This is a genomic window from Noviluteimonas lactosilytica (genome assembly GCF_020866925.1).
Classification (GTDB): domain Bacteria; phylum Pseudomonadota; class Gammaproteobacteria; order Xanthomonadales; family Xanthomonadaceae; genus Noviluteimonas; species Noviluteimonas lactosilytica.
Map to the genome: position 1 here is coordinate 912189 of NZ_JAJGAK010000001.1, position 54935 is coordinate 967123.

Genomic DNA, 54935 nt, shown 5'->3' on the forward strand with positions numbered 1-54935 from the left:
TCAGCGCCGCCGTCAGCGTCGTCTTGCCGTGGTCGACGTGACCGATCGTGCCCACGTTCACGTGGGGCTTGGTGCGTTCGAACTTACCCTTGGCCATGGCTCTTCTCGATGGGTTGCGGTTGGCGTTTCGGTTTTACGAATCTGGTGCTCACGACTGGAATCGAACCAGCGACCTCCTCCTTACCAAGGAGGTGCTCTACCGACTGAGCTACGTGAGCAGGTTGTTCCAGCAGGTCTTGCGCGGCATCAATGGAGCGGGAGACGGGAATCGAACCCGCACCATCAGCTTGGAAGGCTGAGGTTCTACCATTGAACTACTCCCGCGCCGTCCGGCTCTCGCCGGCATGATCTGCTTGGGTATTGCGCCGTCGGTTGGTAAGACCGGCGGGTGGAGCGCTTGCACTCTTGAAGCTGGTGGAGGGAGGTGGATTCGAACCACCGAAGGCGTAAGCCAGCAGATTTACAGTCTGCCCCCGTTGGCCGCTTGGGTATCCCTCCAAAAGAGCCCGAAATTCTGGCGTGGCGGCTGCGCGAAGTCAACGCTTCGTCGACAGATATCGCCGACGAGCCGCCACTCCGGTCAGACGTTGAAGCGGAAATGCAGCACGTCGCCTTCCTGCACCCGGTATTCCTTGCCTTCCAGGCGCAGGCGGCCGGCGTCGCGGGCGCCCGACTCGCCGCGGTACTTGATGTAGTCGTCGAAAGCGATGGTTTCGGCGCGAATGAAGCCCTTTTCGAAGTCCGTGTGGATCACCGCGGCCGCTTGCGGCGCGGTCGAACCGGCGCGCACGGTCCACGCCCTCACTTCCTTCACGCCCGCCGTGAAGTAGGTCTGCAGGCCCAGCAGCTTGTAGGCCGCGCGGATCACGCGGTTCAGGCCGGGCTCGTCGAGGCCAAGGTCATGCAGGAAGGTGTCGCGGTCGGCGTCGTCCAGCTGGCTCAGCTCTTCCTCGATGGCGGCCGAGACCGGCACCACCTCGGCGCCCTCGCCCACCGCGCGAGCGCGGACGGCCTCCAGGTGCGGGTTGTTCTCGAACCCGTCCTCCAGGACGTTGGCCACGTACATCACCGGCTTGAGGGTCAGCAGGAAGAGGTCGCGGACCTGCGCCTTGTCCTCGTCCGACAGGCCCAGCGCGCGGGCCGGCTTGCCGGCATCCAGGCCGGTGCGGACGCGGCCCAGCACCTCGGCGCGGGCCTTGGCGTCCTTGTCGCCCGTCTTGGCCGAGCGCTCGGCGCGCTGCAGGGCCTTCTCCACCGAATCCAGGTCGGCGAGGGCCAACTCGGTGTCGATGGTCTCGATGTCGGAAATCGGGTCGACCTTGCCCGTCACGTGGACGATGTCCCCGTGCTCGAAGCAGCGCACCACGTGCGTGATCGCATCGACTTCGCGGATGTGCGCGAGGAACTTGTTGCCGAGGCCTTCGCCGCTCGCCGCACCGGCCACGAGGCCCGCGATGTCGACGAACTCGACGGCGGTCGGGATCACCTTCTGCGGCTTCACGATGTCCGACAGCGCGTTGAGTCGCGGATCAGGCACGGGCACGACGCCGACGTTCGGCTCGATCGTGCAGAAGGGGAAGTTGGCCGCGGCGATACCCGCCTTGGTCAGCGCGTTGAACAGGGTCGACTTGCCGACGTTCGGCAGGCCGACGATGCCGCATTTGATGCCCATCGGATTACTTACCCGTATTGAGGCGCTTGGTCGCCTCGTTGATGTCTCCCGCGACGGCGAGCGGCAGCACGTCGGTCGCGTCGTCGATGGCGCGCAGGATCGCGGCCTCGTCGTCGCGGCCGGGCTTGCCCAGCACCCAAGGGGTGACTTTGTCCTTGTGGCCCGGATGGCCGATGCCGATCCGCAGCCGGTGGAACTTGCCGTGGCCCAGCAGCTTCATCGTGTCGCGCAGGCCATTCTGGCCGCCGTGGCCGCCATCGAACTTGAGGCGCGCGATGCCGGGCGCAAGGTCGAGTTCGTCGTGCGCGAGGAGCGCTTCTTCAGGCTCGATCTTCCAGTAGCGCAGCGCGGCGCAAACCGACTTGCCGCTGAGGTTCATGTAGGTCGCCGGCTTGAGCAGCCAGACCTGGCGCCCACCGATGTCGACCTTGGCCGTCTCGCCGAAGAGCTTGGATTCCAGGCCGAAACGCGCGCCCAACCGCTCGGCGAGCCCGTCCACAAACCAGAACCCGGCGTTGTGCCGGGTCCGGGTGTGTTCGGGGCCGGGGTTGCCCAGCCCGACGATGAGGCGCAAGCCTTCCATGCGATCGCAACGCATCGCGCCGGCGCAGGCCGGCGCGACCGCGAAGGCTTACTTCTTCTCTTCGTCCTTCTTGGCGACCTTCGCCGCCGGCACTTCGGCCGCGGCCGGGGCTTCGGTCGGTTCTTCGACCTCTTCCTTGCCGTGCTTGGCGATGACGATGGCCACGTCGTGTTCCTTGCCGAGCTTCAGCTCGGGGATCTCGACGCCCTTCGGCAGCTTCAGGTCGGACAGGTGGACGATGTCGCCGACCTTGAGGGCCGACAGATCGATTTCGATGAACTCCGGCAGGTCCTTCGGCAGGCAGCTCACTTCGACTTCGTTGAGCTCGTGCGTCACGACGACGTCGGCCGACTTGCCGGCCGGCGACTTGTCTTCGTTGAGGAAGTGCAGCGGCACCGCGATGCGGATCGCCTGGTTCTCGTCGACGCGCTGGAAGTCGAGGTGCATGATGATCTGCTTGTACGGATGGCGCTGCATGTCACGCAGCAGCACCTTCTGCACCTTGCCGTCGAGGTCGAGGTCGATGATCGACGAGTAGAACCACTCGTTCTGGCTGGCGAGCCAGGTCTTCTCGTGCTCGAGCTGGATGCTCTGCGGAGCGGCGCTGCCGCCGTAGAGGATGGCCGGGATGTTCGCAGCGCGACGGAGGCGGCGGCTCGCACCCTTGCCTTCGTCCTTGCGGCCGGTGGCCGAGATCTTGTGTTCGGTAGCCATTGTCTAACTCACTCTGTTGCTGATTGAAGCCCACCCGCGACCAGGTGGACCAGGGGTGTCAGTCCACGTAAAGCGAACTGACGGATTCACCGAAGGCGATGCGGCGGATCGTTTCCGCGAGCAGCTCGGCGACGCTGAGCTGGCGGATGCGGCCGCAGGCCTTCGCCGCGTCGCTCAACGGGATGGTGTCGGTCACCACCAGTTCGTCGAGCTGCGACTTGGAAATGTTGTCGATCGCCGGGCCCGAGAGCACCGGGTGCGTGCAGTACGCGACGACCTTCGTCGCGCCCTGCTGCTTCAACGCCGCGGCCGCTGCGCACAGCGTGCCCGCGGTGTCGACGATGTCGTCGACGAGCACGCAGGTCTTGCCGCTGACGTCGCCGATGATGTTCATCACCGTGGCGACGTTCGCGCGCGGGCGGCGCTTGTCGATGATCGCCAGGTCCGCGTCGTCGAGGCGCTTGGCGATCGCTCGCGCACGCACCACGCCGCCGACGTCGGGCGAGACCACCACCATGTTGTCCGTGCCGTGCGCGCGCCAGATGTCGGCGAGCAGCAGCGGCGAGGCGTACACGTTGTCGACCGGGATGTCGAAGAATCCCTGGATCTGGTCGGCATGCAGGTCGACCGTCAACACGCGGTCGGTATGCACCGTGTTGAACATCTGCGCGGCGACCTTCGCCGTGATCGGCACGCGGGCCGAACGCGGGCGGCGATCCTGCCGCGCGTAACCGAAGTACGGCACCACCGCGGTGACGCTCGACACCGATGCGCGCTTGAGCGCGTCGATCAGCACCAGCAACTCCACGAGGTTTTCCGCGCTCGGCGCGCACGTCGGCTGGATGACGAACACTTCCTGCCGGCGGACGTTTTCCTCGATTTCGACCTGCACTTCGCCGTCGGAGAAACGGGTGACCAGGGCCTTGCCCGGGCGCACGCCGAGTTCCTTGCACACCGCTTCGGCCAGGGGCCGGTTGGCGTTGCCGGTGAAGACCAGCAGGTTGCGTTCGTCTTGCATGTTGGCTCCGCCAGCGCTCTGACCGTTGCGGTGATGACTCTGTTGATGCCGCCTGTTGCACGTTCCCAGGTGGCAGGGGCGGTAGGATTCGAACCTACGAATGCCGGGATCAAAACCCGGTGCCTTGGGCCACTTGGCGACGCCCCTCCGGGTGTGCCCTTCAGGTTCGGCCGAGCAACGCGTGCAGCGGGGAAACGCTTGCGCCCGCGGCCAGCCAGGCCCGCAGGTGCGGCGTCTCCGAATGCACGCGAGCCAGCGCCGCTTCGGCGGATTCGCGCGTGGCGAACTCGACGAAACAACCGCTGCCCGTGCCCGTCAGGCGTGGCGTGCCGAGATGCGCGAGTGCGGCGAACGCGGCCTCGACGGCCGGTTCGCGGCGGCGCAGCATCGGCTCGAACGCATTGCCGAGCACCGCTTCCGAAACGAAGTCGCGCATTGTCGCGGGCGGGGAATCGCGCGTCAATTCAGGGGTTTGGAACAAAGCGGCGGTAGGCACGTGCACGCCGGGGTCGGCGAGCACGTACCAGGCCTGCGGCAGGTCGATGGACGTGAGCTGTTCCCCCACCCCTTCGGCCCAGGCGTTGTCGCCGCGGACGAAGACGGGAACGTCGGCGCCGAGCGCAAGACCCAGCCCCGCCAACCGATCGACGCCCAGCCGCGTGCCCCACAGCCGGTCGAGGACGACCAGCACGGTGGCCGCATCCGAAGAACCACCGCCGAATCCGCCTCCGGCCGGAATTCGCTTTTCGACGCCGATATCCGCACCAAGACTGACGTTAGCTGCAGATTGAAGCCACCTCGCGGCTCGAACCATGAGGTCGTCGGCTTCCGCGACGCCCGGCACCGACTCGCCGACGCGCCGGATCAAGCCGTCCTCACGCAACCGGATCCGCACGGTATCGCCCCAATCGAGCAGCCGGAACACCGTCTGCAGCGCGTGGTAGCCGTCCGGCCGCCGGCCGGTGATCCGCAGGAACAGGTTGAGCTTGGCCGGCGCCGGCCATTCCGACCAGGCATGCGCGGGATCGCTCACTCCAGGCCCCATTGGTCGACCACCAGCCGCACGCGTGACTCGCCCTGCGTGGCCTCGATGCGGCCCGGCAGCTCGACGGCGCCGCCTTCCGGCCGCTGCCAGTCGGCATAGGTCACGACCCAACCGCTTTCGTCGATGCGATCGACGCGGCCGTCGGCGCCGAAGTGCAGGCGGCCGTCGCGATGGGTCGTGCCCATCAGCCAATCCGCGAGCGCTTCGACGGGAATGCGCCAGCGCGTGGCTTCGAACACGAGCTCGCCCGCGTCGGGACCGGTGCGCGGTCCGCCCTGCAGGCCTTCGAGCACCGCCTCGCCCTCGCCGCCCGTGACGCGCCAGCTCTGGCGCGTGACCGGGGCGCTGAGCGCGACGTCGTAACGCTCGCCCGCCTGCTTCCATTCGATGCGGCCGCTGCCGCCGTCCTTGCCGTTCGACACCGCGACGCGACCCGACATCGACCACGTGGGCATCGCTTCGATCGCGGCGACACGCGCCTCCTGGTGCGCCGACGGCACGCCCTCGATCGCAGGCAACGTTTCGCGCGGCGCGCGCGCGGCGCACGCCGACAACGCGATGGCGAACATCGCGATCACCGCAAGCCGCATCTTCATGCTCCCGTCTTCTCCAGCGCGCGCTTGAGCGAGCGATTTTCCGGATCCAGGCGTTTTGCTTCGTCGAAGTAACGCCGCGCTTCGTCCTTGCGCCCCAGCATCCACAGCACTTCGCCGAGGTGCGAGGCGATCTCCGGGTCCTTCTGCAACGCGTAGGCGCGGCGCAGTTCGACGAGCGCTTCTTCGAGTCGGCCGAGGCGATAGAGCACCCAGCCGTAACTGTCGATGATCGCCGCGCTGTCCGGTTCCGCCGCGCGTGCGCGATCGATCAGCTCGAGCGCTTCGGCATAGCGCGTCGTGCGATCGGCGAGCGTGTACCCGAGCGCGTTGAGGGCGTTCACGTTGTCCGGTTCGGCGACGAGGATGCGGCGGAAATCGGCTTCCGCGCGCGGAATGTCGTCGCGACGTTCCCACGTCAGCGCGCGCGAATACAGCAGCGCCGGTTCGTCGGGATACGCGGCGAGCCCGCGTGCGAAGGCGTCGAGTTCTTCGACGAGTTGCCCATCCTTCTGGCGCAGTTCGGCTTCGAGCAGGTAGGCGTCGCGGCGCGTGCCTTCATCGACCGTCGCGTCGGATTGCAGCGCGCGCAAGGCCTTGTACGCCTCGTCCGTCTGCTCCAGTGCGTGCAGCACGTTCGCTTCGCGCAGGCGCGCGGTCCAGCGCGCTTCACCGCCGGGGACGCTGCGATACCACTCGAGCGCTTCGTCGTGGCGTTCGAGCATTTCCGCGACCTGGCCGAGCAGCAGTCGACGCTCCGGATCCGGCTTGGCCGATTCCTTCTTCAGTTCGTCGTACAGCGCGCCGAGTGCGGCGTCGTCTTCGGCGCGCGCGAGCAACGCGGCGCGCAAGCCGTACGTGCGATCGTCCTGCGGGCCGCGCGCGAGCACGTTCGCCGCCATCACCGAATCGCCCATCGCGTCGTATTCGGCAGCGATCGACATGCGGAGTTCTTCGTCGTCGTAGGCGGTCTGCGCGATGCCGGCGAGCACCTTGCGCGCGTCTTCGGACTTGCCCGCTTCGCGCAACTGGCTCGCGCGGAGCAGTGCGACCCGCGGTTCCTCCGGGAAGCGGCGCACGATCTCGTCGATGATGCGTTCGGCGAGCGCCGGTTCCTCCAGGCGCATCGCGAGGCCGCCGAAGGCGAGCCATGCACCGAGCTTGTCGGGGATCGCGTGGTCGTCGACCAGTTCGCCCAGCAACTGGCCGGCCAGGCGCGGATCCTTGCCGCCGCTGCCGAGCGCGGAGAGCGCGTGGCGCCAGCCGATGTCGCCCTGGTCGGCGAGCAGCACGCCCAGTTCGCGGCGCGCGGCGCGTGCGTCGTTGCGGCGCAGGGCGAGCGTCGCCTCCGCCGCATGCACGGCGAGCGAATCCGGCGCGCGCTGCTTCCACAGCGCGAGGCCATCGGCGGCGAGCTTGTCGTTGTTGGCGAGCAGCGCGATGCGGGTGGCGCGCTCGGCCAGGCCGGGGTCGTCGGTGGCCTTCGCCGCGGCGAGATAGGAGCGCGATGCCTCGTCCAGTTGCCCCGCCTGCAGCGCGAATTCGCCCGCCAGCGTGCCTTCCAGCGTCGATTCGGCGTCCTTCGCGGTCGCCGGCGGCGGCGCTTCGCGCGGGGCCGTCGACGCGCACCCCGCCGCGAGCAGCGCCGCGACCAGGGCCAGCGTGAAGGTGAACGAGTGGCGGACTTGCGGCATGGGGGCGTCCGTGGACGGGGGAATCCGGGGATGCGCCCCGGTAGAATGTGCGGCCACGGGAGCTTAGCGCACGCGACCGAACGACCTCATGAGCCTCCTCGTCCTCGGCATCAACCACCAGACCGCACCCGTCGGCTTGCGCGAACGCGTGGCGTTCGGCAACGACGCGATGCCGCGCGCGCTCGCCGAATTGCGCGCGCTGCCGTCGGTGCGCGAGGTCGCGCTGCTGTCGACCTGCAACCGCACCGAGCTCTACGCACTGGCCGACGATGCGGGCGACGCGCTCGCGCAATGGCTCGCCACGCATCCCGACGGCGGCGACCTCCACGCCTACCTGTACCGCCATCGCGACGCCGATGCGGTGCGCCACCTGTTCCGCGTCGCCACCGGCCTCGACTCGCTCGTGCTCGGCGAACCGCAGATCCTCGGCCAGGTGAAGGAAGCCTGGGCGAACGCACGCAGCGCCGGCACGCTCGGCGCGCACCTGGACCGGCTGTTCCAGCATGCGTTCACCACCGCCAAGCGCGCGCGCACCGACACGCGCATCGGCGCGAACCCGGTCTCGGTCGCGTCCGCCGCGGTGCGCCTGGCGCAGGAATCCTTCGCGCGTCTCGACGATTCGACCGTGCTGCTGATCGGCGCAGGCGAAACGATCGAACTCGCCACGCGCCACCTCGTCGAAGGCAAGGCCAAGCGCCTGCTGATCGCCAACCGCACGCTCGCGCACGCACAGGAACTCGCAACGCGCCACGGCGGCGTCGCCCTGCCGCTGACCGAACTCGACCGCCACCTCGCCGAAGCCGACATCGTGTTGTCCGCGACCGCGAGCCGCGAGCCCATCGTCACCCGCGCACAGGTCGCGCACGCGCTCTCGCAGCGCAGGCATCGCCCGATGCTGCTGCTCGACCTCGCGGTGCCGCGCGACATCGAAGCCGATGTCGCGACGCTCGACGACGCGTTCCTCTACACCGTCGACGACCTCGAACGCGCGATCGAAGACAACCGCCGCAGCCGCCGCGAAGCCGCGCGCGAAGCGGAGGCCATCGTCGACCTGCAGACCGCGCGCTACGTCGAAGCACTCGAAGCGAGCACGCGCCACGCACCGCTCAAGCGCCTGCGCGCGCACGGCGAGCGTTCGCGCGCGGAAGCGCTCGAGAAGGCGCGCGCGCAACTCGCCGCAGGCCGCGATCCGAACGAAGTACTCGACCTGCTCGCGCACACGCTGGTCAATCGCCTGCTGCACGCCCCGACCGCCGCGTTGCGCGAAGCCGCGCTGACCGGCGATGCGGAACTCGCGCGCGCCGCCGACAAGCTGTTCCCGCCGCTCCGATCGGGCGATGCGGACGATGCAGGCAGCGACGGCGGCGACGCGAACGCATGATCCCCAGCCTGCGCCGCAAACTCGAAGCGCTGCTCGAACGACGCGAGGAAGTCGAACGCCTGCTCGCCGATCCGGGCACGATCTCCGACGCCGACCGCTTCCGCGATCTCTCGCGCGAGTTCGCGCAACTCGAACCCGTCGCCACCGCGCTCGTCGCCGAATCGCAGGCCCGTCGCGACCTCGCCGGCGCCGAAGCGATGCGCAACGATCCGGAGATGCGCGAACTCGCCGACGAAGAAATCGAAACCGCGACCGCGCGCCTGGCCGAACTCGAAGGCGAACTGCTCGCGCAACTCGTCCCGAAGGACGCGCGCGACGAAGGCAACCTCTACCTCGAAGTCCGCGCCGGCACCGGCGGCGACGAAGCGGCGATCTTCGCCGGCGACCTGTATCGCATGTACGCTCGCTACGCCGAACGCCAGGGTTGGCGCGTGGAAGTGGAATCCGCGAATCCCGGCGAACACGGCGGATTCCGCGAGATCGTCGCGCGCGTCGAAGGGCGCGGCGCGTATTCGCGGCTGAAGTTCGAATCGGGCACGCACCGCGTGCAGCGCGTGCCGGAAACCGAATCGCAGGGCCGCATCCACACGTCCGCCGCGACGGTCGCGATCATCGCGGAAGAAGCGCCGGGCGTGCCGATCGAAGTGAATCCCGCGGACCTGCGGGTCGACACGTTCCGTTCTTCCGGCGCGGGCGGCCAGCACGTCAACAAGACCGAGTCGGCGATCCGCATCACGCACGTGCCGAGCGGGATCGTGGTGGAATCGCAGACCGAGCGCTCGCAGCACGCCAACCGCGACAAGGCGATGAAGCGCCTGAAGGCGATGCTCGTGGAAGCCGACATCGCGCGTCGCGAAGCCGCGCAGGCGCAGGACCGCAAGCTGCAGGTCGGCAGCGGCGATCGCAGCCAGCGCATCCGCACCTACAACTTCCCGCAGGGCCGCATCACCGACCATCGCGTGGAAGGCCTGACGCTCTACGATCTGCCCAACGTGCTCGAAGGCAACCTCGATGCGCTGGTCGAACGCCTGCAACGCGAACACCAAGCCGACGAACTCGCTCGCCTCACGGACAACGCCTGACATGACCGGAAACACGATCCGCCGCGCCACCCTCGACGACCTCGATGCGGTCGCGCCGATGTTCGACGCCTATCGCCGGTTCTACCACCAGCCGGGCGACGTCGATCGCGCACGCGATTACCTGCGCGAGCGCATGCAGCGAAACGAATCGGTCGTGCTGATCGCGCATCGCGACGGCCAGCCGGCAGGGTTCACCCAGCTCTATCCGATCTTCTCCTCCGTGCGCACCGTGCGGACGTTCCTGCTCAACGACCTGTTCGTCGCCGAAGGCGCGCGCCGCCACGGCGTCGCACGCGCGTTGCTCGATGCCGCCGCGGACTTCGCGCGCGCCGAGGGCGCCGCCGGCCTGATGCTCGAAACGATGGCCGACAACGCACCCGCCCGCGCCCTGTACCGCGCCGCGGGCTGGCACGAAGACGCGACCCAGTGGTATTCGCTGGATGTGCGCTAGGCTGCGCGCATGGCACAGGCCGCCGACTTCCACTCCCTCGCGCTCTGCGTGCTCACGGTCTCCGACTCGCGCACGCTCGCCAACGATTCCTCCGGCGACTATCTCGTCGAAGCGCTGACGCAAGCGGGCCACCGCCTCGCCGAACGCGCGCTGCTTCCCGACGATCGCTACCGACTGCGCGCGCTCGTCTCGCGCTGGATCGCGGACGACACGGTCGACGGCATCCTGGTCACCGGCGGCACCGGCTTCACCGGCCGCGACTCGACACCCGAAGCGCTGCTCCCGCTGCTCGACAAGGAGATGCCGGGCTTCGGCGAAATCTTCCGCGCGATCAGCTTCGAAGAGATCGGCACGTCGTCGCTGCAGTCGCGCGCGTTCGCGGGACTGGCGAACGGCACGTTCCTGTTCGCGCTGCCCGGTTCGACATCCGCCTGTCGCACCGCATGGGAGAAGATCCTGCGCGCGCAACTCGATGCGCGAACCAGGCCCTGCAACCTCGCCACCTTGCGCCCTCGCCTCAAGGAGTGAACATGCCGCTCGCCACGACCCTGCGATTGCTCGCGAAGGCGCGCGGCATGAGCGCCACGGAACTGGCGACCGCGATCCCGCGCGCGGGCGTCGACACCGTGTCGGCCTGGATGCGCGGCGAGAAGCTGCCGGGCAAGGATCAACTCGACGCGCTCGCGCGCATCCTCGGCGTGCCGGTCGGCGCCTTGCTCGCGGAACTCGCGAGCACGCTCGATCCCGCGCGCACGCAGGGCGAACACGACCTGCTCGCCGCGTATCGCGCGATGAACACGCGCCAGCAGGGCGCGGTGCTCGAAATCGCGCGCGGTCTTGCGGGGCAAGCGTCGCCGCGTCCGCGATCGCCGGTTTCGACGCCGCGCAAATCGGCTTCGAAGTCGAAACCGAAGACCTCGAAATGAAGAAGCTCAAGCGCAAGGATTACGAAGCCGCGCTGGAGCCCATGCAACGCGAACTCGTCGCGATGGCCCGCTGGGCGCGCGACACCGGGCAACGCATCGTCGTCTTGTTTGAAGGCCGCGACACCGCCGGCAAGGGCGGCGCGATCGATGCGATCCGCGAACACATGAACCCGCGCCAGTGCCGCGTCGTCGCGCTCGGCAAGCCGGCCGACACCGGCGAGTGGTATTTCCAGCGCTACGTGTCGCACCTGCCTTCCGCCGGCCAGATCGTGCTGTTCGACCGCAGCTGGTACAACCGCGCCGGCGTCGAACGCGTGATGGACTACGCGACGCCCGCGCAGGTCGAACAATTCCTCGAACAGGCGCCCGCCTTCGAGAAGCAACTCGTCGACGACGGCATCCTGTTGTTCAAGTACTGGCTCGCGTGCGACCAGGCGAAGCAGGAAGAACGCTTCGCCGAACGCCTCGAGGATCCGCTGAAGCGCTGGAAGCTCTCGCCGATCGACCTCGCCGCGCGCGACAAGTACGCCGACTACACGAAGGCGCGCGAAGCGATGCTGCGCGCAACGCACACCGACCACGCCCCCTGGACGCTCGTCGACTTCAACGACCAGCGCCGCGGCCGTCTCACCCTGATCCGCGACCTCCTCGACCGGCTCCCCGACACGCACGTCCCCGACGCGCCACTCACGCTCGATGCGCTTGCGGGCAAGGCACGCAAGGAACGCTTCGGGGTTGTCGCTCCGATCAAGTCGTTCGGCGATTAGGGGAATGGAAGCGCGCGGGTGTTGAACGACGGCACGGCGCGCTTCCATTCCTCCAACCCTTCGTTGAAAGAGCGAAGAGCGAAAGCAATGCGCGCGATGCGCGCAGCGCCCGGCTTCGCCGTTGCTTTTGGTACGACAGAGAAGCGCAGGAGTTGATGCGGAAGTGCGGAGGGGTGTGCATGCGTGCATGGCCCGTAGAGCACGGCCAGGATGGCCGTGCGCCCGGTCTTTGGCTGGCCATGGATGGTCTTGCCAGGACCGGCGAAGGGCCATGCACGCATGCACACCCCTCCGCCCGTCTGGTGGAACGCCACCCCCGCGCTTCTAACCCGTATCGAACGACGCCCCAGCCTCGCCATCGTCCGCCGAGATGCGCTCGACGCGAGAGACGCGCGCATGCGGCGGCCCATGCTTGAGCCACTCGGCAAGGCGCTCGAGCGCCTGCACGTCGCCGACGGCGAGGACTTCGACGCGACCGTCGTGCAGATTGCGCGCATAGCCGCGCAGGCCGAGTTCGGTGGCCTGTTGCCGCGTCGATGCGCGGAAGAACACGCCCTGCACGCGCCCTTCGATGAAGAAGCGCGCGGCGGCCATGTCAGGCGCCCTTCGGCTTCGGACCGCCGGCGTCGGCGATCGCTTTCTCGATGTCGTGCGGTTCGACGGGGCCGATGAAACGCTTGGCGACCCGGCCGTCGGGGCCGATCAGGTACGTCGTCGGCAGGCCCGCGGGCGTTTCGAAATCCTTCGGCGGGTCGTACACGTCGACCATCGCGATCGGGTAGGAAACCGGATGTTTGATGAGGAAGGCCTGCATCTCCTCGGGCGTCGTGTCTTCGTAGGCGAGGCCGACGACGTCGATGTGTTCGCGCATCGTGTCGAGCGCGGAGAGCGCCGGCATTTCCTTCAGGCACGGGCCGCACCACGTCGCCCAGAAATTCACGACGACCCACCGGCCGCGATGGTCGGCGAGGTTGAATTGCTTGCCGTCGACGGTCGCGAGCGACAACGACGGCACGTCCTTAGTCGCCGACGGACGCGCGACCGTGGCCGCGGATGCGGGCGCCTGCGCGGTGGCGGCGGGTGCGGGTGCGGGCGTTGCTTCCGGCGCGGGCGTGGCGGGTTCGCGCTTGCACGCGGCGACGGCCATCGCGGCGATCACTGCGAGCGCGAGTGCGCCACGCTTTTGCCAGGCACGTTCATTCCAGGTGGACATAGAGGGAGGACACCTTCTTCTTCAACAATTCGCGCAGCGGGAGTCGCAGTTCGTCGAGCGCATGGTACGCCGACATGCCGAGGGGGTCTTCGCGCATCGGCACGTGCGCTTCGGCGATGGGGATGCGCAACTGGCACGCTTCGTAGAGTTCGGCGAGCGTCATCGTGTCGAGGTCGCGCGCGAGCAGCCATTCGCCGCTTTCCGCGCGACTCAGCAGCCCGACTTCGGACAACTGGCCCAGCATGTCCTGCACGAGCGAATCGGTCAGCACCGGTTCGAGCAGCTGGATGTCCTGGCTGTGCAGCCCGCGTCCGTGCTTCCGCGCCACGACGAAGCGGCCCAGCATGCGCAGCAGCCCGTACATCTCGTAGCCGACGGGCAGGCGCATCGATGCGGGTTGGTAACGAAACGCCGACATCGACGCGGCGAACGACGCGCCGAGCAGGATCGACGTCCACCCAAGGTAGATCCACACCAGGAAGATCGGCAGGAACGCGAGCGTGCCGTACACCTTGCCGTAGCTGCTGAAGCCGCCGATGAAAAAGGCGAGCCAGAACTTCACGCCTTCGAACAACAGCGCCGACAGCAACGCACCGGCGAATGCATGCCGCCACAACACGGTGCGATGCGGCACGACCTTGAACACCGCGGCGAAGGCGATGAGCTCGATGACGAACGGCGCGAGGCGCACGATCGCGTGTTCGAGCCAGCGTCCCGGTTCGGTTTCGAAGATCGCCATCGCGAAGAAGCGCGTCGACAGCGCCAGGCTCGTCGCCGCGACCAGCGCGCCGAGCGTGAACACCGTCCAGTACACCAGGAAGCGCGCGAACTTCGGCCGCGCCGTCGGCACGCGCCAGATGCGGTTGAAGGTCGTCTCCACGCTGTTGAGCGTGATCAGCAGCGAGACGACGAGCGCGACGATGCCCGCGGCGGTGAGCTGGCCTGCGTTGCTCGAGAACTGGCGCAGGTAGGTTTCCACCGCGCGCGCGGAGCTCGGCACGAAGTTGGAGAAGATGTAGTCGCTGAGCTGGTCGCTCCAGCGGTCGAAGACCGGGAACGCCGACAGCACGCCGAACACGACCATCGACAACGGCACCAGCGCGAACACCGTCGTGTACGACAGCGCGCCCGCGGCCTGGAACAGGTTGTCGCCGAGGAAGCGATCCCACAGGAAACGGAAGAACGTGCCCAGGCGATGGCGATCGCGCAGGTATCCGATCCAGCGATAGGCGGTGTCCAGAGGCTCCATCGCCCGAAGCCTACCCCACGACCGGTCAATCCCGGCAAACTGCGCGCCGGAGGTGGCACATGCCCGAGGTGTTGGTGCTGTACTACAGCCGCGGCGGCTCCGTCGCGCGGCTCGCGCGGCAGGTCGCGCGCGGGATCGAGGAAGTCGATGGCATGCGCGCACGCCTGCGCAGCGTGCCCCCGGTCGCGCCGGTCACCGAAGTGGCGGCCCCGCCCGTGCCCGACGAAGGCGCGCCGTACGTGACGCGCGCGGACCTCGCCGAATGCGCGGGCCTCGTGCTCGGAAGCCCGACGCGCTTCGGCATCATGGCCGCGCCGCTCAAGCATTTCATCGACGGCCTCGGCGCCGAATGGGCGAGCGGCACGCTCGTCGGCAAGCCCGCCGCGGTGTTCACCTCCACGGCGACGCTGCACGGCGGCCAGGAAGCGACGCTGCTGTCGATGATGCTGCCGCTGCTCCACCACGGCTGCGTCGTGTGCGGCCTGCCTTACACCGAGCCCGCGCTCAACACCACGCGCACCGGCGGCACGCCGTATGGCGCGAGCCACTACGCGGGCCTGCAGGACGATCCGCGACCGAGCGACGAGGAAGCCGTGCTCGCGCGCGCCCTCGGCAAGCGCGTCGCACAACTGGCATCGAGGCTCGCATGAGTTTTTCCACGCGCGTGTTGCTGGCGGGGCTGTTCGGCCTCGTGGCGCTGTATGTCTCCTGGTTCCTGCACAAGGGCTGGCCCACGGTCGCATGGTTCGCGGGGCCGCCGCTGCTGCTGGCGGCGTTAAACTGGCGCGGTGCGCAGAAGCCCGCCTTCTGGGCCGGTTTGTTCGCCCTCGGCTGGTTCTCCCACGGCGTGATGGTCGCCTGGTCGCACCCCGAAGAGCGCCAACTCGCGCTGATCGAAATCGTGCTGGCGTTGCTGGTGTTCACCGGCGCCACGATTCCGGGCATGCGTGCCAGGTTCGGCAAGCGCTAGTCGCGTTGGCGAATCCCCCATCACGTACACGAATTACGGCGTCGAAATGGAACAACTCTGCATCGTCACCACCGGCGGCACGATCGACAAGATCTACTTCGACGACAAGTCGGATTACCAGATCGGCGAGCCGCAGATCGGCGGCATCCTGCGCGAGCTCGGTGTCGCCTTCCAGTTCACGGTGATCCCGATCATCCGCAAGGATTCGCTGCACATCACGCAGGAAGACCGCGAGTTGATCCGCGCGACGATCGCCGCGCAGCCGGCGAAGCACGTGCTGGTCACGCACGGCACGGACACGATGGTCGAGACGGCGCAGGTGCTCGAATCGCTGACCGATCGCACGATCGTGCTCACCGGTGCGCTGAGTCCCGCGCGCTTTCGCGGGTCGGATGCGGAGTTCAACGTCGGCACCGCGGTCGGCGCGGTGCAGAGCCTGCCGCCCGGCGTCTACATCGCGATGAACGGGCGCGTGTGGGACATCCACCGCGTGAAGAAGAACGTCGCGGCGAACAAGTTCGAAGCGATCTAGAAACAGGGGTCCAGAAACAGGGGTCAGAGCACTATTTCGATGAAATAGTGCTCTGACCCCTGTTTCTGGACCCCTGTTTCTGCTGTTTCTGGACCCCTGTTTCAGAGCATCCCGGTCTCGAGGCGCGCGGCCTCGGACATCATCGTGCGATTCCACGGCGGATCGAACACGAGTTCGACGTCCGCCTCGGTCACCGTCGGGATCAGCTCCAGCTTGCTGCGCACGTCGTCGACGAGGATGTCGCCCATGCCGCACGCGGGCGCGGTGAGCGTCATGCGGATCTCGACTTCGCGCGTGCCATCGTCGCGCGGCTTCACCACGGCTTCGTAGACGAGGCCGAGGTCCACGATGTTGATCGGGATCTCGGGATCGAAGCAGGTGCGCAACTGCTTCCACACGAGCTTCTCGACGTCGTCGTCGCTTGCGCCGGCGGAGAGCTCGAGGGGTTCGGGCGGTTCCTTGCCGATCGCGTCGGCATCCTTGCCCGCCACGCGGAACAGGTTGCCTTCGACGAACACGGTGTAGCTGCCGCCGAGCGCCTGGGTGATGTAGCCGATGCTGCCCGCGGGCAACGTGACCTCCTCGCCTTGCGGGACGAGGACGACGTCGCAATCGCGTTCGAAGCGGACGGGTTCGCTGCTGCGGGAATACATGCGTGACAAGTGGGGGTGCGCGAGGTGCCGCGCAAGACGTCCATTCTAAACTTCGGCGGCCCGGTATGCTGTGCGGCACCGCAGGGAGCCCCGGATGCCGCCGCAGGACGTTCGTTCATCGACATGGCTGGGCGCCTTGCTGGCGCTGATCGGAAGCACCGGGATCGCCGCGGCGTGGGTCGCCGCCTCCATGCTCACCGCCTCGCAATCCGGCTGGATGGCCGTGATCGCCGCGCTCGACGCGGCGTTCCTGCTGCGCCTGGGCGGCGCGCGGCCGGGCCACCTGCGCATGGTGCTGGGCGTTGCCGCGACGCTGCTCACCATCGTCATGGCGCAGTGGGGCATCGTGTCGGCGAACCTGTCGGGGATGATGGGCCTTCCGGTCCTCGACACCGCCCTGCGCCTCGGACCTTCGCTCGCATGGACGCTGGCGAGCATGGCCAACACGACGATGGACCTGGCGTGGCTCGCGATCGGGCTCGTGGTCGCGGCGATCGCCTCGCGCTGATGCCGAGCTGACGAAGAGCGCGACTACGCGCCGGCCTGGCGCGCGAACGCACGATCGAGCACCTGCGCGAACAGCGGCATCGCTTCGCGGATCTGCGCGGGCGACAGGCCGCAATAGCCCATGAGCAACCCCGCGCGCGCGGGGCGGTGCAGGTAATGCGGGCGGATCGTGTGCAGGCCGAGACCAAGGGTTTCGCCGTGCGCGATGATCGCGTCGAGCGCCGCATCGGGAAGTCCGCGCAACCACACGACCAGGTGCATGCCCGCGTGCGAGTCGGCGATCTCGAGGCGATCGCCGCCGACTTCGCGCAGGCCTTCGAGCAATGCGGTGCGCCGCTCCTGCAACGTGCGCGTGCTGCGGCGCAGGTGGCGTTCGAAGCCGCCGGTCGCCATGAACCGCGCGAGCGCCGCCTGTTCGATCGCCGAGCTGCCGAAATCCTGCGCCCACTTCGCGGTGACCAGGTCGGTGCGCAACGCCGGCGGCATCACCAGGTATCCCAGGCGCAACGACGGGAACAGCGTTTTCGAGAACGTCCCCACGTACAGCACGCGACCGTCGCGATCGAGCGAACGCAGCGCGGCGAGCGGTTGCGTGTCGTAGCGAAACTCGCCGTCGTAGTCGTCCTCGAGGATCCACGTGTCGTGGCGGCGCGCGTATCCGAGCAGGCCGAGTCGCCGCGGCAACGACATCACCGCGCCGCTGGGGAACTGGTGCGACGGCGTCACGCAGATCAAACGCGGCGACTCCTCCGGCATCCGGTCCAGGCGCACGCCATCGGCGTCGCAATCGGCGCCATGCAGGCGCGCGCCGTGGATCTGCAGCACGTTGCGCAACGAGAAGTACTGCGGCTCTTCGACCACTGCGAGATCGCCCGGTTCGAGCAGCACGCGCGCGGCCAGCGACACGGCCTGCTGCGTGCCGCCGACCACCAGCACGTCGTCGGGCGTCGCCTGCACGCCGCGGCGGCGCGCGAGGTAATCGCAGATCGTTTCGCGCAGCGCGGGCAGGCCGTGCGGATCGGGGTAATCGGGCGGCGTGTACGCCGCCGCGTGCGCGAGTTCGCGCGCCCACGCGGTGGTGAGCGCGGGATTGATCAGCGGCAGTCCGTATTGGAACGAGTAGCGGATCGACGCAGGCGGCTTGCGTCGCAGGAGACGCGGGATCTGCGCTTCGCGCGCGCGTCGCGCGTAGGCGGTCTGCGGCGGTGCGACGATCGGCGGCGGATCGTTGGCGGCTTCCACCAGCAGGGGCGCGGCGACATAACTGCCCGAGCCCACGCGCGCCGCCATGAAGCCTTCAGCGCGCAATTGCTCGTACGCGGTGAGCACGGTGTTGCGCGACACGCCGATTTCGCGCGCGAGTGCACGCGTCGGCGGCAAGCGGCTGCCTTCGCCGAAGCGGCCGCCCGCGAGCGCAGTCTTCAGCGCGCGGGTGAGCTGTGCGTGCAGCGGGCCGCGTCCGTCGAGTTGCAGGTGCATAAAGGCCTCCGCGCAGCGCGCCTGGGAATGGCACCATTTCGGGCACCCCGATTGGCCCTTGCCAGAGCCAATCTGCGGGCGCCGAATGAGGCCAATCCTGCACCCCGGAGGTCTGCCATGCACGCCCGGCCCGCCTTTTCCCCGCTCTCCCTCCCCTCGGCCGCGCGTGCATGGCCCGCCTGGGCCTGGATCGTGGGCGGCGGGATCGCGTTGGCGCTGGCCGATCTCGTGTTCGCCGCGGGGTTCTGGTTCCTGCATTCAGGGACCGCGCCGGCGCGCATTCCGCAGTCGATCGCGGCGTGGTTCATCGGCACGCACGCCGCGCGCGCAGGCGGCATCGAGACCGCGCTGCTGGGCGCGGTGTCGTATTGCGCGCTGATCGCCACGCTGGTCGCGGTGTACGTGCGCATCGCCGCGCGCTGGCCGCGCGTGCATGCGCACGTCGCGTCGGTCGGCGTCGCTTACGGCGTCGCGTGCTACGCGCTGGTGCTGCGCATCCTGGTGCCGGCGTTCTCGGCGGCATCGTCGAACGCGCACGACATGCCGATCGAATGGACGCTCGCGTGCGTCGCCGCTTGGGGCGGCATCGGCTTCGGGTGCGCGTGGATCGCGCGGGCCATCCGGTCGCGCTGACGGGTTGCGCTGGAAGATCCTGCGGCGCCGGATTGGTTCCATCGCGGTGCGTGCGGGCGGCGCTCGCACCGCGCCACGCAGGTGTCGAGGATCGGCTCCGACGGCGAATGGTTCGCCGCATCGGAGGACATCCACATGCATCCTTTCGCATCCTGCAGCATCGCGCTGTGCCTCGCCGCGCTCACGACCAACGTACACGCCGGCAACTGCAAGTCCATCCACGCAGAGATGGTCGAAGTGCGCGTCACGACCGGCTGCGATGCCGGCGAGGCGGCGTGCTTCCTCGGTGAAGTCGACGGCAACCACGGCCTGCGCGGCACGACGCATTTCAGCGCGGATTCGGTCGGCGTCGCGTTGCCGACGTCGCCGGGCTCCCTGCCCTACAGCGGCGCGTTCCAGTACCGCCTGCCGACGGGCACGATCTCGATGCGCGAAACCGGCATGAACACGCCCGGCATGGTGGCCGCGCACCAGCGCGTCACGGAAGGCACCGGCGAGTACGCGGGCGCGACCGGCGACTTCTTCGTGCATGGCACGCGCGTGCCCGGCATCGTGACGACATCGGTGCACGGTACGCTGTGCCTGCCGTAACGCCGCGCGCGTCGACGTTGCGCGCGATGTCGCCCGGAAAAAACGAGGCCCGCTTGCGCGGGCCTCGTCGTGTCGCGTTGTCGCGGATGTCGCCGCTCGATCAGAACCGCTTGCCGACGTTCACGAACACCGTCGCGTGGTTGCCGCCTTCCTGGCCGACGCTCGCATTCGCGCCGACGTCGGCGTCCATGCCCCACATCTGCGTGCGAATGCCGAAGGCGAGCGTGCCGTAGTTGTCGTCGCGCTCGAGGTTCGGCACGGCGAACGGCAGCGTGCCCGGGATCGACAGCGACTGCGCGAAGGCTTCTTCCGGCATGTCCTCGAATTCGTGTTCCCAGGTCAGGCGCGCATACGGCGTCGTGGTCGGGGACACGTCGAAGCTCGCCTGCCAACCCGCGGCGCCGATCAGCGAATCGTAGTTCTGGTCCGGGTACGCGAGGCCCGCGGAGTCGACGCGGTCTTCGGCGAACGCATCGACGTCGATGCGCTGCGCGAGCAACGAAACGACCGGACCGTGCGTCACCGAGCCGGCGTGGAAGTTCCAGCCACCCTGCGCGCCGACGGTCCAGTTCTCGCCGTCGGGCGAACCGCGATACTCGCGCACGGCCGGGCCGAGTTCGACGAGGCGGTTCACGTCGTAGCTGACGCTGGTCCAGCTCAGCTGCGCGTTGACCCACAGGTCGTCGGTGTACCAACCGACGAAACCGCCGAGCGTGGCGTCGTCCTGGTCGAAGTCGCCGCGACGGCGACCGTAGTCGAAGTCGTTGCGACCGTAACCGGCGAACGCGCCGTACACGAACTCGCCGCTCGCCCAGTCGACGCCGAACAGCATCGAAGGACCGCCGCCGTCGTAATCGCCGGGCACGTCGTAGCGCTGGTTGTCGCCGCGCAGGTTGAACCACCAGCGCATGCCGTCTTCCGCGGGCTTTTCGACGATGTGCGAGCTGACCATCTCCGCGCGCGACTTGCCGATCACCTGTTCCGTGTACGGCAGCATCGCGATCTGGCGCGGCGCCTCGAGCACGGACAGCGCGTACTGGCCGAGCATCTGGTGCGTGGCGCCGGTCGGATGCACGCCGTCGGCGAACAGGTACGTCGACGCCGCATCCGGCGTCACGTAGTTGGCCGGGCTGCAGGTCAGCGACGACGCGGTGATCTGCGGTTGGCACGCGGTGCCGGTGACGTTCGAGAACCCATAGGCCGACGGCGACGCGACGATTTCCTGGATGAGGTGGAACGTATCCAGCGGAATCACGCGCAGGCCCTGCGAGGCGAGCGTAGAGAACAGCGCGTTGTTGTACGCGGTCGCGAGCTGCGTGCCGGTCGCCATCGCGATCGGCCCCTGCGCGAGCGCCGACGGCGTCAGGCCGATGTCGGGAACGGTCGGGACCAGGATGTACCTCGCGCCCGCGCCCGTGAGCGTGGCCACGTTGCCGACCTGCGCGCCGACGGCCAGCGCGAGCCGCTCCTGCGCAGGCGCACCGCCGGCGATGGCGAACAGGTCGTTCGCGCCGCCCCACACCGTGTACAGCGCGTTCGCATCGGCGCGGCCGCCGGTCGCGGTGAGGTAACGCTGGATCTGCGTATTGATCGACGGGATCTCGCCGAGCGCGCCGGCCGAGTCGATGCCCGTGTTGGCGCCGCCGACGGCCCAGTTCGTGCCGCCCTGGTTCCCGCTGGTCGCGTTGGTGCCGTAGTAGTTGGCGAGGTACTCCGACCACACCTGGGTCGGGTTGGTGCTGAAGCGGCCGAGGATCGCGGCCTGGGGGCCGGCCACCTGCACCAGCGCCGGGCGGAACCAGCCCGAGTCGGTGAGGCTGTCGCCGAAGAACACGGTCTGCGTATAGGTCTGCGCGGCAGCCGGCAGTGCGGCGAAGGCGAGTGCGGCGGCAAGCACGGTGCGGATCGGGCGGAAGGCCCGGTGGGTCTGCTTCATCAGTACGCGCTCCCTTGGCGTGCGGATGGGTATGGTGATTCGCATGCTGCCACGCCACGGGCGAGAATGCGCGGCATGAACATTCTGCTGAACGGGCAGCCCCGGACCCTCATGCCGGGCACCACGATCGCATCGCTGCTGGAAGCCGAAGGCTTCGGCGGCCGTCGCGTCGCGGTCGAAGTGAACGGCGACATCGTGCCGCGCGGCGCGCACGAGGCACATGCGCTGGCCGAAGGCGATCGCGTCGAGGTCGTGCACGCGCTCGGCGGCGGCTGACTTCGACGGGCTGGACTTCGCGCCCATCGATCGCCCAAAAAAATCGCGCGATGACACCATCGCGCGGTAACGGGAACCCGGCTGTCCGCGGCAGGGGGATTGCCGGAGGGACCCGTAGCTTTGCGACCCCGGCTTTCGCGCGGGTGTGCGTTTGGCGTACCGCGCGATGGGCATCGCGCGCAGCGGAAAGGAGCCAACGGCGATCCGGGTCAGGGGTGTGCCCGTCCGACGCTTTCCTCCCCACTCCTCCAGCCTTACGCGGGGCTCGAAGGCCACAGGACAAATCCCGCCGAAATCGCAACGAGGCTCGACGTTCGGGCAACTGCGACCGACGAACGGCGGTAACATGCGTGGATGCACGCAACCGCCCCCATCGCGGCCGACGACAGCCTGGTCGTCGCGGGCCGCCGTTATCGTTCCCGCCTGCTCACCGGCACGGGCAAGTTCCGGGATTTCGACGAGACCCGCCGCGCGACCGATGCCGCGGGCGCCGAGATCGTCACCGTCGCGATCCGGCGCACCAACCTCGGCCAGGATCCCAACGCGCCGAACCTGCTCGACGTCCTCCCGCCCGACCGCTTCACGCTGCTGCCCAACACCGCGGGCTGCTACACCGCCGACGACGCGGTGCGCACGTGCCGCCTCGCGCGCGAATTGCTCGATGGCCACAAGCTCGTGAAGCTCGAAGTGCTCGGCGACCAGCGCACGCTGTACCCCGACGTCGTGCAGACCCTCGCCGCCGCCGAGCGCCTCGTCGCCGACGGCTTCGACGTGATGGTCTACACCTCCGACGATCCGATCCTCGCGCGCCGCCTCGAAGAAATCGGCTGCGTCGCGGTGATGCCGCTCGCCGCGCCGATCGGCTCGGGCCTGGGCGTGCAGAACAAGTACAACCTGCTGGAGATCGTCGAGAACGCGAAGGTGCCGATCATCGTCGACGCCGGCGTGGGCACCGCGTCGGATGCATCGATCGCGATGGAGCTCGGCTGCGACGGCGTGCTGATGAACACCGCGATCGCCGGCGCGAAGGACCCGGTGCTCATGGCGCACGCGATGAAGCTCGCGGTCGAAGCCGGCCGCGCCGCATTCCGCGCCGGCCGCATCCCGCGCAAGCGTTTCGCTTCGGCGTCGAGCCCCGTCGACGGCATGATCGGCTGACACATCAATCAGATGCCCGCCGATCCGGTCGACAAGAAACCCTTCACCCAGGAACCGGGCGTGCGCAAGGTCCGCAGCTTCGTGCTGCGGCAAGGGCGCTTCACGCCGGCGCAGCAGCGCGCGTTCGATGAGCTGTGGCCGCGCTTCGGGCTCGACTACGCGGGCCAGCCGCGCGACTTCGACGCCGCGTTCGGGCGCAAGGCGAAGCGCGTGCTGGAGATCGGCTTCGGCAACGGCGAGGCCCTGCGCTTCGCCGCGCAGCACGACAAGGCGCGCGACCTGCTCGGCATCGAAGTGCACGCACCCGGCGTGGGCCGCCTGCTCAACGCGCTGGCCGCCGACGATGCGACCAACGTGCGCCTCTACCACCACGACGCGGTGGAAGTGCTGGAGAACGAGATCGCCGACGCCTCGCTCGACGAGGTGCGCATCTACTTCCCCGATCCGTGGCACAAGAAGCGCCACAACAAGCGGCGCCTGGTGAACCCCGCCTTCGCCGCCCTGCTCGTGCGCAAGCTCGCCCCGACGGGACGCTTGCACCTGTCCACCGATTGGCAGGACTATGCCGAGCAGATGTGGGACGTGCTCGACGCGACCCCGGGGCTGGCCAATCGCGGCGGTAAGCGCGGCGCCGTACCGCGGCCCGAATGGCGTCCGCAGACGCATTTCGAGACGCGCGGCCAGAAGCTCGGGCACGGCGTCTGGGATCTTTTGTACGACCGAGTGCCGGACGACGGCGGGCCAGGGGAACCGTACGCGTGAACGACACCGCGTTGATGCTCACCACCGACATGAAGCTCGTGCTCGGGCTGGTGGGCTTCACGATGGTGATGTTCCTGTTCGAGCGCATCCGTGCCGACGTCGTCGCGCTGGTCGTGCTGGTGTTGCTCGGGCTCACCGGGCTGGTCGCGCCGGAAGATCTCTTCGGCGGTTTTTCCGGTAACGCGGTCATGAGCGTGATCGCGACGATGATCCTCGGCGCGGGCCTGGATCGCACCGGCGCGCTGAATCGCCTCGCGGCCTGGTTGCTGCGGCGCTCGAAGGGCGTCGAGTCGCGCCTGCTCCTGCTCACGCAGGCGATCGCGGGCCTCAACTCCTCCTTCATGCAGAACCCCTCGGTGATGGCGCTGTACCTGCCCGTCACCTCGCGACTGAGTTCGCGCACGGGGCTGCCGCTGTCGCGCTTCCTGCTGCCGCTGGCGGTGGCCATCGTGATGGGCGGCTCGCTGACGATGGTCGGCACCTCGCCGCTGATCCTGCTCAACGACCTGCTCGTGTCGTCGAACGCGAACCTGCCCTCCGGCGCGGCGACGCTTGAGCCGCTGCACATGTTCGCGCCGATGCCGATCGGCCTCGCATTGCTCGGAGCGGGCCTGCTGTACTTCCGCTACTTCGGCGACAAGCGCCTGGCGCAGTACGACGTCGACCGCGGGGTCACGCCCGCGCGCACGCAGAGTTACTTCGCTCGTGCCTACGGCATCGAAGGCGATGTGTACGAACTCACGGTGACGGCCGATTCGCCGCTGGTGGGCATGTCGCTCGGCGAGGCGGAAGCCACGCGCGGTTCGCCGCTGCTGCTCGCACTCAAGACCGGCAACGAATCGCGCCTCGCGCCGCCCGCCGATGCACGCATCTGGGTCGGCAGCGTGATCGGCGCGATGGGCGAACGCCAGCAGGTCGCCGACTTCGCGCAGAACAACTTCCTGCGCATGAGCACGCGCCTGCGCACGTTCGGCGACCTGTTCAACCCGAGTCGCGCGGGCATCGCCGAAGCCGTCGTGCCGCCGACCTCGCAATACCTCGGCAAGTCGCAGGCCGAACTGCAGTTGCGCAAGCAATACGGCATCAGCCTGCTCGCGGTGAACCGCGACAAGACCGTGCACCGCGAGAACGTCCGCCAGCTGCCGCTGCGCGCCGGCGACATGCTCGTGCTGCACGGCATCTGGCAGGACCTCGCGCAGGCGGCGGAGAACAAGGACTTCGTGGTGGTCACCGACTACCCGAAGGGCGAGCAGCGTCCGCACAAGTTCAAGCTCGCGATCGGCATCTTCGCGGTGACGATGCTGCTCGCGCTGTCCACGCGCATCCCGGTGTCGATTGCGCTGATGACGGGCGTCGCCGGCATGCTCGTCGCCGGCGTGCTGCACATCGACGAAGCCTACGCGTCGATCAACTGGAAGACGGTCTTCGTCATGGCCTGCCTCATTCCACTGGGATGGGCGATGGATTCCAGCGGCGCCGCGGCGTGGATCGCGGGACACACGATCGAGCAGATGCCCGAAGACATGCCGTTGCCGGTACTCGAGATCGCGCTCGGCCTGTTGACGACCTTGTTCTCGCTGGTGATCGGCCATGTCGGCGCGACCATCGTGATGGTGCCCATGGGCATCAACCTCGCGCTCGCCGCGGGCGGCAATCCGACCGCGTTCGCGCTGATGGTCGCGCTGTCGGCGTCGAACAACTTCATGACCGCGTCCAACCCGGTGATGTCGATGATCACCGGCCCGGCGGGCTACCAGCCGCGCGACCTGTGGCGGCTCGGTGCGCCGCTGTCGTTGCTGTACCTGATCGTCGTGGTGATCGCGGTGAACATCATGTTCTGAAGCAGCATGTTCTGAAGCAGCATGTTCTGAGGCGTCATGTCCTGGCGATGCGGACGACGCCGTCGTCCACCGTCACGTCGATTGTGCGCAATGCGGCGCCGCGACACGGGCCCGCGACACACACGCCTTCCACGAGTTCGAACGTCGCGCCATGCACGGCGCAGATCAGGTGCCCGTTCTTGTCCTTGAGGAAGCGGCCCGGCGCCCAATCCAGCCGACGCCCCGCGTGCGGACACACGTTGAGGAACGCGCGCACCGCATCGCCTTCGCGATACAGGATCAGCGACTCCGCATCGTCGCCATCCAGGCGTGCTTCGAGTTCGTGAAAGCCGCCGTCGGGAATTTGCTCGATTCGGAGCAGCGTGTCGGATTGTGAGTCGTAGGGCGTCACGTTTTAACGAAGTCCTCACACGCGTTCCGGAAAGCGGCCGGATACTCGCGTCCCGGCACTGCCATCATTGTGTCACGGACCCCAAGATGACCGCTTTCGCGCACCGCTTCGATTTCCACCAGTTCCGCGCCGCGTTTTCGCCGCGCAAGCCGCGTAGCACGTGGTTGCGCGTGTTGCTGGGGTTGATCGGCATCGCCGTGCTCGTCGCGTTGGTGGCCGTGAGCGTCGTGGTCGGCGTGGCGATGATTTCCGCGGGCCTGCTCGTTCGCCTGTGGAAGAAGCGCGACAAGCGCGTGGCGCGCGATCCGCGGGTCGTCGACGGCGAATACCGCGTCGTCGACAGCCGCGTTGTCGACAGCCGTGCCCTGCCGTCGGCATGACCGACGTCGTCCCGGCGCACGCGCCGGTTCGCATTCCTGTTGAAGGCGGCGGCACTGCTTCGACGAGCACGTTCCCGGTGCGCCGCATCTTCTGCGTCGGCCGCAACTTCGCCGACCACGCGAAGGAGATGGGCGCAACGGCGCCTGCATCGAAAGCCGAACGCGGCGATCCCGTGTTGTTCACCAAGCCCGCCGACGCGATCGTCGTCGACGGCGTCGTGCCCTATCCCTCCGCGACGAACGACCTGCACCACGAAGTCGAACTCGTCGTCGCGCTCGGCGAAAATGCGCGCGTGTTCGGTTACGCCGTCGGCCTGGATTTGACGCGCCGCGACCTGCAATCCGCGGCGAAGGCGAAAGGCCTGCCGTGGGACACCGGCAAGGCGTTCGATCATTCCGCGCCGATCTCCGCGATCGTGCCCGCGGCGCAGGTCGGCGACCTCGCGCCGCGCACGCTCTCGCTCACCGTCAACGGCACGCTGCGCCAGCGCTCGACGCTGGACCAGATGATCTGGGACGTCCCCGACGTCCTCGAAGCGCTCGCGCGTTACTTCACGCTGCAAGCGGGCGACCTGGTCTTCATGGGCACGCCCGCGGGCGTCGCCGCGCTGCAGCCGGGCGATGTCTTCAGCGCGCGCCTCGACGACGTGCTCGCCCTCGACGGACGCATCGCGCCGCCCCTCGCCGTCGGCTAACCTCACCGTTCGCCGGCCCGTTTGCCGGCGCAAGGGAGGACAGTCGATGGGCATGCTTTCCGAGTTCAAGACGTTCATCGCGCGCGGCAGCGTCGTCGACCTCGCGGTCGGCGTCGTGATCGGCGCGGCATTCGGCAAGATCGTCACCGCGCTCGTCGACGGCATCGTCATGCCGATCGTCGCGCTGGTCACCGGCGGCGCGAGTGTCGCAGACTGGAAATACGTCGTCACGCCCGCGCAACTCGACGCGGCAGGCCAGCAGGTCGCCGCGGAAGTCGCGTTCCGCTACGGGCTCGTGCTGCAGACGCTGATCGACTTCACGCTGATCGCCTTCGTGATCTTCCTGTTCCTGAAGGCCTACAACCGCCTGCGCGCGACCGAGCCGGCCGCCGCGCCGCCGGAAGACGTGCTGCTGTTGCGCGAGATCCGCGACGCGCTCAAGCGTCCTGTCTGACCATGACCAGCGGCACCCCTGCCACGCAGGGGTCCGCTGCTACGCTCGCAATCTTTCCGCACATCCAGGGGTTCGTCCGATGCGCCTTGTCCCGACGACGCTCGCCGCCGCCGTCCTCGCTTTCACCCTCGGTGCCGTGCAGGCCGCGCCACAGACCGACGTGCAGACGAAGGGCGTGCCGACGAAGGGCGTGCTGACGAAAATCGCGCAGACCTCGGTCGACAACGCGACGCAGCTGCGCGAACGCGCGCTCGCCGACGACACCGCGTACGAGGTCGTCGAATCGCTGACGACCGAAGTCGGTCCGCGCATGGCGGGCAGCGAAGGCGATGCACGCGCGGTCGCGTGGGCGGTCGCGAAGTTCAAGTCGCTCGGTTACGACAAGGTGTGGACCGAACCGGTGACGTTTCCGAAGTGGGAGCGCAAGAGCGAGTCGGCCGAAGTCCTCGGCGATCACTCGCAGAAGCTCACGCTCACCGCGCTCGGCGGCAGCCCCGGCGGCACCGTCGAAGGCGAAGTCGTTCGCTTCGCCTCGCTCAAGGACCTCGCCGATGCGCCCGCCGGTTCGCTGAAGGGCAAGATCGCCTTCATCGACTTCACCATGGAGCGCGCGAAGGACGGCAGCGGATACGGCATGGGTTCGCAGATCCGCGGCGGCGGTCCGTCGGCCGCGATCCGCGCGGGCGCGTCGGCCTACCTGATGCGTTCGGCGGGCACGGATTCGCACCGCAATCCGCATACCGGCATCACGCACTTCGACGATGGCTTGAATCCGATTCCGTCGGCCGCGCTCGCCGCGCCCGATGCCGCGCAGCTCTCGCGCCTGGTCGCGCTCGGCAAGCCGGTGCGCGTGAAGCTCGCGCTCGACTGCGGCTGGACCGGCACGTACACGTCGCAGAATGTGATCGGCGAAATGCGCGGCCGCAGCAAGCCCGACGAAGTCGTCGTGATCGGCGGCCACCTGGATTCGTGGGACCTCGGTACCGGCGCGATCGACGATGGCGCGGGCGTGGCGATCGCGATGGGCGCGGGCAAGTTGATCGGCGACATGAAGCAGCGCCCCGCGCGCACGATCCGCGTGGTTGCGTTCTCGAACGAAGAGCAGGGCCTGTACGGCGGTCGCGCCTACGCGCAACAGCACATGGGCGACATCCGCAAGCACCAGATCGGCGCGGAAAGCGACTTCGGCGCGGGCCGCATCTATGCGTTCAGCACCGGCGCGCCGGAACGCGCGCTCGGCGCGGTGAAGCAGATCGCCGACGTGCTCGCGCCGCTCGGCATCGAATACACGCCGGGCCAGGGCGGTCCCGGCCCCGACATCAGTCCGTTCGCCGCGAACGGCCTGGCGTGGGGCGCGCTGCGCCAGGACGGCACGGACTACTTCGACTACCACCACACGCCGGACGACACGCTCGACAAGATCGATCCGAAGGCGCTAGCGCAGAACGTCGCCGCGTACGCGGTGTTCGCGTACCTCGCGGCGGATGCCGACGGGGATTTCGGTAGCGAGCGCAAGCAGGTGACGCCGCCGCGCGAGTGAGGCGGGGGCGGGGCGGGAAACGGGAAACGGGAAACAAAAGGCGGGAAACGGGAGTTCGGTCTTCCCTTCGGCTCGTAAGTCTGTCGGCCGAAGTGAAAGGCACTCTCCCGTTTCCCGCCTTTTGTTTCCCGTTTCCCCTTACAGCTTCACGCGCCCACGCAGCACGTCGGCAAACATCACCCAATCGCCCATCAGCGAATAGATCGGATGCTTGAACGTCGCCGGCCGGTTGTGTTCGAAGAAGAAGTGCCCGACCCACGCGAACGCGTAGCCGCACACGAGTGCGCCGAGCAGCCACCATGCGTTGCCCGTTGCGATCGCAACGCCGATCAATGCCAGCACGCCCCAGCTGCCGATGAAGTGCAATCGCCGGCACGTCGCGTTGGCGTGCTCGCCGAGATAGAACGGGTAGAACTCGCGGAAGCTGGCGAACCGGCTCATTTGCGCTCCGTCTTCTTGGCGCGATCCCAGTAGGCGTCCTGTCCTTCGAGCGGCAGCGTCGACAGCACCACGCCCTCCGCCGCCGCGAGGACTTCCATCTGGCGGAAGCGGCGTTCGAATTTCAGGTTCGCGCGGCGCAATGCGCTGCCGACGTCGACCTTCGCGTGTCGCGCGATGTTCGCGCACACGAACAGCAAGTCGCCGATCTCGTCCTCGAGGCGATCGCGCGCGAACGCATCGGTCGGGTCGGCGGCGATCGCGGCGAACTCCGCGCGTACCTCGTCGATCTCTTCGTGCAACTTCTCGATCACCGGCGCGGGGCCGGGCCAATCGAAGCCGACCTTCGCCGCCTTGTGCTGCAGCTTCACCGCGCGCTGCCATTCCGGCAGGCCGCGCGCGATGCCCGCGAGCGCGGACGTGTCGTCGTGCCCGGCGGCGTCGCGTTCGCGTCGCTTGTGTTCTTCCCACGCGACGGTCTGCGCGTGCGCGTCGCCGACCTGGTCGTCGCCGAACACATGCGGATGACGCCGCACCATCTTGTCGCAGATCGCTTCGACCACGTCGCCGAACGCAAACGCGCCCTGCTCTTCCGCCATGCGCGCGTGGAAGACCACCTGCAGCAGCAGGTCGCCGAGTTCGTCGCGCAGGCCCGGCAGGTCCTTGCGGTCGATCGCGTCCGCGACTTCGTAGGCTTCCTCGACCGTGTACGGCGCGATGGTCGCGAAGGTCTGTTCGATGTCCCACGGGCAACCGCCCTGCGGATCGCGCAGGCGCGCCATGATCGCGAGCAGCGCGTCGATGTCGCTCATACGTTCATCCATTCGCGCCAGGGCAGATCGGGATCGCCGATCGCGAGGAAGTCGCCGTTGAGCAGCGTCTCGCGCTGGTTGTAGCGCAGCGGGCGGCCCTTGGAATCGACGACGAACCCGCCGGCGCCTTCGACCACCACCTGCCCCGCCGCCGTGTCCCACTCGCTGGTGGGACCGAAGCGCGGATACACGTCGAGCCCGCCCTCGGCGATGCGGCAGAACTTGAGCGACGACCCCAGGCTCAGCGGTTCGGTCGGCCCCATGCGCGCGATGAACGCATCGGTGCGCTCGTCGCGATGCGAACGGCTCGCCGCCACGCGCAGCGGTTGCGTCGCCGGCCGCCGCGATTGCAGGACGATTTCGCCGTCGCCCTTGCGATGGAACGCCGGCCCGCCCTGCGTCGCGTGGTACAGATCGCCGGTGACCGGCGCCTGCACGACGCCGAAGATCGCCACGCCATCGACGATCAACGCGAGGTTCACCGAGAACTCGCCGTTGCGCTTGACGAATTCGCGCGTGCCGTCGAGCGGATCGACGAGCCACAGGCGGCGCCAGTCGCGGCGCACGTTCCAGGTCGCGTCTTCGGCGGCTTCCTCCGACAACACGGGGATGTCGGGCGTCAGCGCCTCGAGGCCTTCGACGAGGATGTTGTGTGCGGCGAGATCGGCCGCGGTGAGCGGGCTCTGGTCGGACTTGCGCTCGACTTCGAACTTGCCTTCGTAGATGCGCAGGATCGCGTCCGCGGCGCGGTGCGCAAGCGCGATCGCGCCTTCGCGCAACGTGTCGTGGATCTTCATGCGGCCTGCGTCCGGAGCCATTCGCGCACGAGGAACAGCGCCGCGATCGAACGTCCTTCCGAGAAATCCTCGCGCAGGATCAGCTGGTCCAGCGCTTCGAGCTTCCATGGCACCACTTCGAGCTCCTCGGGTTCGTCGCCGGGCAGGCGCTCTTCGTACAGGTCGCGCGCGAGCACCAAATGGGTCTGGTGGCTCATGTAGGTCGGCGCGAGCGTGATGGTGCGCAGCACCTGCAGCGAGCGAGCGCCGTAGCCGGCCTCTTCCTTCAACTCGCGGTCGGCGGCCTGTTCCGGCGACTCGCCGGCGTCGATGCGGCCCTTCACGAGGCCGAGCTCGTAACGGTGCACGCCGGCCGCGTATTCGCGCACGAGCAGCGCGGTTTCGGCGTCGAGCATGGGCACCACGATCACCGCGCCGTGGCCGCGCCCGTGAAGGCGCTCGTAGCGCCTGCGCTCGCCGTTGTCGAATTCCAGGTCGAGCCGCTCCATGCGCCAGGGACCGGCGTCGTGCTCGGTGATGCCATGGATGGTGGGCAGGCGGCGGGTCATGGTCGCAGAATGCACGGATGGACCGCGGACATGACCCGATGATAGCGCGCGACCTTGCAGTGCTGTGGCATCCCTGCACGCAGATGCGCGAACACCCCGACACCCTGCCGCTGGTGCCCATCGCGCGCGGCGAAGGCGCGTGGCTGGTCGGCCACGACGGGCGCCGCTACCTCGATGCGGTGTCGAGCTGGTGGACCAACCTCTTCGGCCACGCCGAGCCGCGCATCGCCGCGGCCATCGCGCGGCAGGCGGGGCAGCTCGAACAGGTGATCCTCGCCGGCTTCTCGCACGAACCCGCGGTCGCGCTCGCCGAGCGCCTGCTCGCGCTCGCGCCGCGCGAACCCGGCCGTGCGCCGCTGTCGAAGGTGTTCTACGCCGACAACGGTTCGGCGGGCGTGGAGGTCGCGCTGAAGATGGCGTTCCACTGGTTCCGCAACCGCGGCCAGGCGCAGCGCACGAAGTTCATCGCGCTGGAGAACGGCTATCACGGCGAAACCATCGGCGCGCTCGCGGTCGGCGATATTCCGTTGTATCGGCGCGTGTATGCGCCACTGCTCGCCGAAGCGATCTTCGCGCCCTCGCCCGACGCATATCTCGCACGCGATGGCGAATCGCCGGTCCAATATGCGGAACGCGCCGCCGACGAACTGCGCGACATCCTCGAACGCCACGGCCACGAAACCTGCGCGCTGATCCTCGAACCGCGCGTGCAATGCGCGGGCGGCATGCGCATGCACGATCCGGTGTACCTGAAGCGCGTGCGTCAGTTGTGCGATGCGCACGGCGTGTTCCTCATCGCCGACGAAATCGCGGTCGGCTTCGGCCGCACCGGCACGCGCTTCGCATGCGAACAGGCGGGCATCCAGCCGGACCTGATGTGCCTGTCGAAGGGATTGACCGGCGGCTTCCTTCCGCTCGCGGCGGTGCTCGCCACGCAGGCGATCTACGACGGCTTCCTCGACGAGTCGCGCGAGCGTGCGTTCCTGCACTCGCACAGCTACACCGGCAATCCGCTCGCGTGCGCGGCGGCGCTGCAGGCGCAGGCGATCTTCGACGAGGACGGCATCCTCGAACGCAACACGCGCACGGCGGCGACGATGACATCGTTGGCGGCGGAACTGCGCGACCTCCCGCACATCGCCGATGTGCGCCAGGCCGGCATGATCCTCGCGTTCGAACTGACGAAGAACGGCGACAAGGCGACACCGTTCGCCGCGCAGTCACGCGTCGGCCTGCTCGCGTATCGCAAGGCGCTCGATCTCGGCGTCGTGCTGCGTCCGCTCGGCGACATCCTGTACTGGATGCCGCCCTATTGCGTCGACGACGAACAACTCCGGCTGCTCGCCGACACCACGCGCGCCGCCATCCTCCACGCCACCCAGGACGCCGCCTGATGCGCACGACGCGGATCTTCGTCGACCAGCCCCTGCGATCGGGCAAGCGCATCGCGCTGCCCGAGGACGCCGCCGCCCACCTCGTGCGCGTGCTGCGCATGCAGGCGGGCGATGGATGCGTGTTGTTCGACGGCGACGGAGGCGATTACGCCGCGACGATCGTGTCGGCGAACAAGCGCGGCGTCGAGGCCGATGTCGGCGCGCGCACGCAGGTCGACAACGAATCGCCGCTGCGCATCACCCTCGTGCAGGGCATCGCGCGCGGCGAGAAGATGGACTGGATCCTGCAGAAGGCGACCGAACTCGGCGTGACGCAGGTGCTGCCGGTGAACAGCGATCGCAGCGAAGTGAAACTCGACGCCGAGCGCGCGGTGAAGCGTCTCGCGCACTGGCGCAGCGTGGTCGTGTCGGCGTGCGAACAGAGCGGTCGCGCGCGCGTGCCGGAGGTGTCGGCCGCGCAGCCCTTGGCGAACGTCGCGAATGGCCTGGCGTCGCCGCATCGCTTCCTGCTGGACCCGGAAGCGAAGGATGCGATCGCGACGATGCCCGCGTTCGAAAGCGATTGCGTGTTGGCAGTCGGGCCGGAAGGCGGTTGGTCGGAGCGCGATCGCGCGGTGCTGACTGCCGCGGGGTTCAAGGGCCTGCGATTGGGCCCGCGCATCCTGCGCACGGAGACTGCGGGAATTGCAGCAATTGCCGCATTGCAGGCGCGCTTCGGCGACTTGGGTTAGTTCGCGTCGCGTCGGGCGAAAATCACGCCGCCTTCAATGCTTCGCCGATCATCGACTCGATCTTCTCGAGATCCGGCAACAGCGCGCTGTCCTCGTTGAGCATCACGCGCGCCTGCACGCCATCGGGCAGCGTTTCGTCATCGCTGCCGCCATCGGCGACCACCGTGTCGCGCGACACCGTCACCAGGCGCGGGAAGCCCTGGGTCAGCATCGCGAAGAACGGCGTCTTCGCATCGCCGCCGAGTGCCTTGAGCACGACGACCTTGCTGCCGAGGCCGCCGCCGGCTTCGCTGGAGATGCCCGACAGGCGCGAGAACGTCACCAGCGGCAACTGCCAGCCGCGCCAGCGGATGCGACCAAGCAACCACGCTGGCGCATTCGCGATCGGTTCCGGGTCCGCGTACGACAACACTTCGGCGATCGTCGCGTTCGGCAGCAGCAGGCGGCCGCCGGCCACGGTGATGAGCACGCCCCGGATGTCGTGGGCGGGTGCGGCGGAAACGTGGGCGTCGGACATCGTCGTCAATCTCAGGCGGGCCAGCGCTGCAGCAGCGACTGGACGAGTTCGTTGGGCGCAGCGGCGGTGCCGCCGCGCGCGGTGAGCGCCATCGGCGCCGCCGCGTCGTAGCAACCGTCGGGCGACTGGCCGGCGACGAGCGCACCCTTCGCGGCATGCGCGAGCGCGCCATCGACGACCGCGGGATCGGCGCCGCTGAGCAGCAGCACGGCCGAGTCTTCCGCGGGCAGCGCATCGAGCAGCGAGGCACCCGCTTCGAAACGCAGGCCGCTGTTTCCGTCGATGCCGAGTTCCGGCGGCACGATGTACACGTTGCCCGCTTCGACCTGCGCACCGGCTTCGGCCAGGCGCACCGGCAACGTCGCCGCGCGCGCCATCTGCTGCACGAGGCGATCGTAGCGACCGCCGTCGAGGCGCTGGCTGATCAGCACGGCGCGCGGAAAACCCGCGGGCAGCGCGGTGAGGATCTGGCGCACCGCGTCCGGGCCGCCGATGCCGGCGAGGATCACGACGGCGCCGCGTGCGGCGTCGACCTGTGCACTCGTCGCGGCGGCCGCGATCGCATCGTCGGAGCCGACGAGCGACAGCGACGAGATCTTCTGTTCGAGTTCGGCGACGTTCTTGTTGAACTGCGGCGCGACCGGCGCTTCGCTCGCGCGTTGCGTCGCCGCGCTCGCGGGAACGTCGCTGAGCGCTTCGAGCGAGAGATTCGAGAAGCTCGGCATCGCGCGTTCGACTGCCGATGCGGCGAGCGCTTCGGGCGCAGCGATGTCGAAGTCGAGGCTCGGCAGCGATTCCTTCGGTGCGAATTCGCGCACGGCGGGCATGTCGATCGCGACGTCCGGTACGTCAAACGCGATGTCGACCGGCATGTCGAGCGGCATGTCGACCGACGAGTCGAGCGTGATCGAGTCGTCCGCGCCCACGTCGCCCGCACCGCCGATGTCGCGCAGCAGCGAATCGAAATCCTGCGCCGGCTCGCGGAACGCAGGCGCAGCCACCTCGATCGGCGCGGCGTCGCCGGCGAAGTCGAGGTCGTTGATGTCGTCGGTGAAACTGATGCCGGCATACGCGGACGCCACCGGCGCCGCTTCCAGTTCGGCTTCGAGTTCGGCGTCGGCGAACGCGGGCATCGCGATTTCGAGCGCTTCGGCGTCGAACGCTTCGATGTCCTGCGCTTCGATGTTGTGCGCTTCGATCGCCGCGACTTCGATCGCCGGCAGCTCGAACTCCGCGGCCTCACCGATGTCCGGTTCGCGCGGCACCTGCGAGGCGATGTCGTCGGCCTCGGCGACGAACGTTGCGATGTCCGCGTCGGCGTGGCGTTCTTCCGGCGCCGGCGGACGACCGGGCACGGGCAGCGCGTCGCTGTCGGGCTCGCGGCCCGGCGGCAGCACGTCGTCGTGGCGATGCAGCTTCGCGGCCAGGTGGCGCACCCAGCGCGCGGCATCCCAGCCTTCGCGACGCGCGGCGAGGTCGGCTTCGTCGAAGATCACTTCGATCGCGCGATCGGCCAGCACGTCGTCGAATTTTTCCAGCGCGTCCTCGACGGCGGGATCGAGTGCGACGAGCACCGTTTCCACCGCCGCGATGCGCAGCGCCTGCGGATCGATGGTCGAGGGATCTGCCTCGATCACGACCTCGCCGCCGGCTTCGCGCAAGGCCGCGCGCAGGCGTTCGCACGCCTCGCCGGGACGTGCGAGCAATGCGACGCGCGGGGCCTCAGCCATGGCGCGGACCGCCCTGCTCGGCGACCAGTTCGAACACGTTGCGCAGCAATTCGTGCTCCTGGTACGGCTTGCCGAGGTAGCGCTCCACGCCGATGTCGAACGCGCGCTGGCGATGCTTATCGCCGGTACGCGAGGTGATCATGATGATCGGCACGTTGCGCAGGCGCGGGTCGGCCTTCATCGCGGTCGCGAGTTCGTAACCGTCCATGCGCGGCATTTCGATGTCGAGCAGCATCAGGTCGGGCACGCGCTCGTCCATGCGTTCGAGTGCGTCGACGCCGTCCTTCGCGGTGGCGACTTCGAAGTTGTGGCGTTCGAGCACGCGGCCGGTGACCTTGCGCATCGTGACCGAGTCGTCGACCACCATGACCAGCGGCACGCGGCGCGATTCGACCTGCGGCGCCGGCGCGACATCGCGCGGCAACGCGGCCTGGCGGCGCACGAGCGGTGCGACGTCGAGGATCACGACCACCGAGCCGTCGCCCATGATCGTGGCGCCGAAGATGCCCGGCACCGAACCGACCTGCGGACCCACCGGCTTCACCACGATTTCGCGGTTGCCGACGACCTGGTCGATGCTCACCGCCGCGCGCAGTTCACCCGAGCGGATGAGCAGCAGCGGCATCTGCAACTGGCCTTCGGCCTTCGCGGTCGCGTGGCCGAGCAGCGAACCCAGGTCGTGCAGGCCGTACTGCTCGCCGCCGTACGTGTACGACGCGTCGTCCTTGCCGAGCTGGTCGCGCGCGATGCGGCCCACGCCGCGCACCGAGGCGATCGGCACCGCGTACGTGGTTTCGCCGATCTTGACGAACACCGCCTGCGTGACCGCGAGCGTCTGCGGCAGGCGCAGGGTGAACGTCGTGCCTTCGCCCTTCTTCGACTTGATGTCGAGCGCGCCGCCGAGCTGGCGGACTTCGCTCGCGACCACGTCCATGCCCACGCCGCGGCCGGCGAGGCGGCTGACGGTGTCGGCGGTGGAGAAGCCGGGTTCCATGATCAGCGCGTCGAGGTCGGCGTCGGCCAGCACCGCATCGCTGCGGATCAGGCCGCGTTCTTCGGCGCGCTTGCGGATCGCGGCGCGATTCAGGCCGTTGCCGTCGTCGCCGACTTCGAGCACGACTTCCGAACCTTCGCGGCGCACCGCGATGCGGATCGTGCCTTCTTCGTTCTTCTTGTGCTTCTTGCGATCGGCCGGCGATTCGAGACCGTGCGCGACCGCGTTGCGCAGCATGTGTTCCAGCGGCGCGGTCATGCGCTCGAGCACGTTGCGGTCGAGTTCGCCCTGCGCGCCTTCGAGCTTGAGTTGCACCTGCTTGCCGGTTTCGCTCGCCGCCTGGCGAACGACGCGGCGCAGGCGCGGCACGAGCGCGTCGAACGGCACCATGCGCGTGCGCATGAGGCCTTCCTGCAGGTCCGAGCTCACGCGCGACTGCTGCAGCAGCAGCGTTTCGTAGTTGCGCGTCAGGTCTTCGAGCGAGCCCTGCAGCGAGGTCAGGTCGGCCGCGGATTCGGCGAGGCCGCGCGAGAGCTGCTGGAGGTTCGAGAAGCGGTCGAGTTCGAGCGGATCGAAACGTTCGTCCGCGACGTCCTCGCGCTGGTAGCGCGCGATGATCTGCGCTTCGGTTTCGATGTCGAGGCGGCGCAGCTGGTCGCGCAGTCGCGCGTTCGTCTGCTCCATTTCCGACATGGCGCCGCGGAACGCACCCAGCTGCTGTTCCAGGCGCGAGCGGTAGATCGCGACTTCGCCCGCGTAGTTGACGAGGCGGTCCAGCAGGTCGGCGCGGATGCGCACCTGTTCCTGCGGGGCGCGCACGCCGACGTCGTCGTCGTCGCCCATCGGCTGCGCATCCATCGGCGCCGACAGCGGCTTGAGTTCCACCTTCGGCGCGGCGTGGACCTGGCGCGTTTCGAGCTCCGCGACGGGTTCGTACGTGCGGCCCTTCGCGCGCGCGTCGAACTGCGCGATCAGCTCTTCCGGCATCGCGATCGCGCGGCGTTCGCCGACGCGGGTGACCATCGCGTGCAGGCGGTCGAAACCGCGTTCGAGCAACGGGATGCCGTCGCGTCCGAGTTCGCTGCGGTGTTCGACCACCGCTTCGAGCAGCGATTCCATCGCGTGGCCGAGTTCGCCCACGGCCATGATGCCGGCCATGCGCGCACCGCCCTTGAGCGTGTGCAGGTCGCGCTGCAGGCCGACGAGGTGTTCGCGTTCGGCCGGGTTGTCGCGCAACTGCGCGAGCAGGCCGTCGGAATGGTCGAGCAGGTCCCCGCCTTCCTCGACGAAGATGTCGACGAGTTCGGGGTCGAGGTCGGTGAGGTCGAGCGCTTCGTCCGGATCGGCGGCGGTGGCGATCGCGTCGGCGAGCATCTGCGCGACGGCGGGTTCGTTTTCGACGGCGAGTTCGTCGGCTTCGACGACGGGTTCGGCTTCGACGACCGGTTCGACTTCGGGTTCCGGCGCCGCGTGCGCCTGCGCGGCTTCGGCCGCGAGGCGTTCGCGCGCCAGGCGCTCGGCTTCGTATTCGGCTTCGAGGCGCGCGTATTCGGCGGCTTCCTCGGCGGCGACGCGTTCGGCTTCGAGGCGTTCGGCTTCGAGGCGTTCGATCTCGGCGAGGTCGGCGGCGAGGCGTTCGGCTTCGATGCGTTCGGCTTCCGCCTGTTCGGCGGCGAGGCGTTCGGCTTCGGCCTGCTCCGCGGCGACGCGTTCGGCTTCCGCCTGCTCCGCTTCGAGGCGTTCGGCTTCGATGCGCTCGGCTTCCAGGCGTTCCGCCGCTTCCAGCGCCGAGCGCATGCGCTCGCCTTCCTGCGCAGCTTCTTCGATGCGGATCGCTTCGAGGCGTTCGGCTTCCACGCGCTCGGCTTCGAGCAGCGAGGCTTCGAGGCCGGCCTGCGCTTCGATCGCGGCGGCGTCGAATGCGTCGTCCACTTCCAGCGCGCTGGTGTCGAGCGCTTCGGTCGTGAGCAGCGTCGCTTCGTCGAGCGTCGGTTCGACCGGCGTCGCGAGTTCGATGGTCGGCTCGGACTCGCCGTCGAGCACGATGTCCTCGAGCACGATGTCCTCGAGCACGACGTCCTGAAGCACGACGTCCTGGAGCACGATCTCTTCGATGTCGCCGTCGTGTTCCTGCGCAGTGATCGGCAGGCCCGCGTCGACCGGGATCACGTCGGCGAGGTCGAGGAACGCGGACAGGTCGTCGCCCGCCATCGCCGGCGCTTCGAGATGCAGTCCTTCGACCTGCGGCGCTTCGACCTGTGGCGCTTCGACCTGCGATCCCTCGAAGTCCTGCAGCACCAGGCCGGTGTCGGTCGGTGCGGCGTCGGCGAGGTCGGTGAAGCCGGTGAGGTCCACGGTGCCGGTGAGTTCGGCCGCGTCTTCCATTTCGACCGGTTCGGTCGAGAGGAACGGCGACTTCGCTTCCGGCAACGTGTCGCGCAATGCGGCGACTTCGCGCGCGAGCGCGTCGAACACCGGCACGCGCGGCGTGTCGGACTGCAACGCATCGACCGTGCGGCGGATCGCCTCGGCGGTCGCGGCGAGCGCGGCGACGCCCGCTGCGGTCGGCAGCGCGTGCGCGGCGAGCATGCGGCGGATGTAGGTTTCGGCCGGGCCGGTGACGTTGGTGATGGCCGGGACTTCGGTCATCGCGAACGCGCCGTTCATCGTATGCACGGCGCGCAGGAGCGCGTCGTTGGCGGCGATCGGCTTCGCCTGCGACTGCGCGAGCCATGCGTCGATGGTGACCAGATGGCCGCCGACTTCGGTGCCGAGGATTTCGAGCAGCACCGGGTCGACGGTGGCCGCGACCGTCGCTTCGTCGGTCGATTCGACGACGAGTTCGTCGGCGACCGCGGGGATTTCGTCGATCGCCTCGATCGCGAACGCGCCGACATCCTGCGCGACGAGATCCGCGACGACCGGCGCCACGACTGGCGCGGCGGCGACATACATCGCTTCCTCGCCCGCGGCAACGCGATCGGCGATCGCTTCGATGCCGGCGAGGTCCGCGTTCAACGGCGCTTCGCCGCGCAGCGCGGCGTGCAGGTGCGGCAGCGTGTAGAACGCCTGGTCGACGAGACCGAGCACCGCCGGGGTCGGCGGACGCGTGCCGTCGAGCACGCGGTTGAGCATGTTCTCGACCTTCCAGCTGAACTCGCCGAGCGTCTTCGCACCGACGAGGCGGCCCGAACCCTTCAGCGTGTGGAAGACGCGGCGGATCGGACGCAGCTTCTCCATGTCCTCCGGCGCGGCGCGCCAGGCGGGGAGCATGGTTTCGAGGTGGCCGATCTCTTCTTCGAATTCTTCGAGGAAGACTTCGCGGATTTCGTCGTCGATGTCGTCGTTGGTCGCTTCGAAGCCGCCGGCGGCGCCGGTGGCGACGGGTGCGGGCGTCGCATGCACGACGGGCGCGGCGATCGGCGCGTGCGTTTCCGCCGACGGCGCGGGGACCACCGGCGCGTCCTCGGTCGCTTCGATCTCGAGCGTCGGTTCGTCGGCGATCGACGGCGCATCGTCCGCGACGTCGGTCTTCGCCTGTTCGGCGGGCAGGGGCCAGTAACGCAGCGTTTCCAGGCTCTGGCGCGCGATGTCGAGGATGCTGTCGCGGTTCGGGCGCTGGTCGCGCAGGGCTTCGAGGTAGTACTCGATCGACGCGAGCGCATCGGCGAGCGTGTCGAGTTGCTGGCCGTTCGGCACGCGCTTGCGGCCGAGCAGTTCGGTCTCGGTGAAACGGCGCACGCCGGTGAGGTAATCGGCCGGCTGCGGGAGTTCGAGGATGCGCAACGCGCCGGACACTTCTTCCAGCAGGCGCGGCACGTCGGCCAGCTGCTGGTGGTCCCAGCTGGTTTCGACGAAGGCGACGAACGCCTGGCGCGCGTCGCCGAAGTTGTTGATCGCTTCGCGCACGAGGATGTCGAGCACCTTGCGCGATTCGCCCGCGATGGTGTCGCCGTCTTCGCTTTCGGCGCGGCCGAGGCGCGCGACCTGGTCGTCAAGCGACGCATCGACGTAAAGCAAGGCACCTGCGATGTCGAGCAACGCGCCTTCGTCGGCCGGACGATTGCCCGCGACGATGTCGTGCATCGCATCGCGCTGCTGCAAGACGACGTTGCGCGCGACGCCCAGGCCCATCATGCCGAGCGTGTCGGCGACGCGGCTCAGCGCTTCCACCTGCGGCTGCAGGTCGGACACGCCGGTCTGCTTGGTGCGCAGGTGCAGGTCGAGCGCGTCCTTCACGCGCAGCAGGTCTTCCTTGATCGCGGCGGCGACGGTGTCGAGCAGCGCGCGATTGCGGCCGCTGAGACTGCCGCGCGCATGCGCGAGTTCGGATTCGGTCGGCAGCTGCGCCGCGAGGTCGAACGTGTCGCGCAGCGCATCGAGCGCGTTGTGCGCCTGCTCGTTGTGGGCGACGTGGTACAGCAGCTGGCGGGTCGGTTCGGCGGTGGGTTCACCGCGCGGCGCGGCAGCGAAGCCGTCGCCTTCGAACACGTGGCGCGCTTCGCGTTCGACGCCGGCGAACGCCTGGCGCAGCGCGCGCGTCGGCGGCAACGCACCGTCGCGCAATGCGGTCGCGACGGACGAGGCGACCCACAGCATGCGGCGCGTGGCTTCGTGGTCGGCGCTTTCGAGCAGACCGTCGATCGCCTTCGCGACGCCGGCGATGTTCGTCGGCGCACCGTCTTCCGGCCACGACGCGAGCGCATCGCGCAGCGCCGACAACTGCTGGCCGGCCATGAGCTGGCGGCTCTGGCGCGGCAGCGGCATCGGTGCGGGCAGGTCGGCGGGCAGCGGGCGGTCGAGGTTCGGCGCGAACAGCACGCTTTCGCTCAGGCCGGTCTCGCCGCGCGCGGCGCGCAGTTCGTTGAGCAGCGGCAGCAGGACGATGGGGATGTCCTTGTGCCCGCCCTGCAGACGCTCGAGATAATCGGGGAGCAGCACCACGCCGCGCATCAGCGCCGCGCAGGCTTCATCGCGATCGGCGACCGCGCCCACCGCGCCCTGCGGCACGACGAGTGCGAGCGCGAGGCGCTCCATTTCCTCGGCGACCATCGCCGGGGCATACAGCTCCACCATCCGCAGCGTTCCGTGCACCTGGTGCAGGAAGCTCGCGCAGAAGCGCATGTAGTTGGTGTCGGACGGATCTTCGGCGAAGGCCTCGATGTCCCTGCGCGCCTGGCGCAGGGTCTCGTCGATCTCCGGCTTGATCCAGCCGAGCGTGGTGGTGTCGATGGCGTCGCGCAACGCGGTCATGCCGAAATATCCCTGACTGCCGGCGCTTTAAGCCGGCAGCTTGAAGTCCGCGACCGAACGACGCAGGTCGGCTGCGAGCTGGGCCAGGTTGCCGATCGACTCGGCCGTCTGGCTCGCGCCCTGCGAGGTCTGCGAGGTGATCTGCTGGATGGTGTTCATCGTGGCGGTGATGTTCGACGCGGCGCTGGACTGCTGCTGCGCGGCGGTCGAGATGCCCTGAATGAGGTTCGACAGGTCGGACGACACCTTTTCGATCTCGCCCAGCGCCGTACCCGCGTCTTCCGCGAGGCGCGCACCGGCGACCACTTCCGAGGTCGTCTGTTCCATCGAGCTCACCGCTTCGTTGGTGTCGGACTGAATCGTCTGGACCAGCGTTTCGATTCGCTTCGTCGCGTTGGACGCGCGTTCCGCGAGTCGCTGCACTTCGTCCGCGACGACCGCGAAGCCGCGGCCCGCTTCACCCGCCGACGCTGCCTGGATGGCCGCGTTCAGCGCGAGGATGTTCGTCTGTTCCGAGATGTCGTTGATCAGTTCGACGATCGAGCCGATTTCCTGCGACGACTCGCCGAGGCGCTTGATTCGCTTCGAGGTTTCCTGGATCTGGTCGCGAATCGAGTCCATGCCCGCGATCGTCTGGCGCACGACGCCGGCGCCCTTCGTCGCGATCTGCACGGAGCGCTGCGCCACGTCCGCCGATTCGGCCGAGTTGCGCGACACCTGGTTAATCGACGCCGCGATTTCGGTGATCTTGTCGGACGCCGAGTTGATCTCCTGCGCCTGGTGTTCCGCGGCTTCGGCGAGGTGCATGGCGGTCGCCTGCGTTTCCTGCGCGCTCGACGCCACCTGCACCGACGTGTCGTTGATCGTCGCCACGAGGCTGCGCAGCTGCTCGACCGCGAAGTTGATCGAGTCCGCGATCGCGCCGGTCATGTCTTCCGTGACCGTCGCCTTCACCGTCAGGTCGCCTTCTGCGAGCGAGCCCATTTCGTCGAGGAGGCGCATGATCGCCTCCTGGTTGCGGTCGTTGAGTTCCTTGGTGGTTTCGAAGCGCTTCTGCTGCGCGCGATACAAGGAGAACAACAGGCCGCCGAGCGAGACGATCAGCATCACGCCCGCCGCTGCCGACACGAGCGGATGGCCGAGCGGATTGGTGCTCTTGACCGAACCGAACGCGGTCAGCGCGTCGAAGAGGCTCTTGCTGTCGTCGAGCAGCGCGTCCGAACCGGTCGTGATCGACGCCGCCGCCGACTGCGCGGCGAACAGGCTGTTCGAACCGGCGAGGATCGCGTCGAGGTCCTTCTTCATTTCCAGCCAGAGCACGTTGGCCTGGTTGAGCGCGGAGACGGACGCTGCGTTGGTGAGCTTCTGCACGTTGGCCGAACCGCCGTCGCGCAGGCCCTTCAGCACGTTTTCGAACACGTCGGTATCGCGCTTGAGCGCGTCGCCCGCGAGGCTCGCGGTCGCGCCGCCGGCGCGGATCTGCGTGACGCGCTGGGCCATGGTCGATGCGAGCACCACCTGGCGCAGGGCGATGTAGACCTGCGAGGACGGTGCGCCCGCCGCCGACATCGCGCGCACGACTTCGTCGAGCTGCGCCTGCAGCTGCGGGACGCGGGCGGTGAACTTGTCGGCGTGGCCGGCGAATTCGGTCACCGTCTTTTCGGCGCCGACCACCTGCTCCGCGCTGCGACCCAGCGGGCCCCACGTTTCGGCGACCGTTTCGATCGGACCGGCGACGCCGGCCTGGTTGCCGTAGCTGTCGCGCAGGCGGGCGACGTTCTGTTCGATCTCGGTCTTCGTGGCCTTGAACGAGGTGAATGCCTCGGCCTTGCCCGACACCGCTTCACGACCCTGGACCGCGAGCTGCTGCGAGAGCACCTGCAGGCTCGCCGCGTTGGCGTTGGCGCCCGAGAGCTTGCTGCCGCGGTATGTCGCGATACCCGTGTTCGCCGCGAGCGCCACAAGGGAGACGATCAACAAACCGATCCACGCCGTGGTTCCGACGCTGCGGCCCTTTTCCATCATCGTGCTCATATCGAACCTCTGTGCTCTTGCGGTGCGGCCTTAGGCCGCGGCTTGTCGGAATTCGGGAGTGCGGGCCAGCAGCGCCAGGCTGAAGACGCCCCACGGGTGGTCGCCCAGGCGGTAGGCCCGGTCGATGAAATGCGAGTAGCGGCCTTCGTTGATGCCGGCCGTGTCGATCTTCTGTTCCTCGACGAAGGAACGCTGGCCGTACAGCTCGTCGATCGTCACCGCGACGTCGCCGCCGGCCTGGCGCACGATCAGCACGCGCTGGCCTTCGTGCAGCACGGTGCGTTCGCCTTCGAGGAACTGCTTGAGGTCGACGATCGGCAGCAGGTTGCCGCGGATGTTGGCGACGCCGAGCATCCACGGCTGCGCGCCCGGCACCGGCGTGACCGGCGGCAGCGGCAGGATTTCGACGACTTCGTCGAAGCCCGAGGCGAGGCGGTGCGAACCGATGCGGTAGCCGACGCCGCGCCACAGGCCCGGCGCGTCCAGCTGTTCGGGAAGACCCGCGACGTGCGCGAGGCTGCGGCGCTCGTAGTCCGCAATGACCTCGTACGGCGACGGGCGCAGTTGCGACGGAGCGGTCATGACAGCCATGGCCTACGCACCCAGGAGTTCGTTGATCCGGGCGATCAGGCTCGGTTCGTGGGGCGGCTTGACGATGTAGTCCTTCGCGCCTTGCCGCAGGCCCCAGGCCTTGTCGGTTTCCATGCCCTTCGTGCTCACGATCAGCACGGGGATCGCGCTGGTCGCCGCGTCTTTCGACAACGCGCGCGTGGCCTGGAACCCGTTCATGCCGGGCAGGATGACGTCCATCAGGACGAGGTCCGGCAGCTCGCGCTTGCAGACGGCGATGCCGTCTTCGGCGCTGGCGGACGCGAGGACCTGGTGGCCGTTGCGTTCGAGCAGCTGGGTGAGCACCGCCGTATCGGTCGGCGAGTCCTCGATCAGAAGAATTCTTGCCATGTTGCGCCTTACCCCCCGGCTCAGGCGTGGTTGACGTGTTTGCGGATTGCGTCCAGCAGTTCTTCGCGAGTGAACGGCTTGGTCAGATATTGCTCGGAACCGACGATGCGGCCCCGCGCCTTGTCGAACAGGCCGTCCTTCGAGGACAGCATGATCACGGGCGTCGACTTGAACATCTGGTTGTTCTTGATCAACGCGCACGTCTGATACCCGTCGAGCCTGGGCATCATGATGTCGACGAAGATGATTTGCGGCTGGTTGTCGGCGATCTTGGCGAGCGCCTCGAAACCATCCGTCGCCGTGACGACCTCGGCACCCTCGCGCTTCAACAGCGTCTCGGCGGTGCGTCTGATCGTCTTCGAGTCGTCGATGACCATCACCCTCAGGCCACTGAGGCTGGTCGTCGCGTCTTCCTGCATCACGGGATCCCCTTCGAATCGCACGTCGCTCCCCTATTCCCCGGCGCCGCTGCGGACAATCTATATCCCAGCCCGGAGAATTGCTGTCAAGCGGAAATTCAGGCGGTTTTCGGTAGCCAACGCATTCACGCGCGGGGCGGCGGTTCGAGCGGGCCGGGGCGACGGTGCTGCTAACATCCGGCGCCATTGCCGCCAGCGAAGCCGCCCATGCTCGATGTCGTCGTGGTGATGGACCCGATCGGGTCGATCAAGATCGCCAAGGATTCCACGTTCGCGATGCTGCTCGAAGCGCAGCGACGCGGGCATACGCTGTGGTACGTCGTGCCCGGTGGACTGTGGGTGCGCGATGGACGCGCGGGTGCGACGGTGCAACCGCTCGCGGTGAAGGACACCTACGGCGATCACTTCAAACTGGGCGATGCGTCACAGATCCTGCTCGGCCCGGGTCATGTCGTGTTGATGCGCAAGGACCCGCCGGTCGACACCGACTATCTCAACGACACGCAGGTCGCGGGCCTCGCACAGAATGCCGGCGCCTTGATCGTCAACGATCCGCAGGGCCTGCGCGACCTCAACGAGAAGCTCGGCTCGCTCGAATTCCCGCAGTGCTGCCCGCCCTCGCTCGTCTCCCGCGACGCCGCGGCGCTCAAGGCCTTCGTCGCCGAACAGGGCCAGGTCGTGGTCAAGCCGCTCGACGGCATGGGCGGACGTTCGATCTTCCGCGTCGCCGCCGGCGAGGCGAACGTCAACGTCATCCTCGAGACCATCACCGCGAACGGCCGCCACTTCGCCGTCGCGCAGAAGTACCTGCCGGAGATCAGCGAGGGCGACAAACGCATCCTGCTGGTCGACGGCGAGCCGATCGACTATTGCCTCGCGCGCATTCCGCAGGGCGACGAATTCCGCGGCAACCTCGCCGCCGGCGGCCGCGGCGAAGGCCGGCCGCTGAGCGACCGCGACCGCTGGATCGCCGCGCAGGTCGGTCCCGAGATGCGCCGCCGCGGCATGGTCTTCGTCGGCCTCGACGTGATCGGCGACTGGCTGACCGAGGTGAATGTCACCAGCCCGACTTGCATCCGCGAACTCGACGCACAGTTCGGGCTCAACATCGCCGGTACATTGCTCGACGCGATCGAACGCCGCGCCGCCGTGGCGTTCGCCAAGCGCTGAACCCGCAACGAGCCCACCGCACTTAGCCGAATGTCGTCCGCAGTCGCCGCCCCGCCCCCGCCGCCGCAGATCGGCAACAACGAACGCCTCGGCGCGACCGCGGTGCTGTCGCTGATCCTGCATGGCGTGCTCGTGCTCGGCGTGGGCTTCGCGCTCGACGACGCCGCGCCCGTGCTGCCGACGCTCGACGTCATCCTGACCCAGGTGCAGACCCCGCTCACGCCGGCGCAGGCCGACTTCCTCGCGCAGGCGAACAACCAGGGCGGCGGCGAACACGACAAGGCCTCGCGCCCCGGCGAAGCGCAGATCGGCATCGCCGACCGGCCGACACCCGGCGTCGCGACGCAACCGCTGCGGCGCCAGTCGCCCGTCGCGCAACCGCCGCCGGAAGCGCGCGTGATCACCGCGATGCGTAGCGACGCACGCACTGTGCAACCGCTCGACACGCCGCCGCCGGTCGACGCGCCCTATCCCGAAGGCCGCGCAAAAGTGGAACGCGACATGGAGATGGCGCGCCGCGCCGCCGAGATCCAGCTGCGCAGCGAGGCCTACGCCAAGCGCCCGAAGCGCAAGTTCGTCTCGGCGAGCACCAAGGAATACGCGTACGCCGGTTACATGCGCCAGTGGGTCGACCGCGTGCAGCGCGTCGGCAACCTCAACTACCCGGACGAAGCGCGTCGCCGCCGCATCGGCGGCGTGGTCGTCATCAGCGTCGCCGTCCGCCGCGACGGCAGCGTCGAGAAAACGGTGATCGTCGAATCCAGCCACACGCCGATGCTCGACGAAGCCGCACTGCGCATCGTCAAGCTCAGCGAACCGTTCGCACCGTTGCCGAAGACGCCGGAAGACGTCGACATCCTGCACGTGACGCGCACGTGGCAGTTCATGCCGGGCGGCGAGTTGATCGATCGCTGAGGCGCTCGCGCTCGCGACGCATCGCAGGCCGCGCTACCCGTCGTTGACGGCGTGCAGCATTCCGCGCAGGCAGATGGGATACGCGGACACCGGAATACAGATGCCGCGGCGGAGGTCGCGCACTTCGTCGCCGACCGCTTCGATCAGTTGCACGAACTCCGCCAACGGCAAACCCGCCATCGGCGAACGGATACCCTGCAGGAAGTCCACTTCGAGCATGAGGTCGGCGCGCTCGCACCGCACCCTGCAGAACAACTCGCCCTTGAAACGCACTTCCGCCGCGAGGAAATCCGACTCGCCGGGGAACATCCAGTCGACGCGAAATCCTTTCATCAGTCGTCTGCACCTTGGTTGAGGTTGTAGGTGCAGGAAACACAAGATCTGAATAGAGACAGATTGGTACTTCTTTCTCGTGCGGGCGACGCGGGCCGTTCGCGAAGACGAGGTATCCACGTGGCTTGAAGATTTGTCGCGTCAGCTGTCTCGCCAGGCGCGCAAGCTGCCCCCCGTGCTTCGTGCAAGACGCGTGACGCGATTACTTCTTTCGGCGCGCCGCCACTTGTTCCGCCAGCGTCAGCGCCACGTTGTCGCGCAGGTAGGCAGGCTCGATGCGTTCCGGCGCCACGCCCTCGCCACGCTTGAACGCCTGCGCCGCGAGCCGCGCAACGTCCGCCGCATGCGGCAACGCACTCGCATCGATGCGCGCGAAACGCCCATCGAGCGTCGTGCGCAACGCACCTTCGACCGCATCGAAGCCCGTGCCGACGCCGCTCCATGCGTTCGCATCGTCGGGCAACACGACCGCCGTCGGCGCGACGACACGTTCGTCGTCGAGCGCGATCGCGTTGTCGCCATCGCAACGATAGGCCGCCGCGTACACCTCGCCCATCCGCGCATCGATCGCGGCGAGCACGCGCGGTGCGCGCGCCTGCAACGCGAGCGCGGCGAGCGTCGACACGGGCACGATGGGACGATCGAGCGCGAGCGCGATGCCCTGCGCGATCGCGATCGCAAGGCGCACACCGGTGAACGCGCCCGGACCGCGGCCGACCGCGATCGCGTCGAGTTCGGTGCGGCGCACGCCGGCTTCGTGGAGGACCTCGTCGGCCCATGGCAGCGCGAGTTCGGCGTGGCGGCGCGGCGCGAGATCGAAGCGCTCGATCACTTCGCCGTCGACCCACACGGCGACCGAACACGCTTCGGTCGCGGTCTCGAACGCGAGCAGCTTCACGCGCCGGCCTGTTCCGCCGCCGGCGGTTCCCACAATTCGACCAGGCCGCCTTCGGGATCGAGCACGTAACCGAACTTGCCCTGCTCGTTCGCCTCGTAGCGATCGAGCACGTTGCAGCCTTCGCTGCGCAACGCGGCGAGCGTGCCGTCGAGGTCGTCGACGCGCAGGTTGACCATGTACGCCTTCTCGCTGGGCGCGAAATACTCGGTCGTCGCCTTGAACGGCGACCACACGGTCATCGCCTCCGTGCCGGTGTCGGCGCGGCGCCAGTTGAAGATGTGGCCGCCCCAGCCCTCGCCCCCGACGTCGAGATGATCGGCGTACCACTTCGCGAGCGCGTCGGGATCCTCGGCCTTGAAGAACACGCCGCCGATGCCGTGCACGCGGGGACGATCAGCCATGGCGGGTCTCCTCGATGGGGGTGTCGCTGGAAGCCGAGTCTATTGGAGCCGTGTCGACTGGACGCGATTCTGCCGCAAAGAACGCCTCGACGTCGGCCACCTCGCGCGTGCGCGCGAACGGCGGCAGCGAATCGAAGAACACGCGGCCGTAACTCTTGCCGATCAGGCGCGGATCGCACAGCACGAGCACGCCGCGGTCGGTCTCGCTGCGGATGAGCCTGCCGACGCCCTGCTTCAGCGCGATCACCGCCTGCGGCAGTTGCTCGTCGCGGAAAGGATTTCCGCCGCTGCGTCGGATCGCATCCAGGCGCGCCTCGAACACGGGATCGTCGGGCGCGGCGAACGGCAGCTTGTCGATCACGACGACGCTCAGCGCATCGCCCGCGACGTCGACGCCTTCGCGGAAACTCGCGGCGCCGAGCAGCACGCCGTTGCCGGATTCGCGGAAGCGTTGCAGCAACACGTGGCGCGGCGCCTCCCCTTGCACGAACAACGGCCACGGTGCGCTTCGCAGCGCCTCGGCGGCTTCGCGCAACGCGCGATGCGAGGCGAACAACACGAACGCGCGCCCCTTCGACGCTTCGAGCACGGGCGTCAGCGCATCGACGACCGCGCGGCCGTAGTCGCGCGACATCGGTTCGGGCATGCGCGGCGGCAGGTAGCACAACGCCTGCGTGTTCCAGTCGAAGGGGCTCGGTTCGATCAGCGTTTCGGGATCTTCCAGGCCCAGGCGCGTGCGCAGGTGATCGAAGCCGCCGGCGACGGAGAGCGTGGCGGACGTGAAGACCCACGCGGCGTGCGAGCGCTCGCGGTGTTCGCGCAGGGGGCCGGAGACGTCGAGGGGCGTGCGTTGGAGGCGGAAGCCGCGCGGGGACAACTCGAACCAGCAGACGTCGCTGTGCTCGTCGCGCGCGTCGCGCGCGTCATGCCCGCGACGGCTGGGATGCGCGTCGTCGTCGCCCTGGATTCCAGCCTCTGCTGGAAAGACGTCGTCCGCATCATCGAAGTCGCGTTTCTCCGGCGTCTCCAACCACCGCCGCAACCGCGCCTGGAAATCCACCGCGCGCGCATGGCACGCATCGAACCCCGGCGACGCCTCGCGCAACCCCGCGAGCGCATCGCCGAACAACTGCATCGCATCGGCCAACTGCGCGAACGCATCGCGCACCGTCGGTTCGTGCAGCGCGCGCCCGCGCGTGCCGCGCGTCGGCAGCACTTCCATCGCCGCACGCAACACGCGCGTGATGTGTTCGAGATGCTGCGCCGGCCCCTGCACGGTGGCGATCGACGCGCTGACGTCCTTGCATTCGGCGATCGCATCGCGCGCCAGCTCGACGAGCGGCCGCGCGCCGACGCCTTCGCCGAAGAATTGCGCGGCGAGGTCGGGCAGCTGGTGCGCTTCGTCGACGACGAAGGCCTGCGCGCCCGGCAGGATTTCGCCGAAGCCTTCCTGCTTCAGCGCAAGATCGGCGAGCAGCAGGTGATGGTTAACCACGACGATGTCGGCGGACTGCGCGCGCGAGCGCGCCTGCACCACGAAGCATTCCGACCAGAACGGGCATTCGCTGCCGAGGCAGTTCTCGGCGGTGCTGGTGACCATCGGCAGCAGCGGCGAGTCTTCGGGCAGCGCGTCGAGTTCGGCCATGTCGCCGAGGCGCGTGCGGCCGCTCCACGCAACGATGCGCTGGAACTGCGCGATCTGCTCGCGGTTGGCGAAGCGCGGTTCGCCCTTCGCGCGTTCGAGGCGATGCTTGCACAGGTAGTTCGCGCGGCCCTTGAGCAGCGCGGTCTTCACCGGCGTGCCGAGTGCGTCGCGCACGCGCGGGAGATCGCGCAGGTAGAGCTGGTCCTGCAGCGCGCGGGTGCCGGTCGAAATGATCGTCTTCTGGCCCGACAGCAACGCGGGCACGAGATAGGCGAAGGTCTTGCCGGTGCCGGTGCCCGCTTCGGCGAGCAGCGTGCCGCGCGCATCGAACGCATCGGCGACCGCTTCGGCCAGGCGCTGCTGCGCAACGCGCGGGACGAAGGCGGGAATCGCGTCGGCGAGCGCGCCGCCTTCGGCGAGCGCGTCGCGCGCGGCGGCGGACAGGATCGACATCGCGCTCAGTATCGCGGCGGCGCGGTCACCTTGCACGCGTCGAGTTGGCGCTGCGCATCGGCGGCGGCGACGCCATCGCCGCGGGCTTCGCCCACGGCGCGGAGGGTCGCCCAGTGGCGGCGGCACAACGGACCGACCTGCGCGCCGACATCGTGCGCGCGACGGGCGAACGAGGCCGCGCCGTCGAGATCGCGATTCAGCAATGCGGCCTCGGCGCGTTCCTGCAGCACGGCGGGGTCGTCGCCGGTTTCGGCGAGCGCCTGGTCGAGCGCGGTCGCGGCGTCGGCGTAACGGCCTTCACGCTCGGCCTGGGCCGCGTTTTCACGCAGGCCCGCGACCATCGGATCGCGCAGCGGCTGGATCGCGAGTTCGTCCTTGCCGTCATCGTTGCCCGCGGCGGCGCGAACCTGCGCGACGAGCGCGACCGGGTCGTACGCGCGTTCGATGCTGTCGGGCGACGGCGGCGCGGTCGTCGCGCACGCGGCGAGGGTCGAGGCGAACACCACGGCGACGCACGCATGCGTCGCGACGCGGACGAAACGAAGGGTCATTGCTGTTCCTGCGGTTCCGGCGCGGGCTGCGGCGGCTGTTGCGGTTGCTGCTGCGGTTGTTCGTCGCGCCCGAAGCCGAACCAGTCGCGCCATCCGCTTTCCTGTTCCTCGGGCTGCTGCACCGTGCACGGTTCGAACGGCGGCTGGAAGCCGGCGACGAACGCGAATCGGCGCGCGCCCGGGCAATCGGCGCTGGTCGCGTGGCTGCCGACGATCCACTGCCAGTCGAGGCCCTTTTCGCCGATTTCCAGCGGTTTGCTCGGCAGGCGCGAGAAGATCCCCGACCACACGCGCATCGCGCCGGTCGCACCGTACAACCCGGTCGGCTGGTTCTGGTCGTTGCCGACCCACACGACCGCGAGGTGGTCGCCCGTGTAACCGGCGAACCAACTGTCGCGGCTGTCGTTCGACGTGCCGGTCTTGCCCGCGGCCTGCAGGCGGCCGAGGCCGTCGCTGAGCAACGGACGCGCGGTGCCGTTGGTCACCGCGTGCTGCAGCGCCGTGCCGATCAGTCGCGCGGCGATCGCGTCGCCTTCCTGCGCGGGCGCGGGCGCGACGTCGTAACGATTGACGGCCTTGCCGTTCTGGTCGAGCACGCCGCGCACCGCATGCAGCGGCTGGATTTCGCCACCCGACGCGAGGAATTGGTACAGCTGCGCCATCGCGTACGGGCTCTGGTCGACCGCACCGAGGATCAACGCCGGATGCGGTTCGGCCTCGATGCCCGCGAGCGTCTTGATCAGCGTGGCGAGGCGACGCGGATCGACCTGCATGCCGATGCGCACCGTCGCCTGGTTGTAGGACATGGCGAGCGCATCGACCATGCGGACCGTGCCGTGGCTGCGCCCGTCGGAGTTGCCCGGCGTCCAGCGCTTGCCGCGACCGAGCGTCACCGCGACCGGCGAGTCGTCGACGTAACTGGCGAGGGAGAACTTGCCCGGCTGCGCGAGCGCGAGCAGGTACACGAACGGCTTGAGCAGCGAGCCGACCGGACGCTGCGCTTCGACCGCGCGATTGAAGCCCTGCTCCTGGATGCTGCGGCTGCCGACCACCGCGACCACGTCGCCGTTGTTGACGTCGGTGACCACCAGGCCCGCCTGCAGCGCCGGGCGCGTCTTGTGATCGAGCGACTTCAGCGTGCGCGTGACCGCGCCCTCGGCGTATGCCTGCGCCGACGGCGTCATCGCGCTGAGTACCGTGAGGCCCGCGCCCTGCAGCGCGTTGGCCGGGAAATCGCGCGCGAGCTGGCGACGCACGAGGTCGACGTACGCGGGGAAACGATTCGCGATGTTGATCGGCGTCTTCGTCACGCCGAGCGGCGCTTCGGTGGCGCGCTTGAGTTCGTCGTCGTTGATCAGGCCCGTCTCGTGCATCTTCGCCAGCGCGAAGTTGCGGCGATCGGTCGCGCGCTCGGGATTGCGGCGCGGGTCGTACCACGACGGGCCGCGCACCATGCCGATCAGCAACGCGATCTGCTCGGTGCTGAGATCGCGCAGGTCGCGGCCGAACCAGAACTCCGACGCCGCGGCCACGCCATGGATCGCCTGCGAGCCCGACTGGCCGAGGTACACCTGGTTGAAATAGGCCTCGAGGATCGTCTTCTTGTCGTAGCGCGCTTCGATGATCAGCGCGTAGAGGATCTCGTTGAACTTGCGGGTGAACGTCTGTTCCTTGCCGATGCCGAGCAGGCCGCTGCGCGCGAGCTGCTGCGTGAGCGTGCTCGCGCCCTGGCGCGCTTCGCCCGAGCGCAGGTTCACCCACGCCGCACGCGCCATGCCCGACAGGTCGATGCCGTGGTGGCTGTTGAAGTCGCGGTCTTCCACCGCCTGCAGGCCGGTGACGAGGAGTTCGGGGACTTCCTCGATGCGCACGATGCGGCGCTCTTCCTGCTGCTGGCCGTAGAGCGTGGCGATGCGCGCGGGATCCAGGCGCGCCTGCTTGACCGATTGCTTGCGCGCGGCGTCGCGCAAGCTCGCCACGCGCGAGCCGGAAAGCTGCACTTCGATGCGGCGCGGCGCGACGGGACCGTCGACGTCGTTGAACCCGCGGCTCGCGATCAGCCAGCGACCGCCGTTGCGCGAGTACGAACCGGGCCGCACGCCCGCGCCGTCGTCGCGATACCCCGCGGCTTCGAGTTCGGTCTTCAGCGTCTGCGAATCCATCGCCACGCCCGGGCGCAGCACCAGCGGGCGCGCGTACACGCGCGTCGGCAACTGCCAGCGCAACTGGTCGAAGCGCTGCCCGACCTGGTGGTTGAGGTACAGCGTGTACGGGATCAGGAACCCGAGCCCGAGGCCGATCGCGGCCAGGCCCCAGGTCAGCAGGCGACGTCGCCACCCCGGGGAGGGGCTGCCGCGTCCGTCGTGGCCGTCGTCGTCTTCGTCGTATTCGATCCGCGGGGCTTTGGGCATTGACTCTGGGAGCGATGCGACAATGGAGCCGCGAGTCTAGCGCAGGGGCGTCCCGGCGCAGGTCGCGCCCCCCGACCCCCACCCTGTTTCTTCAGCCGGAGTTCTGCTGGCATGGCGATGACCCCGGCCGATGCGCGCTTCTACTTCCAGCGCGTGCTCGGCCTCGCCCACCGTGCGTTGTCGAGCCTGCGGACCCGCGGGTGGTCGGCGACGATGGCGCGCGCGAAGGCGCGGTTCGCCCCGGGCCCCGGCGTGCGCGCCGATGCGCTGTTCAACCCCGCGGCCACGCCCTTCGCCCCGTTCGCGCTGCCCGGCACGCTGCGTGCCGGCGACGCCGCACCGCGG

Annotated in this window: 57 protein-coding genes, 4 tRNA genes, 1 pseudogene and 1 riboswitch (1 of these 63 only partly in view); of the genes and pseudogenes, 25 read left to right on the forward strand and 37 right to left on the reverse strand. The window is 68.6% G+C overall.

Annotation, left to right across the window (positions count from 1 at the left end; genetic code table 11):
* The 12 genes from LK996_RS16735 to LK996_RS04585 form a co-directional block, all read right to left on the reverse strand.
* A partial coding sequence (locus tag LK996_RS16735; protein ID WP_038054197.1) for a GTP-binding protein occupies positions 1-97 on the reverse strand: 97 nt, incomplete at its 3' end.
* A 45-nt stretch (positions 98-142) separates the two neighbouring features.
* A tRNA-Thr gene (locus LK996_RS04535) sits at positions 143-218 on the reverse strand.
* Positions 219-250: 32 nt separating this feature from the next.
* Positions 251-324, reverse strand: a tRNA-Gly gene (locus tag LK996_RS04540).
* Between the two features lie 88 nt (positions 325-412).
* Positions 413-498, reverse strand: a tRNA-Tyr gene (locus LK996_RS04545).
* 82 nt (positions 499-580) lie between these two features.
* Complete coding sequence (ychF, locus tag LK996_RS04550) at positions 581-1672, reverse strand: redox-regulated ATPase YchF (protein ID WP_230525953.1); 1092 nt, start codon at positions 1670-1672, stop codon at positions 581-583.
* 4 nt (positions 1673-1676) lie between these two features.
* Positions 1677-2255, reverse strand: coding sequence for an aminoacyl-tRNA hydrolase (gene pth / locus LK996_RS04555; protein WP_230525954.1), 579 nt, complete (start codon positions 2253-2255; stop codon positions 1677-1679).
* Between the two features lie 48 nt (positions 2256-2303).
* Positions 2304-2969 carry a 50S ribosomal protein L25/general stress protein Ctc gene (locus LK996_RS04560; protein WP_230525955.1) on the reverse strand — a complete coding sequence of 222 codons (666 nt, stop codon included), beginning with the start codon at positions 2967-2969 and terminating at the stop codon, positions 2304-2306.
* A gap of 58 nt (positions 2970-3027) precedes the next feature.
* Positions 3028-3987 carry a ribose-phosphate diphosphokinase gene (locus LK996_RS04565; protein WP_230525956.1) on the reverse strand — a complete coding sequence of 320 codons (960 nt, stop codon included), beginning with the start codon at positions 3985-3987 and terminating at the stop codon, positions 3028-3030.
* A gap of 70 nt (positions 3988-4057) precedes the next feature.
* Positions 4058-4134, reverse strand: a tRNA-Gln gene (locus LK996_RS04570).
* Between the two features lie 13 nt (positions 4135-4147).
* On the reverse strand, positions 4148-5020 hold the full coding sequence (gene ispE / locus LK996_RS04575) for a 4-(cytidine 5'-diphospho)-2-C-methyl-D-erythritol kinase (protein WP_230525957.1): 873 nt from the start codon (positions 5018-5020) through the stop codon (positions 4148-4150).
* The gene (lolB, locus tag LK996_RS04580) at positions 5017-5628 is read right to left on the reverse strand and encodes a lipoprotein insertase outer membrane protein LolB (RefSeq protein ID WP_230525958.1); all 612 of its coding nucleotides are present in this window, start codon (positions 5626-5628) and stop codon (positions 5017-5019) included. Before lolB ends, ispE begins: the two co-directional genes overlap by 4 nt.
* Positions 5625-7319 carry a tetratricopeptide repeat protein gene (locus tag LK996_RS04585; RefSeq protein ID WP_230525959.1) on the reverse strand — a complete coding sequence of 565 codons (1695 nt, stop codon included), beginning with the start codon at positions 7317-7319 and terminating at the stop codon, positions 5625-5627. Before LK996_RS04585 ends, lolB begins: the two co-directional genes overlap by 4 nt.
* An 88-nt stretch (positions 7320-7407) precedes the next feature.
* Here LK996_RS04585 and hemA point away from each other — a divergent pair, with 88 nt between their 5' ends.
* From hemA to ppk2, 6 genes are read left to right on the forward strand one after another with little or no spacing between them, the layout of a single operon-like run.
* On the forward strand, positions 7408-8700 hold the full coding sequence (hemA, locus tag LK996_RS04590) for a glutamyl-tRNA reductase (RefSeq protein WP_230525960.1): 1293 nt from the start codon (positions 7408-7410) through the stop codon (positions 8698-8700).
* The gene (gene prfA / locus LK996_RS04595; protein WP_230525961.1) at positions 8697-9782 is read left to right on the forward strand and encodes a peptide chain release factor 1; all 1086 of its coding nucleotides are present in this window, start codon (positions 8697-8699) and stop codon (positions 9780-9782) included. Before hemA ends, prfA begins: the two co-directional genes overlap by 4 nt.
* A 1-nt stretch (position 9783) precedes the next feature.
* Positions 9784-10233 (forward strand): GNAT family N-acetyltransferase, encoded by a 450-nt coding sequence (locus LK996_RS04600; RefSeq protein ID WP_230525962.1) that lies wholly within the window; start codon positions 9784-9786, stop codon positions 10231-10233.
* 9 nt (positions 10234-10242) lie between these two features.
* Positions 10243-10761, forward strand: a complete 519-nt coding sequence (moaB, locus tag LK996_RS04605; RefSeq protein WP_230525963.1) for a molybdenum cofactor biosynthesis protein B — start codon at positions 10243-10245, stop codon at positions 10759-10761.
* A 2-nt stretch (positions 10762-10763) separates the two neighbouring features.
* The gene (locus LK996_RS04610) at positions 10764-11159 is read left to right on the forward strand and encodes a helix-turn-helix domain-containing protein (RefSeq protein ID WP_230525964.1); all 396 of its coding nucleotides are present in this window, start codon (positions 10764-10766) and stop codon (positions 11157-11159) included.
* Positions 11156-11926, forward strand: coding sequence for a polyphosphate kinase 2 (ppk2, locus tag LK996_RS04615; RefSeq protein ID WP_230525965.1), 771 nt, complete (start codon positions 11156-11158; stop codon positions 11924-11926). Before LK996_RS04610 ends, ppk2 begins: the two co-directional genes overlap by 4 nt.
* Here ppk2 and LK996_RS04620 read toward each other — a convergent pair.
* Genes LK996_RS04620 through LK996_RS04635 form a run of 4 tightly spaced genes read right to left on the reverse strand, consistent with a single transcriptional unit; the run spans position 11923 to position 14388 of the window.
* On the reverse strand, positions 11923-12207 hold the full coding sequence (locus tag LK996_RS04620; RefSeq protein ID WP_230525966.1) for a hypothetical protein: 285 nt from the start codon (positions 12205-12207) through the stop codon (positions 11923-11925). The two genes, ppk2 and LK996_RS04620, sit on opposite strands and share 4 nt — an antisense overlap.
* Before the next feature lie 43 nt (positions 12208-12250).
* The gene (locus LK996_RS04625; RefSeq protein ID WP_230525967.1) at positions 12251-12520 is read right to left on the reverse strand and encodes an acylphosphatase; all 270 of its coding nucleotides are present in this window, start codon (positions 12518-12520) and stop codon (positions 12251-12253) included.
* 1 nt (position 12521) lies between these two features.
* Positions 12522-13139 carry a TlpA family protein disulfide reductase gene (locus LK996_RS04630; RefSeq protein ID WP_425493703.1) on the reverse strand — a complete coding sequence of 206 codons (618 nt, stop codon included), beginning with the start codon at positions 13137-13139 and terminating at the stop codon, positions 12522-12524.
* Positions 13123-14388, reverse strand: a complete 1266-nt coding sequence (locus LK996_RS04635; RefSeq protein WP_230525968.1) for a YihY family inner membrane protein — start codon at positions 14386-14388, stop codon at positions 13123-13125. The genes LK996_RS04630 and LK996_RS04635 overlap by 17 nt, the downstream gene beginning before the upstream one ends.
* A gap of 59 nt (positions 14389-14447) precedes the next feature.
* Here LK996_RS04635 and wrbA point away from each other — a divergent pair, with 59 nt between their 5' ends.
* Genes wrbA through LK996_RS04650 form a run of 3 tightly spaced genes read left to right on the forward strand, consistent with a single transcriptional unit; the run spans position 14448 to position 15890 of the window.
* Entirely contained in the window at positions 14448-15038 is a 591-nt protein-coding gene (gene wrbA, locus LK996_RS04640) for an NAD(P)H:quinone oxidoreductase (RefSeq protein ID WP_230525969.1), read from the forward strand.
* Entirely contained in the window at positions 15035-15358 is a 324-nt protein-coding gene (locus tag LK996_RS04645; RefSeq protein WP_230525970.1) for a DUF2069 domain-containing protein, read from the forward strand. The genes wrbA and LK996_RS04645 overlap by 4 nt, the downstream gene beginning before the upstream one ends.
* A 46-nt stretch (positions 15359-15404) precedes the next feature.
* A complete protein-coding gene (locus tag LK996_RS04650) occupies positions 15405-15890 on the forward strand; it encodes an asparaginase domain-containing protein (protein WP_230525971.1) in 486 nt (161 codons plus the stop codon).
* A gap of 101 nt (positions 15891-15991) precedes the next feature.
* On the opposite strand, the gene sufT is transcribed toward LK996_RS04650, so the two are convergent.
* Positions 15992-16543, reverse strand: a complete 552-nt coding sequence (gene sufT / locus LK996_RS04655) for a putative Fe-S cluster assembly protein SufT (protein WP_230525972.1) — start codon at positions 16541-16543, stop codon at positions 15992-15994.
* Positions 16544-16637: 94 nt separating this feature from the next.
* Between sufT and LK996_RS04660 the strand changes: the two genes are divergently transcribed.
* On the forward strand, positions 16638-17051 hold the full coding sequence (locus LK996_RS04660; protein ID WP_230525973.1) for a hypothetical protein: 414 nt from the start codon (positions 16638-16640) through the stop codon (positions 17049-17051).
* 23 nt (positions 17052-17074) lie between these two features.
* Here the strand turns inward: LK996_RS04660 and pdxR are convergent, their stop codons facing one another.
* Positions 17075-18529: a MocR-like pyridoxine biosynthesis transcription factor PdxR gene (gene pdxR, locus LK996_RS04665; RefSeq protein ID WP_230525974.1), complete on the reverse strand. Its 1455-nt coding sequence runs from the start codon at positions 18527-18529 to the stop codon at positions 17075-17077.
* 117 nt (positions 18530-18646) lie between these two features.
* On the opposite strand from pdxR, the gene LK996_RS04670 reads away from it, so the two are divergent.
* Together LK996_RS04670 and LK996_RS04675 are read left to right on the forward strand one after the other, a co-directional pair.
* On the forward strand, positions 18647-19162 hold the full coding sequence (locus LK996_RS04670) for a hypothetical protein (protein WP_230525975.1): 516 nt from the start codon (positions 18647-18649) through the stop codon (positions 19160-19162).
* Positions 19163-19297: 135 nt separating this feature from the next.
* Entirely contained in the window at positions 19298-19753 is a 456-nt protein-coding gene (locus LK996_RS04675) for a hypothetical protein (protein ID WP_230525976.1), read from the forward strand.
* A 100-nt stretch (positions 19754-19853) separates the two neighbouring features.
* Here LK996_RS04675 and LK996_RS04680 read toward each other — a convergent pair whose 3' ends face one another.
* Positions 19854-21689: an autotransporter domain-containing protein gene (locus tag LK996_RS04680; protein ID WP_230525977.1), complete on the reverse strand. Its 1836-nt coding sequence runs from the start codon at positions 21687-21689 to the stop codon at positions 19854-19856.
* A 75-nt stretch (positions 21690-21764) separates the two neighbouring features.
* Here LK996_RS04680 and thiS point away from each other — a divergent pair, with 75 nt between their 5' ends.
* From thiS to LK996_RS04700, 4 genes are all read left to right on the forward strand, one after another.
* Complete coding sequence (thiS, locus tag LK996_RS04685) at positions 21765-21965, forward strand: sulfur carrier protein ThiS (protein ID WP_230525978.1); 201 nt, start codon at positions 21765-21767, stop codon at positions 21963-21965.
* A 68-nt stretch (positions 21966-22033) separates the two neighbouring features.
* A riboswitch (cyclic di-GMP riboswitch) is annotated at positions 22034-22125 on the reverse strand.
* 194 nt (positions 22126-22319) lie between these two features.
* Complete coding sequence (locus tag LK996_RS04690) at positions 22320-23123, forward strand: thiazole synthase (protein ID WP_230525979.1); 804 nt, start codon at positions 22320-22322, stop codon at positions 23121-23123.
* A 12-nt stretch (positions 23124-23135) separates the two neighbouring features.
* Positions 23136-23885, forward strand: coding sequence for a tRNA (guanosine(46)-N7)-methyltransferase TrmB (gene trmB, locus LK996_RS04695; RefSeq protein WP_230525980.1), 750 nt, complete (start codon positions 23136-23138; stop codon positions 23883-23885).
* Between the two features lie 14 nt (positions 23886-23899).
* The gene (locus tag LK996_RS04700) at positions 23900-25726 is read left to right on the forward strand and encodes an SLC13 family permease (RefSeq protein ID WP_230526833.1); all 1827 of its coding nucleotides are present in this window, start codon (positions 23900-23902) and stop codon (positions 25724-25726) included.
* A 34-nt stretch (positions 25727-25760) separates the two neighbouring features.
* On the opposite strand, the gene LK996_RS04705 is transcribed toward LK996_RS04700, so the two are convergent.
* On the reverse strand, positions 25761-26117 hold the full coding sequence (locus tag LK996_RS04705) for a Rieske (2Fe-2S) protein (RefSeq protein ID WP_230525981.1): 357 nt from the start codon (positions 26115-26117) through the stop codon (positions 25761-25763).
* A gap of 86 nt (positions 26118-26203) precedes the next feature.
* On the opposite strand from LK996_RS04705, the gene LK996_RS04710 reads away from it, so the two are divergent.
* From LK996_RS04710 to LK996_RS04725, 4 genes and pseudogenes are all read left to right on the forward strand, one after another.
* On the forward strand, positions 26204-26497 hold the full coding sequence (locus LK996_RS04710; RefSeq protein ID WP_230525982.1) for a hypothetical protein: 294 nt from the start codon (positions 26204-26206) through the stop codon (positions 26495-26497).
* On the forward strand, positions 26494-27192 hold the full coding sequence (locus LK996_RS04715) for a fumarylacetoacetate hydrolase family protein (RefSeq protein ID WP_230525983.1): 699 nt from the start codon (positions 26494-26496) through the stop codon (positions 27190-27192). Before LK996_RS04710 ends, LK996_RS04715 begins: the two co-directional genes overlap by 4 nt.
* Positions 27193-27238: 46 nt before the next feature.
* On the forward strand, positions 27239-27646 hold the full coding sequence (gene mscL, locus LK996_RS04720) for a large conductance mechanosensitive channel protein MscL (RefSeq protein WP_230525984.1): 408 nt from the start codon (positions 27239-27241) through the stop codon (positions 27644-27646).
* A gap of 226 nt (positions 27647-27872) precedes the next feature.
* Positions 27873-29186 (forward strand): annotated as a pseudogene (locus LK996_RS04725) (M28 family peptidase); the annotation flags it as partial.
* Between the two features lie 138 nt (positions 29187-29324).
* Here LK996_RS04725 and LK996_RS04730 read toward each other — a convergent pair.
* From LK996_RS04730 to nudE, 4 genes are read right to left on the reverse strand one after another with little or no spacing between them, the layout of a single operon-like run.
* On the reverse strand, positions 29325-29627 hold the full coding sequence (locus LK996_RS04730; RefSeq protein ID WP_230525986.1) for an Mpo1-like protein: 303 nt from the start codon (positions 29625-29627) through the stop codon (positions 29325-29327).
* Positions 29624-30436: a nucleoside triphosphate pyrophosphohydrolase gene (gene mazG, locus LK996_RS04735; RefSeq protein ID WP_230525987.1), complete on the reverse strand. Its 813-nt coding sequence runs from the start codon at positions 30434-30436 to the stop codon at positions 29624-29626. Before mazG ends, LK996_RS04730 begins: the two co-directional genes overlap by 4 nt.
* Positions 30433-31233, reverse strand: coding sequence for a 3'(2'),5'-bisphosphate nucleotidase CysQ (cysQ, locus tag LK996_RS04740; protein WP_230525988.1), 801 nt, complete (start codon positions 31231-31233; stop codon positions 30433-30435). Before cysQ ends, mazG begins: the two co-directional genes overlap by 4 nt.
* Entirely contained in the window at positions 31230-31781 is a 552-nt protein-coding gene (gene nudE, locus LK996_RS04745; RefSeq protein ID WP_230525989.1) for an ADP compounds hydrolase NudE, read from the reverse strand. Before nudE ends, cysQ begins: the two co-directional genes overlap by 4 nt.
* A gap of 17 nt (positions 31782-31798) precedes the next feature.
* On the opposite strand from nudE, the gene bioA reads away from it, so the two are divergent.
* On the forward strand, positions 31799-33175 hold the full coding sequence (bioA, locus tag LK996_RS04750) for an adenosylmethionine--8-amino-7-oxononanoate transaminase (RefSeq protein WP_425493704.1): 1377 nt from the start codon (positions 31799-31801) through the stop codon (positions 33173-33175).
* Entirely contained in the window at positions 33175-33906 is a 732-nt protein-coding gene (locus LK996_RS04755) for a 16S rRNA (uracil(1498)-N(3))-methyltransferase (protein ID WP_230525991.1), read from the forward strand. The genes bioA and LK996_RS04755 overlap by 1 nt, the downstream gene beginning before the upstream one ends.
* A gap of 22 nt (positions 33907-33928) precedes the next feature.
* Here LK996_RS04755 and LK996_RS04760 read toward each other — a convergent pair whose 3' ends face one another.
* Genes LK996_RS04760 through pilG form a run of 7 tightly spaced genes read right to left on the reverse strand, consistent with a single transcriptional unit; the run spans position 33929 to position 45813 of the window.
* Positions 33929-34423: a chemotaxis protein CheW gene (locus LK996_RS04760; RefSeq protein ID WP_230525992.1), complete on the reverse strand. Its 495-nt coding sequence runs from the start codon at positions 34421-34423 to the stop codon at positions 33929-33931.
* A gap of 11 nt (positions 34424-34434) precedes the next feature.
* Entirely contained in the window at positions 34435-36153 is a 1719-nt protein-coding gene (locus LK996_RS16670; RefSeq protein ID WP_425493705.1) for a chemotaxis protein CheB, read from the reverse strand.
* Positions 36146-42400, reverse strand: coding sequence for an Hpt domain-containing protein (locus LK996_RS04775; RefSeq protein WP_230525993.1), 6255 nt, complete (start codon positions 42398-42400; stop codon positions 36146-36148). The genes LK996_RS16670 and LK996_RS04775 overlap by 8 nt, the downstream gene beginning before the upstream one ends.
* A gap of 27 nt (positions 42401-42427) precedes the next feature.
* Positions 42428-44434 (reverse strand): methyl-accepting chemotaxis protein, encoded by a 2007-nt coding sequence (locus tag LK996_RS04780; RefSeq protein ID WP_230525994.1) that lies wholly within the window; start codon positions 44432-44434, stop codon positions 42428-42430.
* Positions 44435-44464: 30 nt separating this feature from the next.
* Positions 44465-45016, reverse strand: a complete 552-nt coding sequence (locus LK996_RS04785; protein WP_230525995.1) for a chemotaxis protein CheW — start codon at positions 45014-45016, stop codon at positions 44465-44467.
* A 12-nt stretch (positions 45017-45028) separates the two neighbouring features.
* Positions 45029-45394, reverse strand: coding sequence for a response regulator (locus LK996_RS04790; protein WP_156643282.1), 366 nt, complete (start codon positions 45392-45394; stop codon positions 45029-45031).
* A 20-nt stretch (positions 45395-45414) separates the two neighbouring features.
* Complete coding sequence (gene pilG / locus LK996_RS04795) at positions 45415-45813, reverse strand: twitching motility response regulator PilG (protein WP_230526835.1); 399 nt, start codon at positions 45811-45813, stop codon at positions 45415-45417.
* Positions 45814-46020: 207 nt separating this feature from the next.
* Between pilG and gshB the strand changes: the two genes are divergently transcribed.
* Positions 46021-46983: a glutathione synthase gene (gene gshB, locus LK996_RS04800; protein ID WP_230525996.1), complete on the forward strand. Its 963-nt coding sequence runs from the start codon at positions 46021-46023 to the stop codon at positions 46981-46983.
* 30 nt (positions 46984-47013) lie between these two features.
* Positions 47014-47898: an energy transducer TonB gene (locus LK996_RS04805; RefSeq protein ID WP_230525997.1), complete on the forward strand. Its 885-nt coding sequence runs from the start codon at positions 47014-47016 to the stop codon at positions 47896-47898.
* 33 nt (positions 47899-47931) lie between these two features.
* On the opposite strand, the gene LK996_RS04810 is transcribed toward LK996_RS04805, so the two are convergent.
* The 6 genes from LK996_RS04810 to mrcB all read right to left on the reverse strand — a co-directional run bounded on the left by LK996_RS04810 (position 47932) and on the right by mrcB (position 54590).
* Entirely contained in the window at positions 47932-48231 is a 300-nt protein-coding gene (locus LK996_RS04810; protein WP_230525998.1) for a hypothetical protein, read from the reverse strand.
* A gap of 202 nt (positions 48232-48433) precedes the next feature.
* Positions 48434-49129 carry a tRNA (adenosine(37)-N6)-threonylcarbamoyltransferase complex dimerization subunit type 1 TsaB gene (tsaB, locus tag LK996_RS04815; protein WP_230525999.1) on the reverse strand — a complete coding sequence of 232 codons (696 nt, stop codon included), beginning with the start codon at positions 49127-49129 and terminating at the stop codon, positions 48434-48436.
* Positions 49126-49530: a VOC family protein gene (locus LK996_RS04820; RefSeq protein WP_230526000.1), complete on the reverse strand. Its 405-nt coding sequence runs from the start codon at positions 49528-49530 to the stop codon at positions 49126-49128. Before LK996_RS04820 ends, tsaB begins: the two co-directional genes overlap by 4 nt.
* Positions 49523-51628, reverse strand: a complete 2106-nt coding sequence (gene yoaA, locus LK996_RS04825; RefSeq protein ID WP_230526001.1) for a DNA repair helicase YoaA — start codon at positions 51626-51628, stop codon at positions 49523-49525. The genes LK996_RS04820 and yoaA overlap by 8 nt, the downstream gene beginning before the upstream one ends.
* 5 nt (positions 51629-51633) lie before the next feature.
* Complete coding sequence (locus tag LK996_RS04830; RefSeq protein ID WP_230526002.1) at positions 51634-52179, reverse strand: hypothetical protein; 546 nt, start codon at positions 52177-52179, stop codon at positions 51634-51636.
* Complete coding sequence (mrcB, locus tag LK996_RS04835) at positions 52176-54590, reverse strand: penicillin-binding protein 1B (protein ID WP_230526003.1); 2415 nt, start codon at positions 54588-54590, stop codon at positions 52176-52178. Before mrcB ends, LK996_RS04830 begins: the two co-directional genes overlap by 4 nt.
* 111 nt (positions 54591-54701) lie before the next feature.
* Between mrcB and LK996_RS04840 the strand changes: the two genes are divergently transcribed.
* Positions 54702-54935, forward strand: partial view of a glycosyltransferase gene (locus LK996_RS04840; RefSeq protein ID WP_230526004.1) — the 5' end (the start) only. It continues 1881 nt past the right edge of the window; the window shows 234 of its 2115 coding nt (coding positions 1-234); the start codon lies at positions 54702-54704; its stop codon lies beyond the right edge, outside the window.

Coding starts and splice junctions, on each gene's coding strand:
- nudE (WP_230525989.1), bottom strand. CDS start 31,781: ATGACCCGCCGCCTGCCCACCATCCATGGCATCACCGAGCACGACGCC.
- mrcB (WP_230526003.1), bottom strand. CDS start 54,590: ATGCCCAAAGCCCCGCGGATCGAATACGACGAAGACGACGACGGCCAC.
- LK996_RS16670 (WP_425493705.1), bottom strand. CDS start 36,153: ATGGCTGAGGCCCCGCGCGTCGCATTGCTCGCACGTCCCGGCGAGGCG.
- lolB (WP_230525958.1), bottom strand. CDS start 5,628: ATGAAGATGCGGCTTGCGGTGATCGCGATGTTCGCCATCGCGTTGTCG.
- LK996_RS04710 (WP_230525982.1), top strand. CDS start 26,204: ATGACCGCTTTCGCGCACCGCTTCGATTTCCACCAGTTCCGCGCCGCG.
- LK996_RS04600 (WP_230525962.1), top strand. CDS start 9,784: ATGACCGGAAACACGATCCGCCGCGCCACCCTCGACGACCTCGATGCG.
- LK996_RS04630 (WP_425493703.1), bottom strand. CDS start 13,139: ATGTCCACCTGGAATGAACGTGCCTGGCAAAAGCGTGGCGCACTCGCG.
- pth (WP_230525954.1), bottom strand. CDS start 2,255: ATGGAAGGCTTGCGCCTCATCGTCGGGCTGGGCAACCCCGGCCCCGAA.
- LK996_RS04790 (WP_156643282.1), bottom strand. CDS start 45,394: ATGGCAAGAATTCTTCTGATCGAGGACTCGCCGACCGATACGGCGGTG.
- thiS (WP_230525978.1), top strand. CDS start 21,765: ATGAACATTCTGCTGAACGGGCAGCCCCGGACCCTCATGCCGGGCACC.
- LK996_RS04775 (WP_230525993.1), bottom strand. CDS start 42,400: ATGACCGCGTTGCGCGACGCCATCGACACCACCACGCTCGGCTGGATC.
- LK996_RS04755 (WP_230525991.1), top strand. CDS start 33,175: ATGCGCACGACGCGGATCTTCGTCGACCAGCCCCTGCGATCGGGCAAG.
- LK996_RS04760 (WP_230525992.1), bottom strand. CDS start 34,423: ATGTCCGACGCCCACGTTTCCGCCGCACCCGCCCACGACATCCGGGGC.
- pilG (WP_230526835.1), bottom strand. CDS start 45,813: ATGCAGGAAGACGCGACGACCAGCCTCAGTGGCCTGAGGGTGATGGTC.
- LK996_RS04810 (WP_230525998.1), bottom strand. CDS start 48,231: ATGAAAGGATTTCGCGTCGACTGGATGTTCCCCGGCGAGTCGGATTTC.
- LK996_RS04830 (WP_230526002.1), bottom strand. CDS start 52,179: ATGACCCTTCGTTTCGTCCGCGTCGCGACGCATGCGTGCGTCGCCGTG.
- LK996_RS04610 (WP_230525964.1), top strand. CDS start 10,764: ATGCCGCTCGCCACGACCCTGCGATTGCTCGCGAAGGCGCGCGGCATG.
- bioA (WP_425493704.1), top strand. CDS start 31,799: ATGGACCGCGGACATGACCCGATGATAGCGCGCGACCTTGCAGTGCTG.
- trmB (WP_230525980.1), top strand. CDS start 23,136: ATGCCCGCCGATCCGGTCGACAAGAAACCCTTCACCCAGGAACCGGGC.
- ppk2 (WP_230525965.1), top strand. CDS start 11,156: ATGAAGAAGCTCAAGCGCAAGGATTACGAAGCCGCGCTGGAGCCCATG.
- LK996_RS04785 (WP_230525995.1), bottom strand. CDS start 45,016: ATGACCGCTCCGTCGCAACTGCGCCCGTCGCCGTACGAGGTCATTGCG.
- LK996_RS04780 (WP_230525994.1), bottom strand. CDS start 44,434: ATGAGCACGATGATGGAAAAGGGCCGCAGCGTCGGAACCACGGCGTGG.
- ychF (WP_230525953.1), bottom strand. CDS start 1,672: ATGGGCATCAAATGCGGCATCGTCGGCCTGCCGAACGTCGGCAAGTCG.
- gshB (WP_230525996.1), top strand. CDS start 46,021: ATGCTCGATGTCGTCGTGGTGATGGACCCGATCGGGTCGATCAAGATC.
- sufT (WP_230525972.1), bottom strand. CDS start 16,543: ATGTATTCCCGCAGCAGCGAACCCGTCCGCTTCGAACGCGATTGCGAC.
- LK996_RS04565 (WP_230525956.1), bottom strand. CDS start 3,987: ATGCAAGACGAACGCAACCTGCTGGTCTTCACCGGCAACGCCAACCGG.
- LK996_RS04730 (WP_230525986.1), bottom strand. CDS start 29,627: ATGAGCCGGTTCGCCAGCTTCCGCGAGTTCTACCCGTTCTATCTCGGC.
- LK996_RS04805 (WP_230525997.1), top strand. CDS start 47,014: ATGTCGTCCGCAGTCGCCGCCCCGCCCCCGCCGCCGCAGATCGGCAAC.
- mscL (WP_230525984.1), top strand. CDS start 27,239: ATGGGCATGCTTTCCGAGTTCAAGACGTTCATCGCGCGCGGCAGCGTC.
- LK996_RS04645 (WP_230525970.1), top strand. CDS start 15,035: ATGAGTTTTTCCACGCGCGTGTTGCTGGCGGGGCTGTTCGGCCTCGTG.
- LK996_RS04690 (WP_230525979.1), top strand. CDS start 22,320: ATGCACGCAACCGCCCCCATCGCGGCCGACGACAGCCTGGTCGTCGCG.
- LK996_RS04635 (WP_230525968.1), bottom strand. CDS start 14,388: ATGGAGCCTCTGGACACCGCCTATCGCTGGATCGGATACCTGCGCGAT.
- wrbA (WP_230525969.1), top strand. CDS start 14,448: ATGCCCGAGGTGTTGGTGCTGTACTACAGCCGCGGCGGCTCCGTCGCG.
- LK996_RS04715 (WP_230525983.1), top strand. CDS start 26,494: ATGACCGACGTCGTCCCGGCGCACGCGCCGGTTCGCATTCCTGTTGAA.
- mazG (WP_230525987.1), bottom strand. CDS start 30,436: ATGAGCGACATCGACGCGCTGCTCGCGATCATGGCGCGCCTGCGCGAT.
- LK996_RS04675 (WP_230525976.1), top strand. CDS start 19,298: ATGCATCCTTTCGCATCCTGCAGCATCGCGCTGTGCCTCGCCGCGCTC.
- LK996_RS04625 (WP_230525967.1), bottom strand. CDS start 12,520: ATGGCCGCCGCGCGCTTCTTCATCGAAGGGCGCGTGCAGGGCGTGTTC.
- yoaA (WP_230526001.1), bottom strand. CDS start 51,628: ATGTCGATCCTGTCCGCCGCCGCGCGCGACGCGCTCGCCGAAGGCGGC.
- LK996_RS04670 (WP_230525975.1), top strand. CDS start 18,647: ATGCACGCCCGGCCCGCCTTTTCCCCGCTCTCCCTCCCCTCGGCCGCG.
- cysQ (WP_230525988.1), bottom strand. CDS start 31,233: ATGAAGATCCACGACACGTTGCGCGAAGGCGCGATCGCGCTTGCGCAC.
- moaB (WP_230525963.1), top strand. CDS start 10,243: ATGGCACAGGCCGCCGACTTCCACTCCCTCGCGCTCTGCGTGCTCACG.
- LK996_RS04700 (WP_230526833.1), top strand. CDS start 23,900: ATGCTCACCACCGACATGAAGCTCGTGCTCGGGCTGGTGGGCTTCACG.
- LK996_RS04820 (WP_230526000.1), bottom strand. CDS start 49,530: ATGGCTGATCGTCCCCGCGTGCACGGCATCGGCGGCGTGTTCTTCAAG.
- LK996_RS04660 (WP_230525973.1), top strand. CDS start 16,638: ATGCCGCCGCAGGACGTTCGTTCATCGACATGGCTGGGCGCCTTGCTG.
- prfA (WP_230525961.1), top strand. CDS start 8,697: ATGATCCCCAGCCTGCGCCGCAAACTCGAAGCGCTGCTCGAACGACGC.
- LK996_RS04620 (WP_230525966.1), bottom strand. CDS start 12,207: ATGCGTGCATGGCCCTTCGCCGGTCCTGGCAAGACCATCCATGGCCAG.
- LK996_RS04560 (WP_230525955.1), bottom strand. CDS start 2,969: ATGGCTACCGAACACAAGATCTCGGCCACCGGCCGCAAGGACGAAGGC.
- LK996_RS04585 (WP_230525959.1), bottom strand. CDS start 7,319: ATGCCGCAAGTCCGCCACTCGTTCACCTTCACGCTGGCCCTGGTCGCG.
- pdxR (WP_230525974.1), bottom strand. CDS start 18,529: ATGCACCTGCAACTCGACGGACGCGGCCCGCTGCACGCACAGCTCACC.
- LK996_RS04680 (WP_230525977.1), bottom strand. CDS start 21,689: ATGAAGCAGACCCACCGGGCCTTCCGCCCGATCCGCACCGTGCTTGCC.
- hemA (WP_230525960.1), top strand. CDS start 7,408: ATGAGCCTCCTCGTCCTCGGCATCAACCACCAGACCGCACCCGTCGGC.
- LK996_RS04650 (WP_230525971.1), top strand. CDS start 15,405: ATGGAACAACTCTGCATCGTCACCACCGGCGGCACGATCGACAAGATC.